Source organism: Klebsiella sp. A-Nf5 (assembly GCF_002810545.1).
GTDB classification, from domain to species: Bacteria; Pseudomonadota; Gammaproteobacteria; order Enterobacterales; family Enterobacteriaceae; genus Klebsiella; species Klebsiella variicola.
In genome coordinates this window covers 1-57,671 of the sequence record NZ_PIOG01000090.1, presented here as the reverse complement: position 1 = coordinate 57,671, position 57,671 = coordinate 1, and the positions used below count along the sequence as shown (strand labels likewise).

The window sequence follows — 57,671 nt, the reverse complement described above, 5'->3', positions numbered from 1 at the left end:
GGGCGCCAGAAGAAGGAGAGTTGTTTTTCAATCAGCTTTTCGAAATCGCGGTACTTCTGCTGATCGTAGCGCGCAACGTTGACAGACTGCCCGAGGAACATAGGCTCTTTGGTTGCGTCGTTAGCGCCCAAACGGAAAGTGGAGTAACTCATGTGTTTCCCTTTGAATGTTATCGGTATTATTAAACAATTTGATTAGATGTACTTCTAAACAAATTATTATCTTATTGGTTAAAATGAGGCATTCAATGAAGTGAAAGGTGGGGATGTCTCCCCACGCTTATTAGATTTTGCATGCGCCATCGCACTCATCTTCTGGCTCAACCAACGCAACAGAGGCCAGATCATCGTCTTCACGCTTACCGGCACCATCTCGTGTGTTGTGGTAATAAAGCGTCTTCACGCCTTGCTGATAAGCGAAGAGCAGATCTTCAAGCAACTTCATCATTGGAACCTTGTCGCCCGGGAAGCGAGTAGGGTCATAGTTGGTGTTGGCTGAAATAGCCTGGTCAAAGAACTTCTGAATGATCGCAACTTTGGTCAGATAGCCGCGGTTATCCGGCATATCCCAAAGGTACTCGTACTGATCTTTCAGTGCCGCAAAGTCCGGAACCACCATTTTCACAATGCCGTCTTTGGATGATTTCACGGAAACTGGGCCACGCGGCGGTTCGATACCATTTGTGGAGTTGGTGATTTGGCTGGACGTTTCGCACGGCATCTGAGCTGTCAGGGTAGAGTTACGCAGACCATATTCGCGTATGCGGCCACGCAGCTCTTCCCACGGCATTTTCAGCTCAAAGGACGTATCAGGGTTAGCGTCAAGCGACTTGCGGTAATGGTCAATCGGCAGCTGTCCCTGGGCATATTTAGTTTGGGAAAACCAATCACAGGCGCCTTTGGCTTCTGCCAGCCGGCAACTTGCATCAAGCAGGTAATACTGGATCGCTTCAAACGTTTCATGCACCAGTTGGTTGCCGGCCGGATCAGAGTAGTTAAATCCGTTCTTCGCCAGATAGTACGCAAGATTGGTAACGCCGACGCCCAAACTACGACGTGCTTTTGCCGGAATTTCCGCTGCGGCCATCGGGTAATCCTGATAGTCGAGTAGGGAATCGAGCGCAGCCACCGCATAGAATGCAACCTCTTTCAGCGTGTCCAGTGAGCGTAATGCCCCCAGATTAAACGCAGACAGCGTGCAAAGGGCGATCTCACCATCGGCGTCATCGGTAAACGCCAGCGGTTTAGTTGGCAGCGTAATCTCCATGCATAAGTTTGACTGGTGAACTGGAGCGACTTTCGGATCGAAGGCGCCGTGTTCGTTCATATGGTCAACGTTCGCAATATACACGCGGCCGGTAGAGGCTCGTTCCTGCATCAGGGTTGAGAACAGATCAACAGCGGGAACGGATTTCTTGCGGATGCTCTCATCAGCTTCATATTGCAGGTACAGCGCTTCGAATTTGTCCTGATCGACAAAGAAAGCATCATAGAGCCCCGGCACATCATGCGGGCTGAACAGCGTAATATTCTCGTTGCGTACCAGGCGGCGATACATCAGGCGGTTGATCATTACGCCATAGTCCAGATGACGAACACGGTTCTCCTCGATGCCGCGGTTATTCTTCAACACCAGCAGACTTTCAACTTCCAGATGCCAAATAGGGTAGAAAGCCGTCGCGGCGCCCCCGCGAACGCCACCCTGCGAGCATGATTTCACAGCGGTCTGGAAGTGTTTCAGAAAGGGGATTACGCCAGTGTGGGTGGCTTCTCCATTGCGGATCTCACTCCCCAATGCACGCAGTCGGCCAAAACCAATCCCAATGCCAGCACGACGCGACACGTAATCGATAATGGCAGATGACGCAGCGCTGATCCCTTTCAAACTGTCTTCGGACTCAATCAGAACGCAGCTGGAGAACTGGCGCGTCGGGGTACGGACGCCGGCCATGATTGGGGTGGGCAGAGACAATTTGAATGTACTGGTGACGTCATAGAACCCCTTCACCATTTCCAGCCGTGTTTTACCGGCACAACCATCTTCCCAATTCTGGAAAAGACACATACCCACCAGCATATACAGCTGCTGCGGGGCTTCGTAGATTTCGCCGGTGACTCGGTTCTGGACGAGGTACTTACTCGCCAGCTGAACAGTCGCGGCATAACCAAAGAGTTCGTCACGCATGGGTTTGATATACACGCCAAGTTCAGCGATCTCTTCGCGGGAGTAAAACTTAAGCAAATCCTCATCGTAAACGCCGCGGCTGACGTTGCTGACGATATGATGATAGAAACTTGGGTAAGCGTATTCGCCGAAGGCATCTTTGCGAATTTTGAACATGTTCAGGCGTGCTGCGACCTGGGAGTAGTTCGGAGTTTCAGGCGAAATCAGATCTGCAGCCGACTTAACCAATGCCTCATGGAGCTGCGAAGTTGTCATGCCGTCAAAAATGCTCGCGGCGGCGCCCATGGCTACGGCAGAGGCGCTTACGTTACGTATGCCTTCTACACCCCACATCACGACGCGGTTGTACTTCTCTTCGGATAGCGGCTCTGTGGAGCCATTACGTTTGACAATCCTTATCATGTATCACCCATCAAAAAAGGCCACTAAATGTAGTGGCCTATAGTATTAAATAAGTACTTACCTATCAATTGAGGATTATAAAATCCCTTTAAGAACGTCGCGCACTTGTCGGAACTGGTCTGTCTGCATTCCAGAATATATCGAAGCTATGGCATCAGCTAGGTGCTCATTCTTGGCAACGAGTACGTCTTTCCCCGCTTGTTTCCGACGCAACCAAGGGGCATCAGGCTGTTTTGTAATCGCCCACTGGATGATCTCTTCTTTAGATGTGGTCAGTTTATTCCCGACGTAGTGCTTAATTTCATTTGGCGTAACCTGGATAAGTGGCTTATCAACGCAAGCAAGAACGCCGATACATACACCGTAAGAAGTCTGCGCGCGAGAGCTTTGACTACCCACCGGTAGTTCACAAAACACCATGTGGGCCTGTTCAATGATGGGCCTGGCGGTGCGCCAGATTTCTTTAGCCCGGCGCAGATCATCGCTGTTTACTCTGACGGTTTTCTTCGTTCCGCCGGCTTTGGTTTCAACCAGTTCAAGACCATGGATTTCCAGTTTGTCTGTATCCAGATCCAGCGTACCAATGGCCAGCCCGAAGTTGCTCATTGAAGGGTCGACGCCAACTACTTTGATCACTTTACTCATAGAGTTTCCTTACCATGTTGCCCATACCGGGCATTCCATTAATTTCTCTTCCAGGGTTTTAACTGGAGACTTGCGAACGGGCTCTGGAATGCGGCTCACCACGTGTATGTTGTCACTGGTCAGCACACCATTTTCTATGTCTGCGTCGATCATGCTCTGCCCGATGAAGTAGGACATGATATCTATCAGCTTACGCGCAACCATCCTGTTAGAACGAAGTACATAGGGGACAGAGAGCTCAGCAATTGCCTTATCGCCATCTTCAGTCTCGAAGCTTAATTTACCTCTTTCTGGAAATGTCCCATGTGAATCGCAATTGAAATTGATGCCAGCAAATGCCTTGCCTGGCATTGCAACCTGCCCAGCACGTACATTTGCCAGGCGAGTCAGGTTAGTAAACGCACTGCTGGTATGCGCCTCTATTGCCCCGTACAGCACATCATCTTTGATAATCATCGCAGATGAGTCCGGGATCACCACGAACCCAGGCCCAGAGTGTGGAAGATAGCCACCTTCCGAAAATGGGTTGATCAGAATGGGCGCATTGCTCTCTGGAGGCATCGATTTCAGACTTGGCATCAACGGGGTCTTGAAAAGTAGATCCTTCAGAGCCGTAAACTGCTCCGTCTCAATATTGAGATTTTGCCAACCGACACCAGGAGCCGCCCCAGCAGCGGTATAGCTGTTAATCAGCCTGAATGACTGCATCACAGCAAACATTTGCAAAAACTGCGTGCGGCTAAGATTAAACGACATAGCTGCGGCCCTCTTTCACTTCCACTGTGATGGTTTCCCGGAACCATGACTTCATTTCTTTGTGAGAGATGATCATCACCGTGCCGCGCTCGCGCGCTTTTGCTTCCAGAATACCCATCAGACGCTCCAGCCCGGCAGTATCCAGCGCATCGTCAATTTCATCACCGATAAACAGCTCGATGTTCTTGCTCGCGCGGCTGGCCACCAGATCCTGCAGAGCCAGGGAGCACGCAATGCGCACTTTGCGTTTTTCGCCACCTGACAATGTCTGGAAGGTTTTGCTGGCGCCGATCTTGCGCACGCTGATATTGAACTTATCGCGCCACTCGCCCTTCTTGGTTGATTCCATCGTTGACCATTCCGCCACAATGTTTCCGTCCGACAGTGTATTGAGATATTCCGCTGTCTGGGCATTCAGGAAAGGCGTCACGGAGGTCAGGATATGCGAGCGAACGCCGGCAGGAGAGTAGACCTGGCGCGCTTTATCAAGCAGCAGAGCCTGCTCCTGTATATTCTTTAACTCAGTTTTAAGTACACCATAGTTAGATTTATTGGCAGCCAGGCTTTCTTCATGGCGTTTGATGACAGCCAGAAATGGGTTAATTTCTTTGGTAATGCGATCTACTTCGCTCCGCGCCCGGGCAACCAAAGCTTCTACAGCCACGACTTCTTTTTCCCGATGACGAAGCGTTCCCAGCTCTTTAGTCAGTTGTTCGATTCGGGAAATAATGGCAGACACATCTGGTGTACTGGCGACAAGTGATGATTCAATTTTGAGCGCCTTCTCAAGATGCTCTTGGTATTTAGCCACTGACGTTGCAGATGCCTGCGCTTGGCTGATCTCACTGCGCGCCTGTTCAACAAAACTCTCCTTCACGGTAGACAGATCTTCAACGCAATAAGCCTTGCCACAGGTAGGGCACGGCTCCCCGACTTTGGTATTTACTTCTTCCGCTTTCACCTTGAATGCGCGAGCACGTTGCATCGCTTCCTTCTGGATGTTTTCGGTAATGCGGATGCTGGCGCGTATATCAGTGATCGCTCCACGAACCTTAACCAGCTTGGCGTCGTGCTCTTCTTTGGACGCAAGTTTTTCCCGCTCTTTACAGATGGCATTTTCAGTATCGCGGATCTGCTCCGGCAGACTGCGCAACTCCATTTCGACCTCAGTGAGCGTGACTTCCGCTCCAACCAGATCGGCACGGGCGACATCAAGCCGTTCGCTGCGGTCTCGCTCCCAGGCTTCAGAAGAGGTTTTGGCAGACTCCAGCTCATTCTGGGCCGATTCGACCAGAGACAAGCAGGCGTCCATCTTGGTTTTAGTGGTCTCCATGCGTGCGGCAGCTGCGTTGGCTCGTTCGCGAGCAATCGCGTAGGCTTTGGTGAGACGATCGACGCCGGCAGCCTCTTCTACGATGGTTTTGAGGTTTTTATCCGACATGCCAGGCAAATCAGGCATCGCCTCCTGACAGGCATAGATCGATGCCATAAATACTTCTTTTGACGCACCGATCAGTCGCTCTACAAACTCCTGGGTGAGCGAATCTTTACCCTTTGTCATGTCGCCGTCTTCGCCACGGACGATAAGCCGGTTTTTAAATTCCTTATGCTTGCGGTGGCGGATAATGGCGTAGCGTTTACCTTCGTCTTCAATGGTGACTTTTACGCGACAGTTCTTCTCATGGCCCGTAGAGAGAACGTCGTCACCTTTAACACCATGGGATGTCTCGCCATAAATACACCACATCAAACTATTCATGAGGGTTGATTTACCAGCGCCATTGCTGGCGGCCGATGAGTCCCCGGCATTAACACCCTGGATGAGCACCAGCCCACGCTGATCAAGCTCGACCTTGGCGTTTGCCAGCGCCATGAAGTTTTCCACTTCGAGCGTTAAAAATTTCATGCTTTGCCTCGAATTGCTTTAGTCAATTTCTGCCCTTTGCGAAGGCGGTATTCCGTATGTGCCGGGAAGGAGTTGCGTGACAGGAGGCCACGTTTCGTTAGTTGACCAAGGTAAAACGCCTGTGGGTTTCCTTCTGGCGGATAGGGCTTCTGGAATAAAACGGGCTTCCCGCTTTCAAGCCGTTTAATCATCTGGATGAAATCCCAGAAATTATTGTGGGAGGAAGTCACTACACCGCCTCCGCACTTTCCGCTTCGGTGAGGATCTCCTGACACAAGGCATTCAGTTTGGTCAGGTCAAATCCACCGTCTGTGTCATGAACGATTTTGCAGTAAGCAGAAACAGACTCGCCAAGGCTGTCGATTTTGCTGGTCTCTGAGGTGCTGGCAGTACCCTCCATCATTGAGCCCTTGCGGATGAAGTTGCATACAACACCTTTCGCTCCCATGGATTTCAGGACGTTCTGCAGCTTGATGCCTTCCTCATCGTTTTCGACGACGGCCCGGAAGCGCACGTAATTGCCGTGTATCTTCCTGTCATCCACATCGTCTTCCAGGTTTACGAATTTCGGCGCCGAGGTTTCGAAATGACTGAACGAGCCGTCAGGGTTCACAATCATGTAGCCCGCCAGCGAACCTACGTCCCCCCAGTTTTGGTGCGTCAGCGCGCCGACACTGATAACTCCGGGGATCACCTCCTTGTGGTTGTGGTAATGGCCGGACAGCACCAGGCGAAAGCCTATGTCTTTCAGCTCCTGCGCATCGATGCCAACATCAGGCATTGTGGGGATAGCTTTGTTGATGGCGGTATGAATCACGACGTCGTGCAGATCCCCGTCAAGCCGCGCACGAAGTGCTTTCAGGTCGCTAATTAACTCGGCGTGGTTGTTTCGCCAGCTCACCATATGGACTGTGACGTCACCCAATTTGATGCTGTGGGGCTTACGGCCGCAGACGATCTGTACGCCAATCGACTTTAGCGCCGCAGCGGCGTTAGCGCTGTAGACAGAGTCGTTCGTTTCGAGGTCATGGTTGCCAGCCAGCATCGCAACGCTGAGCCCCAGATCTTTGACGATCCACTCATAGGCATCGGAGACGTAGTTGAGTACGGTAGGGGATACGGTTCCGCGGACGTGGAATGTGTCGCCGGCCACCAGCATGTGGGTGCAGCCTGCTTTTTTCATAGCGATGGCCGCTTCTTTTGTAGCCTCCAACTGAATGGCCAACCGAGAGTTGAGACCATCTGCATCGGTCGTCGAGAATGAATCCCATTTGTGGTAATGGGGATCGGAGATCACCCCATATGGCAACGTCATGTGTATTTTCCTTTGTGGTTATTTTGATATAGATTCTAAGCATGTAAAACAGGCCAACAACCAAGTAAACACGGCACATTAGAAAATCTAAAGGTGGGATATTATGGCAAAGTGGATAGGTAAGTACATACCTATTTTTCAAAGGAGTGGACTCGAAGAATGGAGCTTATGAAGACGATGGTGAAATCCTCTAGGCTGAAGAACACATAACCTATTGATAAGTATCATTCTATGGAACTTTTTCTTAATCATCTCAGAAGGTGATCAGTAGGAAGAGGGAGTGAGAATGCCAACGATTAAGAATTGAGTTACCTTCACTGACCACTCCAGCTCATAACGAAACTTAGAAAGGTAAGTGGGCGTGTAGGCTATCAGAGAGGGACGAACATTAACTTAACTAGATATTAGGGAAATCAAATGTTAATGACATAATTTCCCTAGAATGCTTACATTACCTTTGGTTATGGCCCCAAGCGAATATTAGTATTTATAGGTGTCAGTTCGTATCGATTCATGATTTTGGCGCATTTTTCAATTGAGAATAGCTCTGTTCACTGTCACTAAAAATACAAACACTTCCATTAATGTTAGAGATGGCAATGCCTTTCGAACCATATATAGCTAACAATTTGAATTTTTCATTCTTATTAGGTGAACATTTTTCTTTATTTATGACGTAGAGAGGATTGGATTGGTTTGAACTTTGTAGGTATGATTTTCCACCTATAAGAAATAATGTCGGTGGTGTAAAAAAGAACAGTGCGAGCACGAAAAACCTGATTAAGGCATTGATATTACTAAGAATATATTTTTTATACAGTACCGCTGAAAATAATATTGCAGCCCCAGCGAATCCCGAGCTACTGGCAATGTAGAATTGGTCATTAACTTTAAATGCCCAATTCATATAAAACATTCCTAAAATAAAAATCAAGACGGGTGAGACAATGAAAAATGGTGTAAATGCATATGCACTTGGGTTATCAGAAACCTCTTTAAAGGTGTTTTTCTTATAATCAGTATATGTCATTACACTACCTAAGATTGTTGCAAATGCTGCACCTAAAAAAATTATGAATGCTAATGCAGCGGCTTTAACTATCTCAGAAACTGTCAATAGTTGCAAAATTATAGAAATATCAATTTCAGTTCTATACCAAAACCCCCATATATATGCAAACCCACAGGCAGTGAAATAAGTTGTAAGCAAGACAGTGGTAGGAATCTCAAATTTCATAGCAATATTATTCCATAGTCATTTATTATATTCATCTGTTAAGCCTTCAGGATTTTTACAAACTATTAATCGAATTTTTTAAGAAGCACTATATCATCATTCTCAGTGAACAGTTGACACCAAACATCATTTGAGAAGAGACCAAAACGGATGCCATTCTCGAATTCATGCATCAGAAAGGGCATATCAGCTAGAGTAATCTCTCTTGAGTAAAAATCGTCCATATATCACCCCCTTGGCTTCTCAGATGCATTCTAAGCTACGCTATTTTGTATTCGCGTAAAGACCCCTTTTTTCGTTTAGGGTTCGTCAGAGAGCTTCTGACGCGCATTTGCGATGCTAAACACTTCTGCTTTTGGCCGAGGGTCGACTAAATCGAGTTCTTCTTCGCTGTGATACTCGATATCAAAGTCCCGTTTGATGTGTCTGATGTAAATCGCTGTGAGCAGGCTGTCTTCTTTCAGGAAGTGGCCATAGGATCGGCGGATCACTTCACCCACTTTTTCGATCTTCTCTCCGCCCATACAGAGGTGATTGAATCGACTGTGCTTACTCAGCATCTCATCAACTGGCCCAGAGTAAACCTTATCCACGACACCGAATCGAAGGATCTTCGCAGTATCAGCTTCAACCAGGCAGACAATTTTCCCCTCGGTCAATCTGTCACGCCAGGTAATGCCTGAACGCATAGTATTGAAGTAGGGGGTATCCAGACCGATGATCGGTTTTCGAAATGCCAGTAGTGGTACGTATCTGGCACAGCTGTTCAGGTGGAAGTTGACACCGGCGTCACGCAACTTGAGTCGGGTCTCGTTGATGTTGCATTTCGAGGCTATGCCACACAGGCTGCAGAGAACCTTCTCGTTGCTCAGTGTGGAGTTTGATTCTATGGTGTAGGTTCCGTCTTCCAGACGGCGTACCCAACGTGTGCGTTTTAAGTCCATGTTCTCGTTTTAGTGATTGTTGACCGGAACCACGATAGCTTACTAGGCACACCTGTAATCGCAAATGCCTGTTTTACTTATCCACTTATCCACTGGTTAGATCCCAATAATAAGATCCCTATACAGATCCCCATATAGATCCAAAGAGATCCCCGATCGCCGCAGGCCGCGCCACGCCTGGGCTAAGGACTGATCCGTGTATGCTGTCAGCGGTAAACGATATGCTGTCAGCGGTACGGTATATGCTGCCAACGGTTTTGTGTATGCTATCAGCGGTAATTGACGTATGCTGTCAGCGGTTAGAACCAAAAGGTATCCACATGTCCACAAGAAAGAAAAAAGAGAGCGATATCAAAGAAATACCTGAAGATAACGAAATTCTTGAGGAAGAAGCTCTCACTTTGTACACAGGTGATTTAGTTCCTAACAGCAACAACACGGTGCAGCCAATCGCTTTAATGCGTCTTGGCCTCTTCGTGCCGACACTCAAAGGAACGAAGAATAGCTCTCGCAACAAGTCCAACATGATCGACGCATCCAGAGAGCTTGTCCAGCTGGAAGTCGCGCGGTCAGAGGGTTATTCAAACATTAAAATCACCGGTCCGCGACTGGATATGGATCATGACTTCAAAACCTGGGTTGGTGTTGTTCGCTCTCTGGCTGAATACGGCGAGCCAACCGGGCGCGTTGAGCTGAGCATCACGAAGTTCGCCAAGTTCTGCGGCTACCCGTCCTCGCAGATCCGCAAAACCCTGCGAGACCGCCTGACAAATAGCCTGCTCAAGATCATGCGCACGACGTTGTCGTTCCAGCGCACTCATGAAGAGAAGAACGTCGACGACACCAACAAGATATCCCTGTTGATGGTTCACCTCATAAACAGCGTTGATTACAACGAGAAGAAAGACTCTATTGTCTTTTATGCTGAACCTAAGCTGTCTGAGCTCTATCGCTTTGACCACAAAGTTCTGCTGCAGTTAAAGGTCATTAACAAGCTCCCGCGCAAGGAGACGGCCCAGGCGCTGTATACTTTCATCGAAAGTCTTCCTCCTAAGCCGGCACCGGTATCTCTTGCACGGCTGCGCGCCAGGCTCAATCTGAGCACGCGCAACGTCAGCTCGCAAAACCAGACTATCAGGAACGGATTGAAATCACTGCAAGAGCTGGGCTATCTCGAATATAGCGAGGTTAAGCGTGGCCGTTCTGTCTACATCCAGATCCACAGTCGTAACCCAAAACTGAAAGTAACATCGAGCAAACCCGAGAAGCCAGAGGCGCCTAAGCAGGCAGAAGAAGCGAAGGGTGAAATTGATGCCAAACAGAACCTCAAAAACAAAATTTCTGAGCTGTCGCAGAACCTGACGCCAGAGAATATCAAGCTGATCGAGATACTCACCAATAGCCTCAAGTTGCTTTGATACGCTGTCAGCGGTTCAACATATGCTGTCAGCGGTTCTTTTGTCTCAATGTATGCTGTCAGCGGTAAAACGTATGCTGTCAGCGGTACATTTCCACTATCTGCGGTCTTTATAAATCGACATGGCTAACGTCTAAGGGCAACTGCTGCCCTATGAATGTATGCTGTCAGCGGTGAAAGATATGCTGTCAGCGGTAAAACGTATGCTGTGAACGGCACAAGGTATGCTGCCAGCGGTTATTCACTGGCAACGTATGCTGTGAGCGGTAGTACAGCACTGAATTAGATATCCTGAAAACGGGCGACGCATTCGTTGCTTTGCGTCAGGCCCGTGTAGATAACAATATGGCTTCCCCAGTGGTCACTAACCTGCTAACCCGCATGAATGCTAGGTTAGTGGTTACTAACAAATGTTATTCCATCACACTTAAAACGCGCTGCAGAAACATCGGTTAGTGGATCTGCTTGAGCAAACCCCAAAGCGTTTGTGCTTTTGATGTGAGTTTCCCCGTTTCAGGATCAAACATGCGCCATTCCCGACGCTGGTGGATGATGTAACCGTCTTCGCGTTCCAGACGCTCCAGCATGTCCGGTTTTCGGAAACCTTTCGCTCTCCAGTAGCCGCTTGTTTTCTCAATCTCAAGACCAGTCATTGTGAGAGCCATTAACCAACCTCCTTACATCCGTCAAAAAAGAAACTTTGGTCTTTGCTATGAACGCCGTAGACGTCGTGGGATTTGTTGTAGATAAGCTTGTCCTCGCCAACGCCAACCAGTTTACCGTTGCGTTTAGCCAGATATGGAGATGAGAGAACCTCATCGTCGCGGACGACATAGAACTGATCTCCGCTATCAACGACCAGCGCGCCGAAGTCAGCTTTAGTAGGTCTGCTGATTTGATCATTTTTCACCTGCGATACGGTCATATCGCATTGGTAAATTCGGGTATCCGCCAGCAGAGAGAAGGAGAGGGCGGCCAGCAGTAGCGTTATTTTTCTCATACCACTATCCCTGTGTAGACCTGTGCTGTAGAGGTGATGACCAGCACCAGTGCGAGCATGTTCACAGTGGTTCCGTTGACAGGAGACAGAGCTTTCTTGAGTGTCCCGATCATCAGGCAGTCCAATATAAACAGTATTGAAAAGATGAGTAACAGGATATCTATGTATATCTTCATAGTAGGTAAATACTAACTTATATATTTTGAGCTGTAAATGGCTACGGAAGAGCGCTAAGGCCTAGAGTTTCCTAAGGATGGCGAGTCCAGAGCCATTCATTATAAGCAGTGGCTAAACATCACTGTCAGTACTGGCAGATATCCAAACTAATATTCTCATGTGTTTCTCCTTTGTGGTGTATGTACTTACTTATTATTCTGTTCGAGAGAAGGGGAGCAATCGTCCTGCTCAGGTGATGGCTCATCTATTAGACCAATAACCTCGCGCAGCTGAGCAGCCCATTCAGGCTCAGGTAAGCCTTGGGCGATTTCTGCGTCGATAACATCGAGCGCGGCATTGGCCGCATCCCAGAGCCTCTTCACTTTGATTCTTCCTTCACCAGCCACCAGCCACCAGCCACCAGGCGTCTACGATGGCTACCCGGTAACTACGTGGCACTGTCACATTTGACGTTGGGATTGGGATTAATTCCATATCAGTAACCAAGTTGTTTTCTTATTTGTGATAATAAACAAAATATAAAGGCGTCCAATGGACGCCCTGTGATTACGCTTCTTCTGTTTCGGCTGAAGCAGACTCTTTAGTTCGATGTTCGTCGATGGCTTGTAGTGCCGCAATGATCTCCGGAAGGGGCTTATCACGATACATGTCGACGATCTGCGATTTGGTATACTTCTTGTCGCCAATCTCTACGCGGCCGCTGGCATTCTTTGGCAGGTATCCTTCTTCGAGCATATGCTCAACCAGTGACTCGATAACGTCCAGACCGCGGGTTGGGTCGAAGTAGAATTTCCATGAGCATTTGCCGAATGGCGGTGCCACTTTGTTTTTGATGCACTCGGCGCCCACGTCCTGACCGATCTTATCTTTGCCATCCTTCATGACAGAAGCGCCAAGACGAATACGTACTGAGGCGTAGAACTTCGGAGAATCACCACCAGGAGAGGTGGTCGGATCGCCAAACATCACGCCGATTTTTGTACGAACCTGGTTAAGGAAAATAATGCAGGCATTGTACTTGCGCGCCCAGAGCGCCAGCGTTGGAAAGTTGGCGCTCGTAGCACGAGCCAGGGCCGTATTGTCGTTCATGTTTAGCTGATCTTTATCCTTCGCTGTACCTTCCGCCATTTTGTCGAACTTCTCGGCTTTGGAGTTTGGCACCATTGACGCAAGGGAGTCGGCTACGATGCAAATAGGGGCTTCTGCGGGGATCAGCTCTTCGTCTCGCACCAATTTCAGGATGGTGCCGATCAGCTCAACCGATTCTTCGAACGTGTCCGGCTGCTTATAGACCCACTGGCCGTCATCCTCATCCGCATTCAGGCCGTTTGCCACCGCCAGACCAACATCAAAGCTGTTTTCGTGGTCGAGGAATACAGCCAGACCCTCCTGTTTCTGAGCGGAGACCATGGCGGCCGTCGCCAGGAAGGTTTTACCAGCACTTGGCGGCCCAAAGATCTCAACGATACGTCCGCTTGGGAAACCGCCGTCATAGCGCCCGGAGATGGCTTTATTCAGCGGTGGGAAGCCGGAATCAATCCAGAGTGAAACCTTTTGGATCTCGTCATTGCTGCCGATTTTCTTTTTTAATGCCATTGCCAGTGCTGATTTTCCTTTTGCCATTCTTAGGCTCCTTTTGTTTCGTTGATGCGTTTAGAAGCGGCGACTTCATCAAACTTTATTGCGTCGTGGTTGAGGTGTTTGGCCATGCGGGAGAGGATCTTGACGACCTGTTCGCTAATCAGCCCGTACTCTCGTTCTGTCACGCTCATGCCGGCCGCGCCGAGAATGCGCGGCAGAGCAACAACGGCATGTTCTCCATGGAAGAAGACAATCTCCTTAGCCAGCATCGTAGGCGTGGTCGTATTGCCGTTGATGAGTGATTTCAACATCAGCAGTACCTCTCAAAAGGCAAAACGAACACGTCCAGATCTTCCAGGAATGACCGAAAGTTCAGCTCATGGCAGAGCAGTTCGAAGGCTTTCAAATCACGTGCGCCTTTTATCTTTTCGATTTCGCTGGGTGGGAACTTGGTATCGATGAGGTTCATCAGCGTCATGTTGCGTTTGAAGGCTTCCAGCATCCGGCAGCCGGTCTTCTCGTTGAAGGCATTTTTGGCCAGTTTGTTGAATGCCGTTTTGTATCGGCCTTTATTGATGACGATCGAGCCGTCGTTAATGCCGCGCACCATAGCGGCGACGCTTCCCCATTCGTGCAGCAGCTCCTTGGCGCCACCGTCACCAATTCCGCCTACACCTTTGATGTTGTCGGAGGTATCCCCCTGCAGAGCTTTGGCTTCGAGGAAAGCACGAGGAGTAGGCAGGCCGATCAGCTCTGGGAACTGCTCAAAGTTCACCTGCTTGTGTTTGGCGTCTTCACGAAGGCTCACCCAGCTGACTTTTTCTCGAACCAGCTGCAGCCAGTCGCCGTCGCCGGTGAGCAGGTAGATATGATCGACCGTTGGTTGTGGCGCAAGACGACCAACCAGCATCCCCGCCAGGTCATCGGCCTCAGCGTCTTTGGCGATCAGCTGGTTGACGCCAAGGGCTGCCATCATTTTCAGGATGTAAGGCTTCTGGACTGCAAAGCCTTCTTTCATCTTCTTCATTTCCGGATCTTCATCGCGATTTGCTTTGTAATCCGGGTAATAGTCGCGACGCTTGTCGCTAAAGCCGTCCCACAGGATCATGGGGCGTGCGTGAAGAATGGACGCATAGCGACGAACGTTTTTGACGAAGCCAAACACCGCCTGAACTTCCATTTCGCCGTTATGTAATTTGTCAGATTGCTGGTGGTAATAGCCCAGGCTGTTACCATCCACTAAGAGATAATTCACCGGAAAACTCCTTCCAAAAAGTAAGGCGTCCGTAGACGCCTTAACAGTCATGGCCTGGGATTAAAGCGATTCTAATTCCGCCAGCAGATCGTCAAGACCTTCATCGTCATTAGAGGTGTTGGTCGCGGCCGCAGTGGTAGTGGCGGCAGCAGCTGATGCTTTAACTTCTTCCGGCTCTCGTACGAACTCTGCCTCTGCGGCACGTAAGATCTCTTCGTCTACCAGAGATGTTTTTGCTGGTTCCGGGGTAGAGGTCGTGGCTACAGCAGCTGCACCTTCCGTATGGCCAGTGATGGTGCCAAAACCAGGCAGCGTAGCTGCGCTGGCAGCAGCTGGTGAGGAAATAGCAGCGGTGGCGGCGGCAGTTGCAGCAATACCAATGAGACGCCCCATGGTGCGAACGGTGGACAGCAGACGAGTTTCATCAGCCTGATTGGCGTAAGCGATCAGGTCATGCTGGGTCGACCACAGTTTTTCAGGGATATCGCCCTTGTAGACTTTACGTTTTGGGGATACGTCGTACTTGGTATCGCGACCGGAGCCGGTGCGCTTGATCAGGAACGCATAGCCTTCTTCTTTGCTTAACGGGTTGCCGATATCATCTGCGATATCCTCAGACATCACTTTGCAGATATCGTCGAACACAGTGGACGGGAGCTCAATCAGCTGGCATTTTTCTGCGTCGCCAAAGTCTTCACGAGCTGAAAGTACGCCATTGACCAGGTAGCGTGGAGTAGCGCGCATTTGGCCGATACGCTCTTCCATTGCCTTGTTGCCTTTGTAGCGAGCCCGACCTTCCATCACCATCTCACACAGCTGACACGCACGATTGTGGGTGTGCTGTTCGCAGATATAGGCAGTGGTAACTTCTTTGCCCTCCTCATTCTGATGCTTAACGTAGTGCATGCCGAAAGTCTGGAAGAACACACCGTTCTGATCGTCCTTGTTGGGGAAGATGCGCAGATAGTTATTACCGTCTTTCAGACGGGTTAGGTCGACGTTATTACCTCGTTTGGAAGCAATATCGCCGCGGGTCTTGTTAAGCAGATCAAGTAATGACTTAGACATGTATTTCTCCTTGTTGTGATTATGGCCATGGGCGCTTTGCGCTTGGGGCATTCGCTTGTTCGTGGCTCTTAAAAGCGTACACAATAATAGATCAGTACTTACTTACTATCTATCAAAAATTATCGGGTGATTGTGAAACGTTCGGCGCCCAGTCGTTCAATCTCTACGATGGCCATCTTCGAGGCTTGCACGATCATGTCTCTACGGTGAGAGAAGGCGGTGACAGCGTGCTTATAGATGTCAGCGTTCAGACGTGCGTCATCCAGTTTTTGGCGCTTCGCAAGGTATTGTGGGCTTGTACGAACCTTAGCTTCCAGCACTGATTCATTGAACTTTATTCCGTTCATACTCAAATTCTTACGTTCAATGTCGTAAATTTTTGCCTCTATGGCATCAAGGGAGAGTTTAGCGTCTGCAACCTCTCGTTCTGCGTGCGCTAGTCTTGCGCCGTACTCCATCAACAGCCTCGGTTGCTGCCGCCAGACCTCTTCCAGATTGTCGCGATCGAACTCCAAATCGGTCATGATTTTTTCGTAAATTTCGGTGCTCATTTGATAGGTATCCACTTATATAACTATATCAATAATAACATGGATCGTGAGGTGTAAAAACCACAATGGCAGGGCAAGGTTCTGATGCAAGAGGAAGAATTTTTTCACCGCAGCGGTAAAAAAAATTCGCAATACTATACTCACCTTATCTCTGTCTTCATTCGTTGAGCCGCGCAGCTGCGCGGCTCGGTCCTGCGTGGGGAACAAACAATGGTCATCGATAATGAGTTGGTCGTTATTATATTCAGAGGTACAGATCGACTACTAATCACTATCGGAGGGGTCATATCAATTTGGCTTGGGTATAAACTATTTAGCAAGGCTTTACCTAATAATGGAACTTTTGATGGGGGTATTGGTTCATGGTCAGTACGCATGCAAAATATAGCGCCGGGTGTATTTTTTGCTCTCTTCGGAGCTTCTGCTCTTATCTTTTCAATCTCCCACCCTTTAAGCTATGAAAGGAGACAGCACGACGGCTCATCAGCGACCACACAATTATCACCATCCACGCAAAAAGGCATATCATCTATAGGTAATGGACAGTTAGCGAATAATTCATCAACAAAATCCACTTCTGACACTGTATTTTCAGGAATTGCTGCTGATAAAGTTCCTAATCTTGATTCAAAAATTGAATTAGATCTATTAAATGCTTTGGCTGTTATCAATAAATACAGAAATAGATCTGCCGAAAGTTTAACTCCAGAACAAACTAATAAGATAAATCTTTCGTATTCTAAGTTGTATTCCTTTCAAATCTATTTAATTAATAAGCTGTTTGGACAGGGTAGTTTTGACAAGTATTTGAATATTTCTTCGGAAATCAGAGATAATCCAGAAAAATTAAAAAATCTTCCAAAAGAAGATAAAATATTATATGAGAGCATAAAATCACTATATGAGCAATGAGGTGTTGAATGAACGCAAGAAAATTATTGCTAAGTTTTTTTTTCATAACAGACTCTGCGTTTTGTGGAGTTCAGCCTGTGGATTTTACATACAACGTATTAAAAACTGTTGACCAGAGAGTTAATGAAGTTAACGATCAATTCGAATATATAGTAAATAATTTGAATTTTAGCATTGACTCTTCAAACCCTATGCCTGGAGCAAGATCGGGATGGGTTAATGGGGTTCCGGTCATGATTTTTACCTCTTCATTAATTGATGTAGTATTTTATACGACAGAATTAACGGCCTTGTATATGGCTGATAATAAATGGGAAGGCTGTTATAATGAATATAGTGAATACCTTAGGTCGTCTTATTCGGATATGATGATGCAAATGCAAAACTATAGTCCTTTAAGCCATCTCATACCTCCTGAGAAATATGGATATTCATGTAGTGGCATTAACAAATATTACCCCTTTGATGGGTGGTTAAAAGCTAAGCGAGATCAATCTGCTGCCAATGCCATTGCATTTATATACCTTCATGAATTGTCGCATTTATTTTATAGGCATGAAGCAATTGATACAAAAAACATGAGCGATTTGGACAGGCAAGATGCGAACTGTAAAACGAGAAAAATGGAAAAAGATGCTGATATTCTAGCCGCCAGAAAGTTAGTTAAATTTGGCTGGGAAAGGTCGGCGCTTGATACTACAACTTGGATGGTCATGTTAAATACTGGAGTTATAGAAACCAGTCGCAATGGCAATCTTGACCATCCAACGGCTCTTGAACGAATGTCCTATACTTTGGATGAAGTTAGAGGCGCAATTATTAGTTCTGGTGGCCAGGTAAGTCGAGAGATGTCTGAGGCAATAGATGAGGCAAAGGCTCTGGTGAAGAAAGCAGATAAACAGTTAGGTGCAGAGTATAATTCAGAACTAGGGATAATTACTTGTGATAATTAGAATGAATCATGTATGTTATCGTGTGATGAATGGGTGGTTGTTGCTTAGGAATTAGTTTATTCTTTATATATGAAGTATAGTTCTTTTAAATAATTATGGTTGACCAGTTTTTTGTGGTCAACCATAATTTCATGCGACTCTTTTACCAAAAATATTCGATATGGTCACGCGAGTCTGCCTCTTAAGCCGGTATCTTCTGACGTCGCCTATCTTGCTCACCTCCATGAACTCCTTGGCCACCTTCAGGACAAGACGAGCGCGGAACGTTTTAAATGAAGCCAGCTCTTCTTCTGGTTTGTCAGATTCATAAATCTCCAGCAGATATTGGCACGCCTTTGGATCTTGCGTTTTTAATGCCAGCGCACGCGCGCATTTCCGTAATCGACAAATAGGGTCGGCGCCATCCTGCTTTGCAAACGCCAATGCCAGATCGAGCGTGACAGGGCAGTCAATGATTTCCCAGAACTGGGATCGCAGAGTGGCTTCAATCGCCTTATACTGAAACTCCTGTGGTATTGCTGTGAGCTCTTGTGCAATTTTATCCGCTGCGCTCATGTGTTTTCCTGTAGTCATTTGTTAATAGTCTCCGCTACCTCTGCCAGAATGGCTTCCAGCTTTTCTCCTTCCTCTGGACGGAAGTACAAAATATTCGGGTTAAATCCATAGAACACGGTCACGTCCAGGTCTGGCAGATATTCTTTGCGCCCAACAAGATCGGATGGCTTGCTCTTGTTATTGAACAGCGATGTCGCCCGGCTGCCGCACGTCAGCACGTAGGTTGGACGAACCAGATTTATCTCTTCCCGCATAAAGTCGATAAACTGGCCGATCTCATCTTTGGTGTAGTCTTTTTCCTTATCCTTTACCTTTTTACACACGCCAGTGACATACAAATCCCCCATACGCAGGTCACCAGAAACCAGCAACTTGGCTTTGAAGTCATCGTAGCCGTTCTCCATGAAGTAGCCGGTACGTGCATCATTGCCATTGGCGTTGTCGAGTATGACCATAATTTTTGGCTTAATGCCGATGCTTGGTCGTATCAACTCATCGCCCAGGCCCATTTCTGCGGCCATGCGAGTCATCAGCACATTGACCTCAGCAGAGCGTTTTGGGTTCATTTCAAATGGGCGTGAAGCTTTCACCGCATCGATCACTAGATTACCCATCAGCTCTGCCTGATCGCGCAGACGTTCCGGATCGGTCGCCGGCATACTGCCAGGTTCAATAGAGGCGAATGCCCCAACCTTTTGCAGAGACTCACGTACTCGGCTGTTACAGGCTCGCTTCTCGACCGCTTCCTCAAATTGCGCCAGCGACTCGAACTTGCCACCAACTTTCTCACGCGCTCGCATAATGGCCTGGCACCCATTTTCAGAACATCCTTTAACCGCAGAGAACGGGGCGTAAAGTACCTGGCTGCCATCTTCGAGCGTGCGGATCTCGATGCGATTCGAGGACATATTAATGTCGGGTGGCAGTACGCGGATGCCATAGGTTAAGGCATCCTTTACCAGTCCCTGGTGCTTGTCCTCGCCAAGAATGGTGAGCGCTGCGGCGAAGAACTCTGCAGGGAAATGCGTTTTCAGCCACATGGATTGATAGCTGATCAACGAATACGCTACTGAGTGAGATTTGTTGAACTGGTACGCACCGTTCTTCTCGAAGGCTTGCCAGATTTCACTGGCTTTTGTTTCAGACAACCCAGGATGTGACCCTGTCACGCTAACAACTGCCATCGGCAGCTTAACGCCGGCATCCAGCGCCTCTTCTACTGTCCTTAACTTGCCATCTTCACATTTAAAATGCTCAGCACGGTGTATGCGCTGCGCCGTGCCATCCTCCATAACGACGTCGATCCACCCAGCCTGAGCCTGAACGATGAATTTCTCGCCCATGCTCTTCATCTTTTCCATATCCTTCTTGCCGATCGCCTTACGCACGCCATCAGCTTCGGCCATGGTAAAGCCAGCCAGCAGTCGCGTAGCGTTCATCGTCTGCTCCTGATAGAGAATGACGCCGTTTGTTTCAGCAGTCAGCTCGTCAAGTACCGGGTGAAGTGATTGCGGTGGCATGAAGCCCTTGGCCACAGCAACATAGTCGTCCAACATGCCTGACTGAATTGGACCTGGTCTGAAAAGCGCAGTTGTGGCCACAACGGTTTTGAAGCTCATTGGCTCGATACCACCACCCAGATCTTTGAGTAGCTTCCTCATGGGGCCGGACTCAAGCTGGAACACACCTTGCGTATACCCCGCGGCGAATCCATCGAGTACTTTGCGATCATCCAGTGGGATGGCATCGAGGTTGATGTCCTTACCGGTGCTCTCTTTGATGTATTGTTTTGCGCAATCCAGCAGATCGAGAGTGGCCAGACCCAGAACGTCCAGTTTGATCAGCCCCATGGCCTCGCAGTATCGTTTATCAAATGCGATGCAACGCGCGTCTCCACGTCGCTCTACAGGGGTGCGTTCCGTCAGAGGTACGCCAGCGACAATCATCCCTGCAGCATGACGGCCGAAGCCACGCATCAGGTTTTGCAACTTGCTCGCCGCCTTAAATGCGTCCGGATGTTTGGTGGCGTATTTGTCTAGGCTGGCCAGTTGCTCACGCAGCTCCGACAGAGACAGACTGTCATCCTCCAGGGTCTTGAGCTCCTTGGAAACCGCCATATCAGCCGCATCAACGCCATAAATACGTGCTGTGTCGCGAAGCGCGGAAGCGGCGCCCAGATAAGTGAAGTTCGGAATGCCTGCAACATACTCTTCGCCATATCGGGCATTCAGATACTCGATCACCTCATGGCGCCGCGACTGGCTAAAGTCCAGATCAGCATCCGGCAAGTCGAGACGTTCAGGGTTAATGAAACGTTCGAACAGCAGGCCATGACGGATAGGGTCAACGTTGGTAATGCCGATGCACCATGCCACCAGAGAGCCGGCGGATGAACCACGACCTGGCCCGACCGGAATACCAGTCTCGCGACTATGATTCATCAGATCGCGAACCATCAGGAAATAACCGCAGAATCCCAGGCGAGTGAGCGTCTCCATTTCATACTTGAGGCGATCGACGTAAACGCGGTGCTCGGAAGCTGGTGGCGTGTAGCCAAATTCTTTGTTGCTGAGACGTTTTCGAAGCCCTGCGACAGCCAGTTTCATCAACGTTGCAGGCTCATCGTCTGCCATTTTTGGCAGCGCCGGCGCCATCTCGTGCCAGCGCCATTCGCACGCCTTAACAATGGAGTCCTGCGTTGTAGAAGCCATGGCGGCAGACACAGATACGCCCATACGGATAGAAAACTCTTTCAGAGCCTGCAGCAGATGACGACGACCATTTATTGCATTGTCGCGCTGGTGGGGGATACGCAGCCGGTGTGGCTGATCGACTTTGATATTGTTCATTACCATGTGGGCGATGTCTTTGATATCAGCGTCATCAACCCCTTCGTAATAAGCTGGGTAAAACGCTACGGGCTCGATTTTCAGTGCGCTTGCCACTTTCATAGCTCGCACGTTGATCTGGTCATAGAATGGCGTAGGGTGCGGATAAACTACGCTGTAGAAATTCTCGCGTCCGCCGGCAGTAATCAGCGCGCTAATAATTTTAGCGAAGTCCGGGCGCTGGAATACGCTGCCGATATCCGAAGTCAGCAACAGTATATTGCCTTTGGCGTAAGTGGCCGCCAGCTGCTCGAGCGCCAGGCGTGGTACGAAGTAAAACTGCTCGCGGGTATTGGCTAAAGTCATTAGTTCGCAAATGTCGCGATAACCTTGCTCGTTTTTAATCAGTGCGGTGAAGCAGTAGTTACGTCCACGTTCCAATGATTCCATACATCTATTAGACTCTTTAGCCAGTTTAGCCCGGTACTCGTATGTTGGATCGTCGACAACATTCAGCTTAACACCACAGATCACCGCCATCTCATCGCCAGCTGCTCGCTGCAGGGGGATAACGCTGGCGATATTCATCGTGTCAGCAGAGATAACCGCGGTATAGCCAGCCTCCTTTGCTACCTTTACTGCGTGCTCTGCTTTCAGTGCTGATTCTCCCAGGGAAAAATCAGTCCTGACCATCAGTGCTTTCATGTGTTTTTACCTTCTGTTTTTTCTTAATTTTGTCGTTGGGGAAGCCGACGAACTTCCCGTATATCGAAATCGCAACTCCTTTGGCTGCCTGGTGGCAGTCAGGCCTGTGAGCGCATGACAAACAGGCCGCGCCAGTTTCAGAAGCTGCGATAAGAGATCCAAAGCAACCTTTACGCACGATTAACCGAAGATTTTCTGAACCACTTCACGCGCCGCTTGCGCAGAGGTGGAGGGGAGTTTATTGATGAATGACTTCTCGATGCCGGCTGCGAAATCACCTCGCATCATTCCGATTTTTGCGGACAGAAGCAGTTCACGCGGGCCGATTGGTTGGCTGATCAGGTGTTGCTCATACCCGTCTCGTACCAGATTGGCGAACTTAACCATTTTTTCGGCGTATTCACGGATGATTCCCGCTTCGACCAGCATGTTCACCTCAGCACCAGGCTTCATGTACTTGACGTGAGATACGATGCCAAAGCGAGAGAAGTTCGCAGCGTTCTGGATGTTCGTTCCTTGATAAAGCCCCGTTTCATCCCCTGAACCATTAGTGTTGCCTGTACCGATGAAGGCGAAGCGCTTATGCGGAGCCACGCGCCGCCAGTCTGGTGTCGCTTCTTTGATTACGAGTGGTTCGCCTTCCAGAACTGGCTGGTAGATCCCCAGAATCTGCGGGAATGCAAAATCGTATTCGTCTGCCAGATAGACCCAACCGTTCTTCATCGCCAGCGACAGAAGCCCAGGTTCAAAGTAGGTTGTGCCTTCTCGCGCCAGAATCTGGCCCGTAATATGGGCTTCCTCAGTTGATGCAGTATGCTGTGAGCGGATAACCGGGCGGTTCAGGAGCGCGCAAAGCTGGGTCGGCAAAGAGGTTTTCCCCGTACCGGCATGACCCCATAGATAACCTGGAATGCCGATCTCCAGCATCATGAAGATGTCTTTAATCAGATCGAAGTCGCCGTATACATAGCCGGCTTTCACTTCTGGCACGAACTCCGGATATGGCGTGTTGATATTGACCGTCACCTGAAGTGGTTTCCCTCGGGGTGTGCCAAGCTCCTTAATAGTCAGGCCAAGCAGCTCGTGCGCGGCGACAAGCTCAGTTTTGTATTCGACTGTCCCTGCATAGCCAGGGTGGGCGCTGATATCCGCGATTTTGCCGTCTGCACTAGCCTTCTCGGAGCGTTTCGTCTTTAACGCTTCAATGGCCTTTGGAGACAGCGTTGGTTCCCCGGGGAATGCTGTGGTGTACATTTTCACTACGTCATCCACACCAAGCCCTTTGGCTTCTTCCGGAATGCCTTCACAACGTCCCATCGAAATGTGGGATTTGAGGTGATGGAAGGATTTTCCGCACCATTTGCAGGTGACGGCATCAGAGTGGGCGTCTTGTGGTAGCGCAGTCGCGGTCATGTGTTTTTCCTTACTTGTTGTCGTTTCTGGGCTCTATTCTATACGAATGTATCAGGCTTTATAGTAACTAGTTACTTATTTTATAGGGCGCAAGATTTACTCTAAAATGATACGAGATAACTCACTGACAACTGACGTACCCAACTCTTCGACCTTATTCACCAGTGCATAGTTTTTGTAATACCGGCGCGGCGCGTCCGTAAGAATGCCAATGGCCAACAGGTTGATGTCACTTGTGTTTTCGATGTCATTCGTTACAGAGCGCAGATGGTTACTAAAGCCATCCCCCGCAGCGCATGGGGCGCCGTCGCTCTGCACAATCATGATCTTCTTGTCTTCCATACGCCCTGCAAACAGAGAAGCCAGCTGTGCGATGCTCTCGCCATCCACGTTGTTTAGCAGGGGGAAAGTCTCCGCCACACAGCCCATACGAGCACGTATCTCTGGGGAGTTCGCTTTCTCATGCCAGTTTTTAATAATCGGCAGCATAAGCGCTTCAAAGCGGCTAAACCCACGTTTCGACATAGTTGCTACATCCGGATTGCCATAAGTAGTGAAGCCGGTAATGACGTTCGGAACGTGGATACGATCTAGGGCGTCAGCCAGTGTGTATGCGGATGCCAGCGCGAGCTCGATTTTTCGGCCGCCCATTGAACCTGACAAATCGATGACCTGTTGAACGCACGCGTTCACGGCCTTGTGGTCTTCTTTTCTCCGGAATACTCGATCGTCATTCATCGACAGTCGGTAAAGACTCGCCCCATGTACGCGTCCACGACGCTGGCCAGGGATGAACTGAACACGGTTACGACTGGCGATCGCGCGCTCCAGGTCTTTGGCCAAGGTAGATGACACCGAGGAAGACAGATGCTTCTCCACCTTCATCTCAAACAGTTTTCTACCCTCTGGAACAATGCGGTAGCGATCTACGGGCGAATACATAGGGATTGCGCCGAAAGCTTTTCTGGCGCGCATAATATGCCCTTCCGCCTCGTCAATTGGCCCCAGGAAGTCGTAGGAGCGATTGTATGGCCGGTAATCAGATAATGATGCGCTGGCCAGCTCCGACTTGATTGCCGACGCCAGCGCATCTTCGGTGGAAGAACCTATCTCTTCATCGACGTTTTCTAATGCCTTGAGAGCATCATCAAGAGACATATCGTCAGCGTGTGGGGCAAAGCCGGCATCGCATTCATCAGAGGTGTCTCGATCCCCTTCATCCTTCTCCTTGCCACCGTCTTTGTCTGCCTTGCCTTCACCTTCACCGTCCTCGACAGCTTCGCTATCATCAGAGGAGCTGCCGGGCCTGTCCTTAGCGCTATCATCCGTGGATGGGTTGTAATCACCTTCATCATCCACTTCTTCCCCTGCATCCGAGCCCAGAGTTGTAGCAGGCTCATCTACTGCCGTTTCTCCGCCGTCAGGCAAGTCATCAACTTTTTCACAGCCGGAATCTCTATCTCCAGCATCACTTTCTGTATCATTTATATCTTCATCTTCATTAGGTATGTGCTTACCTATCGATTCGTCTGGATTTTTATCACCATCATCGTCAGCGCTAAAGTCGTCTGGTGTCCTGTCGGGCTCCTCTTCGTCATGAGCCTCAGTATCGTGTCCAGCAGCTGGCTCGTCTGAACAGTCTTCCTCTGGTTTGGTCTTTTTCTCGTGTTTGCTCTTTTTGGTTGCAGAGGACTCGCGCTCAGGCAACGGGCCTTCTGGGTTCTCCGTCATTTCTCGCAGGATCTTAGCCATGGCTGCAGCAACCTTGACGCAATCCTCAGTGCTATCCATACGACGGACAGCTTCATCGACGCCGAACTCTTTTAGAACGGCAATAGGCTTATCGATGAGGCGCCAGTGCTCCTCCATGAAATCTACAAAGGTTGGTTGGCCATCCCATGCCCGGAGAACAGGACAAAGGAAGAACTTTAGGAACAGCTCTCGCTGATCCCCGCGGCACATCTCAACTGCCTTTTTAATATGGGGATTAAAATATTTGTCAATCATGAGATTACGTGTGGACAGAAGGTTCCGACGGCTGCCGGCGAACACTTCACTCATGCGACGCTCGATGTAGACGTCTTCCAGAGCGTTCCAGAGACCAAATGCCTTAGTGTTGCGCATTTTTTTGACGACTTTTTCGTCTGTGAAAAGGAGATGGCCAACTTCGTGATCAAGGAATCCACGTATCGCATTCATAAGCGCAGGGTTGGCATCATCTGGTATGGATGGGATGTTAACCATGACTGGCTCACCCTTTTTATTGTAGCGAACGTATGCTGTATCTCCGCATTCAGCTACAGGTATGTTCTTTCCCGAAAGAAGACCAACGACGCGTTTTACGGAATCGCGGAAGTCCTGTACCTCTTTGAGTACAGTTTTGCTGGGTTTGGTTGCCATGTGCTTTCCTTATCGAGTAAACAAGTTGTTTTCTGATATAAGAAAATATCACTGCGCGAACAGGGAATGTAGCAATTCGCGCAGGGGATCAATGAGTTATAGGCGGGTTATATATTTTAGTTGATTCGAACCGCGAAAGAGAGGTCGCCAGTATTGATCAGCGTGTAAGAGCCATTTTCCAGAGAGAACCGGAAAACCGTCGCATCACGCGCTCTGACATTTACCTGGCGATTGGGTAACTCAGATAGTACTTCAGCAGCCTCCAGGTGTGTCAGCGCGAAAACATTGCCTACATTCAGAGCAAGTAAATTAGATGACAATTTTTCCATTAATAGCATCCTAATCAACAGGTTTCATTTGGAGGAGATGGTACTACCTATTGATATAAAAGTTAATAAAAATGTATCGTAATGTCTTAAACAAAAATAATCAAAAAAATCAACAGAAGTACCGGGTTATATTCGTTTATGCCTTGTTTTGTGTAATTTATGGACAATAAGTGCCTGCAAATAGCCGCCGGTAAGACTTTACAATATTGGCCGTTGCTGTAATATCGGTAAGTACTTACCATACAATAAGATCACACGAGGATAGTAACTACAATGACAATGGCCGATGAGAAGACCGCTCGTTACGTCGCCTACATCGATTCTTTAATCACTGTCTCGCCAAAAAGTCAGTCGGCGATCTCCCGTGAGATGGGTTACAAGAATCCGAACAACTTATCCCTGATTAAATCGGGAAAAATCCCGCTGCCGGTCGATAAAGTTCGTCCACTGGCTGAGGCGCTTAATGCAGATCCAGTGCGGCTCATGATGATGGTGCTTGAAGCTCGCCAGCCAGAACTCGCAGAATTTTTACGAGATGAAGGCATTGCGCCACTAACCCCCGAAGAACGTCAGGTTCTCGAGGCTTTTAGAAACCGCTTTCCAAGCCAGACAGATGGTGTTGAGCAGGTTGTCGAAGCAATTAAAAAGCTATGAGAAGTTTACTCTGATCAGCTCGGTGGATAGGCGATCTCCCTTCATTTTGTGGTCAATTTCTTCTAAATCCGGTTGCTCAACAATCGACGAGATGTACGATGAGAAGCTCTCAAGGGCTTCTCGCATCTGATCCATGTAGTCATATCGGTCGTAAACGCGGTCGATACCTTCCAGACTATGATTCATGATCTTACGTGATACTTCCTGCGAAATTTTAAGGGCCGGGAAGTAGCTGCGCGCCGTTCTACGCAGATCACGTGGGGTAAACGACTCAACTTCCACCAGCTCCGGCCGCTCCAGAATCCGTCTCAATGCCTGGGCTATTGCCACCTTTGACATAGGTGCATCAGCTTTCTTTTTGTTCGACGGGACGAGCCACTGGCTGCCGGCACCATAATCGATCAATTCTTCCACGCATTTCCGCATCAGTGAGCTCATCGGAAGAGTGTGCGGCCGGGCCGATTTGTTGCGAGACCCTTGATTCCATACATTTAGTTTAAGGTCGAACTCGCTTACTCTGGCCCGCAGCACTTCATCGGGACGTCTGGCAGCAACGAGGCAAAGCCTTGCCGCCCATTTCGTGCCCGGGCATACGTCGAAATAGTCCCAGACATTCCAGAATACCCAAACCTCAGCATCCGTCAGGCATCGTTCCCGCGGAGTCGTCTTCGCGCCGCCGGCAACTTTGTTCAGCGAAATATCATTCAGGGGCGACGTTTCGATAATCCCCTGGAAGGCACACCAGCCCAGGAATTGCTTCATGATGGAAAAAACACGGCGACCCATCACGATCTTCCCTTCAAGGATAAGCGGGTTCACCAGCTGATTGACCATCATTCTATTAAGCTTACTTACTTTTTCCTGAGCGATGTGCGGGAGTACGTGTATCAAAACACAATGGACAGCTATCTCGGGCCGGCGGCGAGTTATCAATAATGATAAGCGAGTGAATAACATAAATGCGTCGGCGAAAGTCAGATCGGCACCCTGCATCGAGACCGACCTGGCATCCATCTGCGATGCCCGATCCAGATAGGTGATAGCTTCCTGTGACGTGTTTTCCGCTGCGCGTGCTCTGTCAAACGTGTTTTTCATAGTCCGGCCACTGTATGACGCTTTTTATACTGTGTTTATATACAGTATATTAGGCATTGTTTTTATTGAGATCAACCTAAAATACCCTCTTTTGTCTAATGATTCCATACCTACCAAGTATGGAATCATAAAAGGGCTTTTTAACGAAAAAAATCGCTCAAACTGACACTGACTACCGTTCAGGAGACAAGTGAAGAAAGGCTCATCTGGGGGAGCCTTTCTTCTGTTAAGAAGCCGGCCTCAGTTAGTTATGAGTAACCAAACACTCTACGGTGTATTTTTCACCGTTTTCACTGGGTCGATACATGACGGGGATTTGATCGGTTCTGCAAGCTAAGTATATATATAACTCCGTATCATCAGTTTGAGTGCCGCCTGCTGAAACAGAACCCCCTGGGGGGACTTCTAATGTTGCCCTAGTATAATTTATGCCAACTCGTGACGCCCCTGATTTCTGGGCTTGGCACTTGAGATATTTATGTTCTTCAATAGGTTGTTTAATACAATAAGAGACTATAACCGGGAATGTACATTTATTGACGAAAAATAGATAACCGTTTTCATTGTAATTGGCTACGCATTGTTTATTAACGCCATCCACCCATTGTCTTTCTTTTTTATTTTTCTTAGTATGTAGTTGTGTGGTGGATGCAATTTCTCCCTCTCCAGAAGCTCCTTGCTTATCGGCATGAATGGAGCTTTTTAATGGCCATTTTACAATTTGGATCGGGTCACCGGTATTCTTTAGTTGCATTATCCAGTCACCATATTCGGATGCATTCATACATCCTGCTTCATTCGCGTGCATTCCTTTCATAGAACTTCTCAGATAGGATCGCCACTTGTCTCTTAACACACCACTTTCAGCATAAAACCCTGTAGCGGGGTCATTTGACTCAAACAGGGGAGTTATAAGGGATACCCTCGCGCGGCTACCATCCTCTATGAACATCAAAGAAGAACAAAAGACTTTATTAGCAAAGGCGCCGTGAGACAAAAATAAAATACTAATACAAAGCAATTTGATAAAATAAGCTATAAATCTTAGTTTGCTTTCTATTTTTACATTTAACCACTTGATAGACGACATTGTTAACTGACTCATACGAGCAGCCTCGCATTAAATTATCGAGTAGGTGTAGGCGTTTTACGCCTGAAATTAGTATAGTGCTTCCGCTTGGTTTAAATGCAAGAGTCGATATAACTTTGTAGTATCACTGTTATGAGTTTTATGTTTATTTTGAGATAAATAGGGGCACGGTATGTTGCTCAACCACACGCGTCTTAATAGGCAGTGGATGGTCAATAATGCTAATTATTACTAGCTTAAAAATAAGTTCCCTTACAATCCGTCTTAGTCATTTACGAGGAGTGAAAACGTTCTGCAACTTCCGCAAAATAGCTCAGAAGCTGATTATTGTTTGCCGGCATTTTCTCGTGGGCCGGGGTTACAACTCCCATAAGCAGGTAACGACCTGAATCCCACATATGCTCGGTATAAACTAGATAATGGTTTGAGGTACGATGAAAGTTTGCCTGGCGTTCCGTCCAAGTGCGTTCGTAACGCAAATTCAAGTGGATATGATGAACGTTTGCGTCGGATGCAAACGTGGGGAAGTCGAAGGGGGCGTCTCGCCCAAGAAGGTCCGAGGGCGAGACGGTTTGCTTGTAAGTGATAAATTCTTTTACTAACTGATCTCGAAGCTCAGGGAATTCGTTAAATGTAGGTTCGAAAAACTCTGCCCACGTTTCACTACTATATTCCGCTGTTACAGCCATTTAGCCGCTGCCTCTTCTCCAGTTCTCGCCAGATGAACCATCGCAGCGGTGTTTATTCCTGACTCACGAACATCTGTTTCTCGAGTCAGCTGATCGATGAGGCTGAGATAATTTTTTGCCTCATTATCCATTTGTTTAACTGCTCTGAACAGCATAAATTCAGGCGAGTTTTTTGCATAGCCCTGAATCACATGCTTTTCTGGGAGCATCATGGTTAACGAACCAGTTAAAGCGGCCATCTGAACGGCGTCGTTCTTCGTGGCTTCAGAAACAGCAATGGCATCTTCCAGATTTTCACTGGCAAAGTTTGAAAGCTGCATTCGGACGTCACGGACTTGTCTGATGATGTCGTTAAGCGCGATTGTAACTTCCAAAACATCTTTGTGATTAAAGCTGGCACCCATCTGAGTGACCTTTTCAACAATCAACGGCTTGCACTCGGCCGCTTTGGCCTGTGGCTGTAGGCTGGATAACACCATCACGACAGCGGCATGTAGGTACTGAATGTTGAATTTCATAATTTACTCCAAATCCCCCGCGTACACTTTGGGGGTGCAGCATTTTACTACTTAGACTCACTATAAGCTAATAGATTTACTCTTACCACCTATCAAAACAAAACCTAGCTTCAGTTTTGATGCTGCAATTTTTATGATCGCTATGCAGGTGCTCTACCGGAAAGAAGGGGCCAACTGGCCCCCTTACGTTTGTTACTGAACGGAGGCGAAGGCCACCAGCTCTGTGTATCCGCCAATAGGTTCGCCGTCGACGAAGATCTGAGGCACGGTTCTTACTGGCTTTCCGACTAACTCGCCCAGGGTGGCTGCATCGATACCAGTCGCGACGATATCAATATACTCATAGTCACCATGACCCTGAGTTTTCAGCTGCTTAGCAAGCTCTACTGCGCGCTTGCAGTAGGAGCAGTCATCCTTTCCATAAATTTCGATTTTCATGTCTTTCCTTAGCAAGTTAAAGATGTGATTTTCTGGCAGCTAGTAGAGATGTTTTCTTCCATCTTGTGCATTGCCATGCCGATGCTCGATACATGTGCTGGCGGCGCCATTTCCTCGAACACGCTCTGCAGGTGATTTTTGATGCTAACCCACTGGGCTTCTGTCGGCCGCTCGTCGCCCAACTCAGCGAACCCCTGCAGCCAATAAATAAATTGCTTTGGTGTCATATATGCCTCAAAAGTCTTTGTTACAGATAGGCTTGAAGAGCCACTTTACACAGCTCTGAGCGCACGCAGTCTTCGGCCGTGAACTCAATGAGTCCTATCTGGCGAGATGGCTGGAACCGCTGCAGGACGTCCTCAAGACCAGATTTAACATTACCAGGCAGGTCGCATTGGGTTACATCACCGTTAACGATGACCGTTACGTTCTCACCCATCCGGGTCAGGAACATCTTCATTTGTGACGCCGTCACGTTCTGGGCCTCATCGAGGATCACCACAGCGTTTTCGAACGTGCGACCGCGCATGTATGCGAAGGGGGCGATCTCGACTTTAGCCACCTCTGGCTTTAGGCAGTATTCGAGAAATGAAGCACCAAGGCGCTTCTGGAGCACATCGTAGACGGGACGAAAGAATGGAGCGAACTTCTCGGCCATATCGCCAGGCAGGAAGCCCAAATCCTCCTCTGCCTGCAGTACGGGGCGCGTAACGATAATTCGCTCTACTTCCTTATCGAGTAATCGCTGTGCGGCGACGGCCGTCGCCAGGAAGGTTTTGCCGCAGCCGGCTTCGCCAGTGGCGAACGTCAGTGCTTTGCTATCAAGGGAGATAAGATAGTGGGCCTGGGCCTCATTGCGTGCCTCTATGGGGGAAGTGTCACGCTTCGGTTTTGGGGGCAGAGCAGGGGCGGCGGAGGCCAGCTCGTCTACGATAATAGTGTCGATCTCGTAGCCGAGGATACGCGATTTTGACTTAAGTGCCTGGCGAGCTTGGCGTCGCGCCTGTTTACGTTTGTTTCCCATATTGAGTCCTTTCAAGTGAGTAACCAGAAGAACTATACCTAAAAGAAAAAGCAAAAGTAAGTAAGTGGGTACCTATTATTTCGTTTTGAAGCCCAAACACTCTATTTGGTGAAGTGCAATTAGGTGAGAAACTCCAGTGATATCAGAGTATCGAGGGGCAACTTGGAAAACAAAAATCTACTTTAGCTAAGTTACTAGATTTAAAGGTGAAATCTTCAATAGAGTTTAAACCGTATAACGTACAGCCTGTAGCCACTGGCCTCATGCTTGGCCCAAAAATGGTAGAGAGTGCTCTAGAAGAAACAAAGTGTAAATTAAATAATTTAGTTGTGAAACTTTCCTGGTTCGTGACTATAGTAAATAGTAAAGCTTTATTCTGCTGCTCTCGATGGTATTAGCTATGAGTAATAATACTAAAGTCTGCTTATTAACCTCTTTTTTAACGTTGTCCGCGTTGAATAGTTATGCCTTTGATGTCGACTTGGGCCCACTAGGCCACGCGTGTGATACATGCGGTGGAGGTGTCTTGGGCGGCTTGCCGATAGTAGGCCCAACTCTTAATGAAATCGTTTCACAAGCGGGGGCACCAGGGCTGGAGCAATGGATTATCCAGTCCAGAAATACGGCCATAAACGGAGCTTCACCTATACCTCCTTACATTCGTCAGATGCTTACAGGCTATGCAAGCGAAGATTCAATGAATAAAGTTAGATATAAGGTCGAGGATGGTGGTTTTATAAATCTGGCTCGTGTTATTGAGCAATCTGGTTCAGCAAAAGCAGTTACTCTTATTGATGTCATAGTATTCCGCGACAATGCCGGTGCCAATGATCCTGCTCTTTGGGCTCACGAACTTCATCATGTAGATCAGTATACAAGTTGGGGAACCCGTGACTTTGCTATTTCATATATACGCGATCACGGAGAAGTAGAGCGTCCCGCTTACGCTAAAGGTGATGGTTATGCCGCTTGGAGACAAACTAGAGGTTTCCCACCACCGGTAATCAATATGCCACCTCCTGTTATTAATATGCCACCTCCGCCACCTCCTGGATTGGGCATGGCACCACAACCAGTTGTTCAAATGCAAGCTCCACCTGTAGGTGCTTTTTGTCAGACGCAGATAGGTGTGTTTGGCCCTGGACCTGTAAATGTTGTCGGAGCTCCATGTTATGTTCAGCTTCCACAGGGTTTAATACCGGGATTTGTCATCAGATAATAAATTAACGAGTTTAATTTTAATACATGATACCAAGAAGTAATGGGACAGTTTCATTATATTAAATCCTCATAATTCCTTACAAATATATTGCTAGGATTAATTCCATAGTCACTCAGGTTTCCCGCCTTTTTTTCTCCTGGATACTTGGCAAGAACCCAAGTGGCATTTTTTGAAATAGACTGCGAGATTTTAGTGAAATAGGGACCATCTACACTAGCCAGCGAATGACCTAGAACCAGAACCTCATCAACCTCTGAATAACGGAGAAAGTTCTCTTTGTGAAAATCGATAATAACATCGGTTGGCTTATATGAGTTTTTAAAGTAATTGTCTATATGATCATAGGCATCACTAACCCGAATATCTTGATCTGGCCCGTAATCAGTATTAAGAGAGTTTTCGTAGAACACATCGTGTCCAATAACTAAATTTTGTCCTATTTTTGCATTGCCGTGGATATGCAGAATGTTTTCATCTGGAACACCATAAATATCCTGCAATGTGTTTGTATAGTTGAAGGTGAAAAAGTAACTGTCTCTGTTGATACTTGGAATATACGAAGGCGGTGTTAAAGCACGAGAAAGATCGATAGCGTTGATCCAATCCCTTAAGGCCAAAGGGAGTTCTTTTATCAATCGTTGGGTTATTTGTTCAATTTCATACGGAAAATCATGGTTCGCACTATCCCTCCATTCATCATCTCCGGGTGACATTAGAAAGCCGCTATTTTCTTCAAATGCACCATCGTAGTCGAAATTACCCAATGCACTTTCAAGATCATTCCATTCATCCTCTGTTGGGACAAAGTTGGAAATAGAATTATACAACTTTTGATTATGGCGTTTTACATACGCTTCAAAACAACAAAAGCGCGTTGGAAGCCCGTGCCTGATATCAAATCCATTACCTATCACATACAACCGCATAACGCTTTCTCTTAGTAATTTTTAATATCATTCTACGCCATAGTGACGTCAGCAAAAAGGGGCCGAAGCCCCTTTGGATTTTGCGCTGAAAAAAGTGTTGCTAAGATGCTAGAAGCTATGGTTAAAGAACGTCTGCCGTAATGTCTATCACAGCGTTGAGCGGTCTGGCCATAGTGACAGGCGGAGTCTTTTCGATAAGAAATCAAACCAAACCGCTCAACGCTGTGTTGGCGGAGGATAATGGAATCGAACCATCATCGCTTTCGCAATGGGACGGTTTTCAAGACCGCTTGGGCGCCATGCCCTCTATCCTCCGTTCGTTGTGACGCCAGATGCTTATCTTCTGGTTGCTTCAACGAGCTGCAATTCATCACAACGGTAAGGGCATTCAGGGAATCAGATCCGTCGCGAACAGCCAAAGAGCGCGCCTTCCTTGCTGTCGTCCAAATACCCTTACCGTTGTGGCGATGGTGGGTGGATTCGAACCACCGACCAGTTGATTAACAGTCAACCGCTCTACCACTGAGCTACACCATCTAAGGTTTACACCGTCAGCCTCTGTCGATTCACGGACTTGTGGGGCTGTATCGCCGATTCACCGGTGTCGTTCGCAGCAGTCCTACCGTTTCCTTCCACTTGTGCTTTACGTGTTCACCAAACGCTTACAAGCCAAGATCTTCAAATACTCTCCGAGGGTTGAGGAGAGTTTTCATTCAGATCTAATTAGATGTATGGAATCATTTAATCGTTGTGGCCACGGGGCAGTGACAACAATGGCTATAACCAGAAGGATAATGAATCCGTGACCACAACGTTGAGACCACTGAACGGATTAATGTACTTGGCCCTACATGTCTGCCGGTTCTGCCTCTGTGATGCAAAAACCAGTGGTCTCAACGTTGCGTGCTGGCTCACCTAACCAGCCGGGTTACGTCGCCATTTTTAACCCAAAACTAAACGACATAAGTAACAGAAATGACGTAACAGGATAGACGGTCGGGCCTTTGGGAGCCGGGATGTGTTGGACATAATACCCAACCGCCCATTCTGTTACCTCATCGGTAAGGGCACTGGTTAACCAGATGCCCTACCTGCGTTTTGCAATCACACTCGCTTAGTGTGTCCCATTTCGGTGACGAGGCTGGAAACTGACCTCGCTGGTGTTTGGCTTTTTAGGCTACTGCCAGATACTGATTGTCGTTTGCAGTTATCTTTAAACGTTCAAACAGTCGCGTCTCAACGAAAACAAGCCAATCATAGTTGTATCAAAATAATAAGTAAATACTTACCTATTATTTCATGCATTCGTTTGCTCCTTTTTTGATCAGCTTTGGCTTATCATCCTGCGTCCGTTGGATTGTGGCCGTGAATCTTTTTGCCTTTATGCAAAGGACTTCATCTTCCTTCAGCTCGCCGTACCGCTGTTCAAGCAGAGAACCAAGGCACCAAAGCGTGTCATCGATACGCTTGCGACTGGCGAATCTTAAGAGCAGTAGCTTTACAAGAGACTGGCCAACCGTGAAAGCTACTGCGACACCAGAGGCCACGAAGTACAAGCCTATCCACCAGTCTAAGGAGGTTAGATTACTCATTTTGATACCCCTGTCTCGTGAACGACGCGATATACCCGCTTACCGATACGTAGTGTTTTGGTCTTCAGTTCCTGCTTGATCAAGTCATGACAGATGATGAAGCCAAGGGCGACGCCTCCAGAAAAAGACAATACGATGTATGGAATCATGAGAATTCTCCTGCTTCAATTAGTTGCTCCAGCAGCTCTCGCCCCTTATTCGTCAGCTGGTAGTTCTCCACCTTTCCTTCCGGTTCGACATTGGCCACCAGGTTCATATGTTCGAGTTTGGCTCGCGTCTTGGGTTTCCAGTTAGCGTAGAAACATGACCATTGGCTGATTTCACGCAGGGTTTCCTTCTCTCGCTTACTCAGGACGATCATCGCCAGTCTCCTTTAGCGTGTTAGTAATGTCGATGATGCGGTATACGCGGCCACGTCTTTCCATCAGCCCGCGCTTCACGTAATCGTTGATGCAGCTGAGCGTCACCAGAGTTCCGATGACGAAGCCCACACCCAAAAAAAGAATCATCCAACCAAGCATCATTCTTTATCTCCGACACGTTCTTCGGTATCGCGAAGGCATTTGGGCCACTTAAGCCGCGGATGACGCAGACTGCCATCTGGCGTGTACTCGTGAAAATTCACCTTCACAATACGGCCCATGTACTTGTCCTGGTTATGCCAGATCTCATCGAGGTAGCGATGTTTGATTCCAGAAGCGCGAACCTCGGTTCCATCTTCGAGGCGAATAACGATTTTGCCGAGCGTATGAGCAAAGCCGGCATCCGGATCTCCAGGTAGAAAGCCGATAATCTCCCCATCAGCTTCGTTTTCATCTTTTAGTTTCCACCAGCTGCGGGTGCGCTTGAACTCGTATACAGAATCCGGGTCTTTGCCCATCTCTCCTTCTTCGTTATCGTCCAGACGCTGCATAAATCGCTCTACAAAGTCTTCATGGCTGTAGATGATGTAGAAGGGGTGCATGTGAATGTCAGCCGCGTAATCCTGGCCGCGTGTATTTCTGAACCAGGCCACCAACAGTGAAAGGCGCTGTTTCAGCTTCATACCGTTCTTCTGGTATTCAACTGTTTTAGCCTGTACGCGCCACTCTGGTAGGAAGAAATCGAAGATATGATAGGTTGCGCCAACCGCCTTCACGTTCTTCTTGCGTAGCGCTGATACTGAATTGTTAAAAGAACCTGCAGTACCTTCACCATCGAAAAAGATGTGTTTGTAGCCGGAGAGCTTGCCCAGCTCCAGCATGGCAGGTTTCAGGTGATCGAGAGATGTAATCGGGTTTCCGGTACGAGACAGAAAGTTAACCTCTTCCTCGTCCACGATCACTTCACAAATAACCCGAAGACCATCCAGTTTGAGGCTGCCTATCATTGGCCATCTGGCTTTTGGATTTGCCTTGAAGGGGTACTTGTCGCCTTTTTCTTTATAGGCGGTGGCCAGCTGCACCTCAAACTTCGGGATCGGGTTGGCGAATACCTTATTGCAGAGACTAATGCCGACGCCGGCTTTCGGGTCTTTCAGCAGGAACCGGCGAAATACGTCCTGACCATCTGCACACATCGAAGCAACCAAAGACTCGACCGCAGTAATGGCTGCGTTCCCCGTAAGCTCCCGGGCAGCCAGTTTCTCCAGCAGCTCTATCGCCTTCTGATCACTGGGTACGGACTTGCTAAGTGGATCGGCCACTTTGTATTTCTTCACCCCGAAACGAACAAATGGGTTCAGCATGAGTGACACCATTCTTTGTTCGAAGTCATCCATACTGGCCAGCGCCTCTTTCTTGGCGTTCGTTCCCATTGTTTTGATGGCATCCAGCTTATGTTTAAGCGCGATCAGCTTCTCCATTAGTCGGTCTTCTCCTTTAAGGTTTCTTTGATAAGTTCTGAATAAATCTCGCTGGCATCCGGCAGTCGGCCAGTTTCAGCAACGGTCGAAGATTGGCGCTTCCCTTTAATTCCACTGTAGATAGATGCACTGCCTCTCTTCGGCTGCAGAGTTCTTGCTGTTCGGTTTCTTTCCTCCACCTCTTCAATGAGCGCCAGCATATCGACGAAATACAGCGACTCACCTTGCCGGATCTCCTCCACCATCATTTTCAGCGCCTGGCATTTTCCGGCCGAAATAGCGGTCGCACAGGAGGTGAACGACGACGCCGGCAGTCGCTTCTCTTTGAAGGCAAGGATCGTGTGCTGACAGACGGTGTAGCTGCAGAACGAGGCATGTCCGTTAAGCTTCACTTCCGGGCAACGCAGCGAGTAGCCGTTGAGTCCAGAGATCGAAGGGATTTTTGATAAGTCAGTTTTGGTAGCCATTTCTCTAAATGATAATCTTGTACTTACTTACTACTAAGTTTAAATAACTCTGTACGGGGACACAGTACATAGTTACGGCTTACCAGGTGGCCCAGCCGGTCATCTTGTCACTTGCGGCTTCGTATCGATAAGGGGTTAGCAGGTCGTTTGCAGCATGAACGGCGTGGGATTTTGCTTCCTGAATCAGCATAGGCATTTCATTGGCCAAACGACTGATCTTACTTGCGTATTGAGCCAAAACCCCATCACAGATTCGGCCAGCCTCAACGATCACATTGATTAAATCCAGATCACTACGACACAAGTCGCAGATACGCCCATAGTCCAGCTCACGAACACGCGCTATAGCCTTGTTGTAATCTCCAGAGACAATCATTTCCAACAAGCCTGGTGGTGCCACCAGATCTACATGGCGCTTTTCAACATCGGGAGAAGTCATGACGCTGACGAAAGCCTCTCCTACTGTCTCGCATTTGCTCTCTACGGCTCTTAGAGTCACGTCCACGCTCTTCTCAAGCGTTTCTCTGCTTTCCATCTGGTAGCAGTTTGAGAAGATGATTTTGTCGTCATACCAGGCGCCAAAACGCGCGACTGGCCCAATGCCGGTCTCAAGCGGCGGGACGATGAACGCAACCAGAGCTACACGCTTTTGAACAGTACCTGGCATTTCAGGCGTCTTTGCGTACCACACCAACACCGACGTATGTGTCGCCCCTTCTTTGAGAGGAATGCAGGATAGCGCATTCGATATATGCTCTGATGCCGTGTTGAATGAGGCATCGATGATGCTCTCCAGTTCTCCCTCGCCAAGCTCTACGCCTGACTTCTTGATCATCTCTAAAACTGCCTGTTCGATATCTTCTTTCATGTGATGTCCTCCACAACCAGAGAGTAAATTATTACATTAAAATATGTAAGTAGCTACTTATCAAAAAGAGGCGGAGAGGTACATGATGGCAACAGACCAAAACAACAATGCATAGGCCCCAAGAGCGTTTGGCTCGGAACGTAGCAACTATGAAGACTTAACCTTACTAAAGCTGTTCGTACTCTGTTAATATATTGAAGCAAAAAACAAAGGTTATGCGATTTCCTTTTCAGCAAAGAATCTAACTTTGCAGAAAACAAATAATAACACGTATTGCTTAATAGGGGATTTTATGAAATTTTTTGATGAGTCTTATGAACATGAAGTTACTTCCATCACGAGTCATATAGCTAGTACTTTCCCCTTGTCAAATGATTTATCTAATAATCCGTTTGCTGCCGACGATTCAATTTTGTCTGATGTAATTATTTCACTGTCATGGCGCTATTTTATAGACTTGTATTTTAAGCATAGAGATTTACTCAACGAACACACACCATTTAATCAAGCAAATATAGAGGGTGGTTATCTCCCTAGCTTGTCAGAATTAAAAAGTGATAAACATTTCTTTTTATTTAAAATACTCAGATTAATATATGAATACAATTTTTGGACAGTGAGCGACACAAGACAACCACTTTTTTTAGATTTTTCCATTTTAGAAAGATTAGATAGACTGTCCCCAAAGGATAACATTCCAATTTCGTTCACCTGGATAGAACAAACAATGCCTGCAGCATTGGTTAAACACTTATTGCGGTCAGATAAATTCTCTCTTTTTAAAAACATTGCAACTAATGTAGGTGGCTTTGAGGAAGAAATTTCGAAGCAAATAAAAAATGGTATCAGCACGGCGCAAAATGAAGCAGAACAGTTAAAAGAAAAAATTGAGACTCTCGTTAACAATGCCGATTCGTCCATAAAGTCTCTTCAAGAATATGATGAAAAACTCAAACAGTATAAAAGTGAATATAACTTCGTTCTGTTGAGCAAAGCTTTCTCAAATCTTTTGAAAACCAAAAAAGCAGAATATGTCACAAATCACAGAAGTGTAATTATTTTTTCTTCATGGCTGATTGCCACGCCTTTATTTGCTTTATTGAATCATATCTATAATTTCTTCCCCGTGGAATTTAATTTAAATGCATTATTCTATTTCCTGCCGATATTATCATTAGAATTGTTATTTTTTTATTTTATGCGTCTATATTATATTGAGGGCAAGGCCATCAAGGCTCAGATACTTCAAATAGAACAGCGACTAAGTCTATGTGAGTTTATACATGACTACGTGGAGACCAAAAATAACTCCAGTGCTGAAAAGGAATCATGGTCGCTGTTTGAGAAGTTAATTTTCAGCCCAATACAGGTTACTTCTGAAAACATACCGTCTTTACTGGATGGCGCATCATCTATTGCGGAGTTAGCCGGAAAAGTATTGTCCAAAGATTCTAAATAACCATGTTGGCTGCCCTCTTTTGGCAGCCAACTTTGCGTCTCACGAATTAAACACTCTTATACCGAGAACCTTGCTCTGCAGCTCCAGCTGCTTAGAGTAGGGTTTTGCACGATAATAAGCTTTGAGAATTTGTTCCTGGGTGGCCTCTCCGGGATCTAGCCCTTCTTCTCCAAGACAGGCTATTTTCACATTTAACCCTATACTGGTTAATCGTCTGGCGGCCGCCATTGTGTTTCGGATCGCTTGCTTCTCGCTATCCCACATCATGATGACGTTTCGCAGACCATCAGCCTTTAACGACAGAAACGCGCCCAGCTGGTCTTCTGCATCTACAGTCGTGTTTCCGGACAGATGCATCCCGAACGTGCCAATGGGCTCTACGTAGTCCCGGAGTGTTTCCTCGTCGAATATGGCGCGCTTAACCCCCATGACATCAAAAGCCCCCTCACAGACGACGACGGTTTGCTTACCAACTGCGTTATGTCCGTTATAGAGAAACCTCCCGGATGCCGGCAGCTGCATTGGGAAGAGATATCGGCGTTCTGCTGCGCCGGTGACGTCACGCCCCTGGAATGTCTTCATCACCCCATTCAGATCGTAAATCGGTATCAGGATGCGCATATCGAATGCCTGCCCTTTTACCTGATCGGTATATGGGTCGACATAAGCATGTTTACCCTCGACGCAGTAACGCAGGTCAAAGTATTTGGCCAGTTCCGGGGTAATGTTCCGCTCAACAAGATAGTCCGGCAGCCGACCGTCAATTGGTAGTTCATAATGCCGCGGTAAAGCCACCGGGCCTTCAAGCTCCACAGCACTGGCCAGCACAACCTCTTCTTTTTTTGGCGTCCAACCTTGAGACAGGAGTGCGTTATGTACGTATTCCTCGAAGGCACGACGAGACTTACCGCTGTAGTGTTTGAGGAAAACCAGCTTATTAAATTGAATTTCTTCTGGGTGATCGCCGGCGAAGCATTTCCCGACGTTGTTGGTCAGGTTGAAATAGACCTTCCAGTTTGTGCTTCCACATACCGGACATTCTTTGATATTCACTTCGCGGCCGCGGGCGCTTACACCGCCGCGACGATAGATGATGCCTTCCATATCCAGCCATTGTTCGAAATCCAGCTCGGACAGTAACTCTTTGAGGTCACTCATTGTCATTTACCGCAGTTTTTAAAAGCAATATCTTGATAAGCCTCGGTTTTTGAATACCATAGAGGCTCATGTGTTTTTCCTTTTGTGATTAAACAAAAGGTAATTTGGAAGGGCGTGGGGCTGTTATCCGTCTTTGCCCCACGCCTATTTTTTAAAGAACTTCCATGATCCGCTCGATGAAGCGCATCTGTTCGAGGTTCTGCTTAACGCGAATACTCACCCCGCCCTTCTGGTTACGAGAACCAGCAAAATAGAGACGTGCTTCGCCTTTGGCTTCTTCCTCCTCAGTCTTGTTGATAGTGATGACTAAGTCGGCGATACGGACTTTTTCGATATTGTCCGCGGCGTGCATCATGGTGGCCACTTCGGATGAACCACCTTCACGGTTGGTCTGGGATGCCGTGATTCCTGCAACGTTGTGCTTATCGTAGAGAGCACGCAGATCGGTGTAGATGGAACGGATGTTCGCCCGGTCGTCACGGAGGTCGTAACTTGCTCGCATCAAGTCCGCATAGTCGACCACCACCATATCCGGGATCATGTCATTCGCTTTCATGCTATTGAGCATACGATCCAAATCTGCAGGCGACATGCTTCCAGATGGGCGCTCAACCACCCAGAGATTCCCCACCCCTTTCGTCGCGCCAAGCTCCGCGAGTTTCCGGTGAACGTCGTCACGTTGCTCTACCAGCTTTGACATCTCCGTTTCAGACAGCCGCGCATCGAAGCGATCGGAGAGAATCGAGGTATGTACTTCGAGAGAAAGATACAAAACGTTGTAGCCGGCCAGCGTTGCGTTAATGGAGAACTCCCCCATCGCTGTCGATTTACCTGATTTCGCAAACCCCATGAAGAGTACCATCTCACGTTTCGCCCAACCTTTTTGATAGAGCATACGATCCAGCAGCGGCAGGCCAGTGGTGATGCTGTTCGGCACGTAATCATCTGAGGCTTCATATTCACGAGCCTTGTAACGTTGCGCTGCAGAGGCGAAATAGTCATAAATGCCCGTCGCTTCGTTAGAACCGATCTGCTGCACTTTGGCCATGATGGCCATCGCTCCCTGGAAGTCGCCCTTCTCCTTCATCTCGGCCGCTTTAATCAACGCATCGTCGAACGCTACACTTTTAGCGAACGTCGCGACCTGGTCGACCATGTAAGCCGTATCAGAGAGTTTTTCCGAGAGCACCCGCTTAAACGCCGCCACAACGTCCGGGAACATCTCTTCTCTGATCGTCTTATCGCGTTTAGCACGCTTCAACATATCGAGGATGGCCGCCGATGAAGGCGCACTCTTATACATTCTGAAATAGCCCGATACCATGTTCACCAGTATGGCGTTCGCCGCATTGGAGAATTGGTTGGGGGCAACCAGATCGCCGGCACGAGTCAGAAACTCATGATCGCGGCAAAAATACGCCGCCAGACGATTCTGGAAGTCGTCGTCGAACTCTTCAGACAACCCTCGTCCCGTGTGGCAAAGTTCGGTCATGTGTTTGTTATCCTTTGGTGCTTAAACAAGTTGTTTTCTAATCGTAAAAATATGGAGCAGGCAATCAACACAGTCGCCGTGCTTCTTCCAGTTCTTCCGGGTAATGGGCATAGATAACGCGCTCGGGCACCAGCTCCATCAACCAGACAGCAGAGAAGATGGTGCGGATACGCTTATCACGGGTGATGTGCTTCAAACGCTCCAGAACCCATTCAAAGTAACGTTCCTGAATTGGGTCATGCTGCATGTCTCCTAAGTGCTTAAAACTCACTACAGAGTCATCCAGACGCGTTCCCGCACGATTGGCGAGTTTGCTTTCGAAGATCTCAATCAGTTCTGGCTGCCAGAGATGCTGAGGGCGAGGTAATTTGTCCCAGAGCCGGCGCGCAGCTGCAGAGAGAACGGTTGATATAAAATAGTCATAAGAGCAGCAATATCTATCTGCAAACTGGCGAGCTTTCCAAAGGGATGTTTTGTTCACCGCCGAGAGCTCTTGGTAAGGCAAGCGTTTCAGGCCAGTACTAAATGGCGCCGTCTCGAAATGCTCGCGGCCATGAGACAGCATGATCTGTGAGTATGCACGCTTATAGGCTTCCGTGAACAGGCAGGTTGCCATCAGCGGGTGCATGTCGCGATAGTCAAACCACTTCGTATCAAAGAGCTCAGCCTCCCCCTGGCATCGTGAAAGACCGATGTTTTCCGCAACCCACTTGTCCATGGCCGCTGTGTCCCACTCCATCATGAAGTCGTACTGGCCGTTGTTTATGGTGTCAAAAAAGATCTGGCTCATGCTCTCACCGATAGGTAATTACTTACTTACTATTTGGCAGATCATAGCGACTGGGAAGCAGTTTGGAAAGAGGAATCAGAAGGGTGGGCACTGGAGTGTTCTTGTATCAAAGACCTGCTTCTGTATATTAGTATACTTCCTGTATTAAAAATAATACAGAAGCAGGCAAATATTAATCAATATTCATCTTTAACAATCTTTCAACTCTGATTTTATTCAATTGCGAAGTTCTTGCCACTCTTTTAATTGCCGCTATTGCTTTATCAGTTATTTCAGTCTGGCCAGGTATAGGAGCAACATGGTCGTCAAATTTAAGAAGGCCATGCCTAATCTTATCTAAAACATCTTCGTCACAGGTAATAATCCAGTTGTAATAATCATCTTCACTGTATGCATTTAAAGCATCAATATGTAATGAAGAGTAATTATTACTGTTAGATAACCGACCAAGCAACTCGTCTAAATCATATTCGGTCTTTCTTATTTGATTTAATTTATCATTAATCAATTCATATAAGCCTTTATGTTCAATGGTGCTGTTCATCAATAAATTATATTCTTTATTAAGTGCATTTCTACTAATGAGATCATCAACATATTGAGTAATATAACTATCGCAGTTAACGCCTAATTCCTCTAAAATAATAAAAATCGAGGAAACCTTGCTAAGAGGTATTCTGGACTTATACTCCTCTATTGCTCCTTTCAATGCAGCAACAAAATCATCTTGGTTTGTATTGAAAGAATCTCTAAAAACACTCCATATTTCATCTAACTTTCTATTTATCGCTATATCTTCATAATCTTTATTTTTAGCCTTCACCGCACTTTCAAAACTGAAGTTGGAAAGCAAATATCCATGCTTAAAGTAAAAATCAATCCCGTGATCAAATAAATTATCAGAATTTGTAAATGAAATATCTAACTGCTCTATGAATTTTTCAACAGTAGACATTTCATCATCATCTGAATGATAACTATCAAGCATGGCTCTGGGCTGAATTTTATTGAAGAATTCATCATAGGGCAACTCGCCAGCCCCTGAGTAAAATACATATGCAAAAAGCACTACTCTGAAAGTAAAATCTTTCCGCACTTCCCTACGCGCTGTTGTGAATTCAGACTCAAATGCGTAAAGAGTCTTTTTTATTTTGTTTAATATTCTAATATTTTTTAAATTTAAATCGTCTGCCGCACTAATTATAAATTCAAAATTCGGATCGTTATGTGAAAATATTTTTTTGACATTATCAATGACGTCAGGTTTATACATAATGTCACGATCGACAATTTTTTCTCGATATTCTATAAATTGTTTTTCTTCATCAATCTTAGTTAAGTTATTTTCATTGTAAATTAGTATTATCTTACATGCTTTTGATCTTGCAAGGTCATCAACTAACCCCATGAAATCTTTTATCTCTAATGAGCTACCCTTTCTCTCAAGATCGTCAAAACAAATTAAATATTTATTTACATAATTATAACCATCAAAAATTGTAAATTCGGAGGATTTAAGGCCAAAACCGCTTATCCCTATGCTAAAGTTATTAAAGATCTTTTTACTTACTTTGTTATACCTTACGCACTTATATACTCCCGAGAAAAACCTCTCCATCATTTGTTGTTTTTTCTCTAGTAAATCCTCTCTATAAAGTTTTTGATTAAGCGGTATTGTGGAAGGGAATATTTTTTTCTTAATTTCTCCAATAGAATTAAGACCAAATAGAGAAACATATGAATATGCAATCTGTTCAATTTCTCTTTTATTTCTTTTACCTTCGTAGTAACGGTTCCAAAAATGTGTTTTTCCTACTCCCCATTCACCTTTAATTACTGCAACCCTGTCATCAGAATCCAAAAATTCATCTAAAATTTTTGTTATGGACATAATTAATTCTCCTAAGAGAAAGGCGCTTAACGCGCCTTCAATCAATTCTTTTTCATCAACTCGCGCTTTATTTCGTCAGTACGCATCGTCACATCGGCTGCGGTGATCGCCTCGTTCATCTTTACGATGTCCTCAATTTCCTGCGGGGACTTCTCTGCCAGATGGAAAATGGCTGCACGTATCACATCAGAACGGGTGAACTTCTCGAAGCGAGGGATGAACTTCATCATCTCCAGTAATTCGAAATACTCGTCTTCAAGTGACATTGTGCGGCTTTTGATTTTCTCTTTGCCACGTGTTGGACGGCCTTGTGGACGGACAGGCTGGCGCATCGGGGTGCTGCTTTTAGGCGCAGCAGCTTCTGCAGCCGGACGTTTTGCCAGATCACCCATTTTCATGGACATTATTCACCCTCCAAGGTCATTACGTATTCTACTAATGCTTCAATCTCGGCCTCAGCCTTTTTGTCGCGTTCGGCTCCGGTCATCTCAAATATGGAACGACCCGCCTCTTCGGCATCGTCATAGACGTTGCGGTTGTAAAGATTCACCGGTACCGCCTCGATGCCAAAGGTTTCGACAATTTCTTTTGCAGCGATAATGCGCGCAGCCTGGGAGGGCAGAGACGGGCACTGGTTCATTACAGCACGGATTTTGATTTGGTCATTCACGCTGCTAACGCTGTCGACGATGGGGTCGATGTCACGCAAGGATTTCAGATCGCGGCGTTTCGGGCGAAGCGGGATAAGGATCACGTTGGCCATCAGCATAGCCTGGCGCTGAATTTCGGAGTCGAAACCACCAGCGTCAACGACGACGTAATCGAAACGGCCGCGAAGCGAAGTGATGTGTTTGATGATGTCATCCTGGACATAGGCGAACGGGATCAGCTCCAGTTCTTCATTGTGCCGGCGGTCTTCACACCACCCTGTCGTGGTGCGCTGGATGTCGATATCAGTGATCTGGACTTTCTTTTTCTTTTTGATTTTCAGACAGGCTGCAATTTGCTGAGCAACAGTCGATTTGCCTGGGCCACCTTTGGTGCCGCCCACCACAATGATCTGAGTCATTCGTGATATCCCTACGTGTGATTTATCGTCGTATGAAACAACTTGTTTTCTTATATGCGATATAGCCTAAATGCCTACGGCTGCGGTGTAAAGGTTAAATGGTAGGTGGTTCATATCAAATGTATAAAATCGCCTTGCGCCTGCATTGACGCCTCTACATTCACAGGTTAGTATTTCACCAGGTGGTGATGGTCACCTGGCGCCTGTCTCGCAAAGCAATAGCCCATCATTCTGCAGTACCCAACACTTGGCCGCCATCATTATGACGCTGCCCGGTTAACAGGCTATCGGTATGCGTCTAATGTGTGGAAACATAGCCATGTCTAACTACTCTGGTTTAAACATTCTCAAAAGCAAAGCTAAAGATTTAGCTAAAAAACAAGGGATTAAGCTAACGGAAGCTCTTGAAGCCATCGCTATCGATGCAGATTTTTCGAACTACCATGAGCTTTCATCTGTGGCGAAGCGATTTCCATTAGAACCTCGGTTAATGAAGGCCGCTTTTGGCGAGACGCACTTCGAAAACGTCATTTATTCGAGTGATGTGTACGTTCAATTTGAGATGGCTGTTGAGGAACTTTTATCCGATGCGGTTGCTTCAACCAATGCTAATGGTTTTGCAGTATATGACCTCGAGCCAACTGAAGTTCAGTATGACGAGGAAAAGGGACTGTTGAACATGACTGTGTCGTTCAGTTATGAAGGTGAGCAAATGCCAGACCATTTTTTCTCCGGTACATCATTCTTCTTAACAGCAAATGTTCCTCTTATTTATCGTGATAATAATTGGCTAATCGCTGAAGAAGGTATCGAAATAATATCTTCAGACTCAAATGCAGATCCTGACAGCGACTGGTACGACCTTACAGATAGCTGATAAAAAATGCGCTTTGGTGTTAACCAAAGCGCCTTCTACCTGATATTGATAGTAATGCAATCACCACTTACACAACCGCTCACCGAGCGTGTTGTGGATCAGGATTTCTCTCTCAGTTTCTTCTGTCAGGGCGTCGTCCTTGCTGATGTAGATAGGGTTAGCCCCATCGCAGAATTGTACGCCCACGGTCTGAGGTTTAATCACGCATCCACTTATCGCGAAGCTCGCGATGAACGGCAGAAGCATCCTTAGTCCTGACTTCATTAATCGTCTCATTTTTCACATCCACTGTGCCTTGAAGCCGTTTGTTGGTTTCTCTCTGCGCCTTTTCTTCCATGGCCCGCCGGGCAGCGCGTCCACCCCAGGTGTACGCCCCAACGAGCACAAAGAAGACGGCAGCCAAAGTCATGATGGTCGATTTGACCTTTGAAAGCAGGCTGCCGTTCATGGTTACACCACTCCTGCCTGATGCTTACGAACTTGCGACCAGGCAATAAAGCCGGCGACAACAATGGTCGCAATACCGAAGATAATGCGAACGGTATCCCCGCTAGTGATATGTCCCTGGGCCTTATCCATCGCAACGGAGATCTGCGGCATTACGTCCGCCAGCTGCGCAATACCGATACCTGCAGTCACCGTTGCGCCGGCTGTTTCTTTCGTGACGGGTACGGCTTTCACTGAAGTTACCGGTTTAACGACGCCGGCGCGACGCATACCTTCGTCAATAACTTCGGCCGAATACCAGCTGTTGAGTGTTTTCAACGGGCCACGACCGTTCTCATGACGAATGATCGCCTCCACCAGCGGCCGCATAGTATTGTAGTCATGCAGATCGATGATCATGTCCGGCGTCACGCCTACAGCTTTAGAGACCTCATTGATATAGGCGGTCGTGTTGTTTTCATGCGGTGGCGCCCAACGCTCGATGACTTCGCGGATCGTGTCGATGCTGGAGCCGTCTTTTGCGCGGCGCTTATCATGGTAGGTGATGAGCGTTACTGTCAGTGCTCGAATCCCCCATACGGGGTCTTTAAAAGTGCAGAACCGCGGTTCCGCCGGGTTGTTTACTAACCCTTGCCACGGCGACCCTTTATCCAGGTTGCCAGGGTTATTGTTACGAATGCCTCTTGGAGTACTCATCCTTGTTCTCCTGTTATTGCAGTCCATTTTTCACGCCATAAGCGGCCAAACCCAAAAGCAGCACGGTGATCAGGAACGAGGTAATTTTGGAAATAATGCCTCCAAAGAACCCGCTTGAAATCGTGTCGAGCCGATTAAGAAGTTTGTCCAAGTTGGAATGCTGAATGCTATGTTGCGCCGGAGTCATATCACCAAAGTAGGTTCGCAGCTGATCGTTGACCTCCTGGCCAATATCATCGCGAAGCTCCTTACTTAATTTTCCTACGACTTCGCGCGCAACAATGGCGGCAATACGTTCCACCTGCTCTGGCGTCACGCCTACCATCTCGTTTGACATGTCTTCCTCCATGAATAAGTCAAATCGGATGGCAGATTTATATCATAAATTATAGATTAATTGTAGGTAAGTACTTACATACAATAATTATTCCTTTTAAGCCGCTTTTGCTGATGTGCTCATCACTAAATCCTTTAGATTTTGTATCTCACCTTTTAGTTTTTCGATACATTCGTATTGCTCCTGAACGGTAGTTACCAGGTCTGCGACAATTGCTGTCTGATCTACGTTTAGGATATTGATCTTCTCACCTTCAATTTCTACATCACCACTTTGAAAGGTATAAAGCGAGTCAACCTGTTCAGCTTGTTGAGCAATAAATCCGCGCCTCCGGCGTGTTTCACCCTTCATGTTGAACTCGCAGACCCCCAGCGCGTTAATGCGTCTGGATGCCCCTTCCTGGGATTCTGTAAATCCGTCTTTTAGACGAACATCAGAACCGGTAGTCATGACGTCGCCTTTGCCGGTTGTGATCGTCCCCCCTGGTCGAAAAAGCCATGCATCTGTTCGACCATAACCATCGAGATAGACAACCGCCCTATGCTCTTCTCCTACCCGTTCCTCAATATAGTAGTTCGCAACGGCGCCGCGAGCATCTCCATACGCGCCACGTCCTTGAATCATTGACTGGAACGGCGCGCCAGTGAGCAACTGACCGTTAGACGGTGCGCCTGGGGCAATATTTCTGGCCATCATTGCACCCCAAGCGTACAGGTGCCTTTTGCACATAAAGGCACCTTCAAGAGTTAACTCACCTGCTGTATTTTCAATCAGTCGGGTCGTGTAATCTGAAGTGCTGTTGTTGAAATGAAAATCGATATACGGCGTGGTAAATGACAATTCAATACTGGCCGCAGATACTTTAGTCCCAGCGTTTATGCTTCCACTTCCCGTAATGTCCCCTTTTACAGTGGCCTTCCCTGCAACCGAAAGGTTATTGATCACTTCTGCATTACCACTACTATCTACGCCAAAGATTTCAGTCTGGGCATCAGTAGCTGAAATGCGGTCTGCCGCGCTTTTTACGACAGAAAAGCGAGTAGATTTACCAACCATCAACTTGCCAAAAGTACCGTTCTTTTTGACAAGGCCAATATCGGAATTTCTACCGAGGATAAATCCCGAGTCATCGCTAGATATTGTTTGATTACCAGTAAAGGTGTTTCCGCCTGACAGTTTTGCCATTCCTGATATAGCCGGAACGGTCACTGAAACTCCTGTGATAGGGTCCGTCATCGTAATATTGCCACTTCCAGTCAGCGCTGTAGACCATCCCTGGACAACATTACGCCAAAGAGTGAATGCACTGGCTAGTTGGTTCGCAAAAGACGATGTGCTGGCGGTTTCAGATGTAATAATGCCATATTTCACTCCAGTGAAAGCGGACGTTATATTTCGCGTCAGAGTCAGCTGTGTATCACTGTCGACAGATTTGATTGCATACAGATCTGCGCTCCCACTGCGATAAACGACAAGAATCGAACCCTCCTGAATACCAAGAGCAGTTTCAGACCATTTGGTAGAAGTGCCTGTGATCTTTGCCTGATTTGCTGCACCTGTGATGGTGCCTACTTCATACATTGCCATAATTACATTCCTTGTAATTTTAATGAGCGGCTCTCAAAGAGCCGCCTGAAACTTAAGCCAGAGAGATGGAGCCCGTAGTTCTGTACATCGAGATCACCCCTGTAAATCGGAACTGTCCGCTGTCTCCGCGGTTTGGCCACTGGATCGTAATATTCTGCGTTTGACCGTAATTCGATGCAGGTATACGAATAGAGAAAATTGATGTTTCAAAATCCTTACCTTCATTTCCAGAGTCAAACGTCCATACGACTGTTTCATCAACGCGGATTGTTACGTTTTGACGCCAAGTCTGTTGAATGCTAATTGAACCGTTAAACACCATACGGCGTTCGAATGGCATACCCTGCACTGAAGCAATAGGATAACGAGTGCCTGATGATGTGTCGGCGGTAGGCGGCCAGTTCTTAACTACACGGTCGGTCATTGTCACAACGTCACCAACAATTTTATTGGCTTGAACAGTACCAAGCACAGTGCAGTTCTCATTAATAGTCACGTTGTTCAGTACACCGGTATTAGCGTGAACTTCACCACGAATAACTACGTTGTTGAACTGTGAACTACCGTCTTTTCCTATTCTCCAGCCATTTGAACCGTTAACGAAATTGTCAGAACGGATTTCGCCTCCAATTTTCGCATTGGTGATCGAACCATCTTTAATGACAGCGGCATTAATATACGCAACGCCATTTTCGATAACGAAAGGTGTAGTTGTATTCCCGTTAGAGGTGTTAATTAAGCCGAAGCGATCAGCCTGAACCAGAAACTGGCTTTGCAAATTTTTGCCATCGATACCTAAAGCGATACCAGCAGCATACTTTTTACCGTTGCTGTTGGTTTCCATTTTGACCATCCAGGTGCTGTTAACGTTGCCGTTTTCAACAACCGTTTTCTTCAGCTCTTGCAGCTCAGCCGTCTGATCGCCTACCTGGGCAGTCAAATTCGTCTGCTGCAGAGACAGTGCGCTTATCGTTGTGGCCTGGGTCTGCTGAGTTGATTTAATTGCCGCCAGCGAAGTGGTGGCGTTATTCAACTCCGTCTGGTTCTTGATGTTTGCCGATGCCTGCGCATCAATTTGCGACTGCAAGCTGGTATTCAGCGACGACTGCGTTTTCTCGTTGTTGGTGATGGTCTGCGCCATCTGATCAACCTTCGAAGACGCATCATTCACCTGGGACGTCAAAGAGGAAAGCTGAGACGCCTGGGATGTCACCTGCCCTTCTACATTGGTAACACGTGAGGTAAGGCTAGTGAGCGCGGATGCGTTCGCATTAGCCGAATCTTGAGCCTCTTTTGCGTCGGTGATATCGGTGACAACGACGTCATCGATATACAGATCATACCCCGGTGTACCAGTGCCAGTTGTGCCGCGGGTAGATACCCAAAATGCGCCGCGAGTGTGGCCAGCGGCTACACGGAGCGTACCAGTGAATTTCTTCCATGCGCCTCTTGCCCCCAATGCGGCTTCGTTGATAGTGATTGCCGTCGGCCAGTTATTGTTGTTGGCAGCGTTTTGGGTCTGCAAACCAACGAGCGTTGACCACCCAGAGGATGGCGACTGATCTGCCGGCATCATCGCCCAGAGTTCAATGCGGAATACCGCATTTTCACGCAGAGCAATCCACTTACCGATGGTTTTATCGCTGTTTCCGCCCTCACCGGCGCCGCGGGAAACACGCAACGACTTCGTTCCGCTTCGTTTCTGAGAGCTGACGACGACTGCACGCGAGCCGCTGATCTGCTGGTTTTCGGAGTACGTCTCCAGAGAACCATCAAACCACGGGTTGCTCCCCATCGCCTGAACAGTGCTCAAAGAGTTTTTGAGCGAAGTTGTCTGGCTGCTCTGGGTTTCAATTTCTTTCTCGTTCTGCGTGACGCGGTTCGTTAATGCCGTTAACGCAGCTGCATCCGCTTTCTTCGAAACATTTGTGTTTGTGGTCGCAAGGTCATTCTTAAGTTGCGTAACCTGGCTGCCCTGGCTGATGATGTCATTCTCTGTCTTGGTCACACGACTATCGAGCTTAGTGATCGCGCTCGAGTTCGCCTGAGTTTCAACAGAGTCGGTCACATCGACGACATAAAAATCATCAAAGTACATCGCGCCGGCTGACAAGAAAGCAGTGAACTGAACGTCAGCAAGGACATCCTTTGTCGCCTTCCATGTCCATGACACCTCCTGCCAGTTCGAAGTGAACGGGCCATAAGCCTTACTTGCAATCAGGCCATTACCGTCCGCCACACGGAATTTTGTATTGTCGGTCGACTGAATGGTGGTATTAGGGTCCTGCTTTGCCCAAATTCCAATTTTGTACGACCGATCCTTCTTGAAGGAGATCTTCTGGCCTACGCCTGCAGAACCACCCGCTGCTAGTTTGGCGGCTTTGGTGCCAAGATGTGGAACCTGCAGCGTTGCCACCGTGGCAATACCGCTCCAACCAGTGTAGCCCTCCGTACCACGCTCAAAAGACGGGTTTACGATCAGGTTGCCGGGGATCTGGCTTGCTGCATCCACGCTGGCGTTACTGGACGCAAGGCTGTTTTCCAGCGCTGTTGTCGAGGAGCTCAGGGAGTCAATATTATCCCCTTGGGTCTTCACTGTATTCTGGAGCGTGGTAATTGCAGATGCGTTCGCATCAGCCTTCATCATCACACCACCAGCGGCGCCCAGCCCCATCATTACCCCGTTCACAAACTCGACTGAGGTCGAAATGTGGGCGGTGCCGTCGCCACCGGTTGGCGCACGCAGTTCCAGACCATCGCCCGGCTTCATGCCTTTGCGGCCAAGGAGGATATAGGCACCACGATACGGCAGAGAGTTGACGACTTCGGATGTACCACCAAGAGATTCCAGGGCAGACAATACCTTACCTCGGTTGCCAGTTGGCTCATCGAATGTCAGGACACAAACGTAAGTCCCGCTGGCCAGCGCCTCGATATCGGCCGACATCGTGGCGCCATTATTCGCGCTGCCAAAGACATCGTATGTTTTGGAGGTCGCAATCACCGTTGATCCGTCGCTGTGTTTTGCAAAAGTGACCAGCGCCCAGCTGCGACCAGGGGTAAACAGATTCTTGCCGCTTTCATCAAACACCCCATGGGTAACGCTGTTGCCATTACCCCGTGCAGTGACAGTAAACACAGTGCGACGGTTCATCGAGGCCTGCAGGCTGGTAATGCTGCTGTTCGCCGCGGTTAAATCGTCACCCTGAGATGCCACCGTGTTCCGGAGATCCTGCAATGCAGAAGCATCAGCCTTCTTGGCAATGTTGTTTTGAGCTGTCGATAGCCCGTTTTCCAGCGATGTGGTGCGATTCCCGATAGAGCTAATGGAAGTGCCCTGCTGATTAACTTTCGTTGTCAGCGAGTCCACAGCCGACGCACTGGCGCTATCAGACGGAGACTCGTTCCAGTCGGAAACAACATTACCTACCTCAAACTTCGGACTGTTGATGTACACCGTCTGGTCTTTGGAGGTATTGCTCTCGATACGGCACAGAATCAGGCGCTTGGTACCCGTGGTAGGTGTCTGTTTCCACTTAACCCAATATCGGGCCCATGAAGTGGTCAGCGTGAACTGCGCACGGCCATCATTGTTGTTACCTTTCGCACCCTGGCTGGTCTCGATAGACGTTGTGGTGTTCGGATTGTAGAAGAACGCCGTCATCGTCTGGCCGGCAACACCACCTTTCGCATAGAAGCTGTAAACATACTCACCTGCATCGACCGGCGACTCAAGCGTGATTTCCCGCAAATCCCTGTAACCGGAGCCGGCTTTTACAGTTGCGCCAATTACCGCGTTACCACGATACGTATCGCTGACAACGTTCGACCAGCCGGTCATATCGCCGGAGTTCTTGATCAGGTTTGTACCGCCGACAGAAATTGCATCAACCTTGTTGTTCAGATTCGTGACAGAAGAACTCGTTGAGTTAATGTCTTTTTCGGTCTGGGTAACACGGTTGGTCAGTGCCGCCAGAGCATTGGCGTCCGCTTTTTGAGCAACGTTTGCATTTGTTGTTCTCAAATTGTTCTCAAGATTGGTAGTGCGTGTACCAATACTTGAGATGTTCTCCCCCTGCTGATTTACCGTAGAGGTCAGCGAATCAACCGCTTTCGCCGTGGCGTCGAGGGAATCCTGGACTTTGGAGGAGTCGGTTACGTTCCGCAGATGCCAGTCAGTCACATACCAGACGGTGCCGAATGGGCTGGACTGGTTAATTTGCAGGAATGGACGGAAGAAGCCGCGATCGACAATCCCCTGAGTAATTTTGAATCGCCAGGTTACTCGCTGCCATGTGGCCGACGCCTTGCGGTTGCCGCCGGATGACAGAGGCGCGCCCACGCTGCCGCTTGGCCTTGTTGCGGTTCCGAGATACAGGTTGAAATCAGCGGAGCCGGTACCACACGCGACGAGAGCAGACATTTCATAAACATCCCCCAATGTCGCCGGAATAGCAGCAAAATTTGGGTGATGGTCGCGAGCCGCAATGCGTGCGACATAAGCGTATGGGCAATTGGCTGGCACGCCCTCAGACGAGCTGGAAACCACAGTGAAGCCCATCTGACTAAACTCTGGGTCAAATGTCGGGTTGCTAATCAAATCGCCACTTGTCGCATTCCCTGCGCGTACAGATGAATTAAGCGCAGTGATACTGCTATTCGCAGAGGATAAGCCCGATTCTGTTTGATCGACGCGCCCGGACAACACGCTTAAAGCGCTCTGATCCGCTTTTTTACTGACGTTGTTATTGGTCGTTGCCAGGTCATTTGTCAGTTTGGTGATGCGGTTACCCTGACTGGTGATCTGGTCACCCTGTTGGGAGACGGTCGAGTCCAGTGTCGAAATCGCATTGGCATTAGCGTCTGCTGTACTTTGCGCATTGTAGGCATCAGTCACTTCGGTAATGACCAGGTCATCAATAAGGAATGAGTTTCCCGCCTTAACGCTGCTAACGTTAGGGATAGAAATCCTCACCATTGCCTGCTTAATACCGCTCTTCGTTGATTTCAGGTAACCAGAAACCTTCGTCCATTGAGCTGTAGACAGATCTTTCGCCGCTTTGGTTACTGCTGGCCACTGCCAGGAGTTGTCCTGATACTGGAGCGACAAGCCAATGGAGATCTGCGCATTCTCGGCCATAGCGGTGCTCTTGGCATCCAGCTTAACCCAGCATTCCATATAGAAGACTGCGTTATCGCGAACCTGGAACCCGCTGAAAATGTGATTATCGCTGTTATCAGTTGCGTTAGCGTTGTAATCATTCGGACGCGTCACACGGATGCACTTACTACCGCCATGCGAGTCATCAGTGGTCACGATAACGCGATTATTTGATAGATTGTGGCCAACCGCGTAGCTTTCAAAAGTGCCATCAGGAAGCAGATTAGCGCCGCGTTTGGATTGCTGGCTCAGAGAGCTGCTAAGCGACGTAATGTTGCTGTTCGCCGCCGTCAGTCCGGACTCCGTCTTCTCTACCCGACCTGTCAGCGTAGTGACTGCCGACTGATCGGCCTTTTTCGCGATGTTTGCGTCAGCGGCTTCGAGGTCATTGGTCAACTTAGTGATGCTGTTGCCCTGACTGATGATCTTGTCACCCTGCTGTGTCACCGTGCTCGACAACGTAGACAGCGCATCGCTATTAGCCTTGATCTTCACCTCATCCGTGATATCAAAGACCTTAAAGGTATCAACCCAGATTTCGGCATTAGCCGGGTGCGCGTAAAGCTTAAAGTTCTGACCATCAGCGTTAGAGGCAGTAAGCCCTGTTTCCCAGGTAATGGTCTGCCACTCACTGGTGAGTGTGACGTTTTTATCTTCATAATTGCTGTCGGTCTGGCCGATTTTGTTCTGGCGCCGGATCAACATGTTCATCGCCCCGGACACGCCCTTGGCTTTAACCACAACACGATATTTGCGCTGACCATTAAGCGGCAGCGGCTTGTTGTTGTTGGAGAAGATGCCTGGACTGGTAGTGGTCGTCCGGTTCAGCTTAACCCCAGCCTTACCATCACCGAAGTTGCCGAAAGTGACGCCAGCCGGATACTGGGTATCCCACGCAGTTGCACCCTGCAGGAAATCGTAGTTCGGGATCAGGTTGTCACCGGCGTTTCTGGCAGCGGTCAGGGTGTTATTCAGGTTCGTGATGCTGTTACCCTGGCTGGAAATCGTATCCCCCTGCTTGGAGACCGTATTTTGCAGCGTAGACAGCGCCTGTGCATCTGCCTTATTCGCCAGATTAGCGTTGGTCTGTTCGAGGCTATTTCGCAGGTCAGTAACGCTCTGTGAGGTGCTCGTGACGCGATCACCTACGGTGCTGACGTTTGAGGTGACGGCGCTAATGGCATTCGAAAGCGCGTTCATCCCAAGAGCAGAATTCAGCTGGGCTACCTTCTCGGACAGTTTAAAACCGAGGTTAATGTAAGCCTGACCAGTCCATTGGTTCACCAGGAACTCAACCGTGCTCCAGCCAGCTTTCAGATCAAAGCTAACCGTATTCCAGCTCGCATTACCAAAGGCAACCCTAACACCGTTCACGTACACGGCGCCCGTATCATCAAAAACACGAGACCCTGGTGCCATAGTGATGGTGGTATCAGCATTGACCTTCACGAAGGCTTTGTAATGCGCGATCACGTAACTGCCGGCGCTCGCAAAGTCCAGTTTTGCCGCGTCAGGAACCTCATCGATCGAGATTGGCGCCTTACCGTTGATGTCGCTAAAGGTCGGCTCAGTGGTATTGTTGGCCAGTTGTACGTTGTATACGCTACGCACCCACATGTTCTGCCGGCCGTTAACCATCTGGTTTGACAGCGAAGTGATGCTGTTGGAGTTAGACGTAATGTCTTTTCCCTGCTGGGTCACGGTGCTGTTGAGGGTTGATAACGCATTGGACGTCGCATCAATCGCTT

55 protein-coding genes and 2 tRNA genes (1 of these 57 running past the window's edge) are annotated in these 57,671 nt (G+C 47.9%); 7 read left to right on the top strand and 50 right to left on the bottom strand.

The features are described from left to right. The 9 genes from nrdB to CWM53_RS09220 form a co-directional block, all read right to left on the bottom strand. Positions 1 to 152, bottom strand: the 5' portion of a protein-coding gene (nrdB, locus tag CWM53_RS09260) for a class Ia ribonucleoside-diphosphate reductase subunit beta (protein ID WP_100730419.1). The gene continues 991 nt to the left of window position 1, outside the view; 152 of the gene's 1,143 nt are visible here — the first part of the coding sequence; the start codon lies at positions 150 to 152; its stop codon lies beyond the left edge, outside the window. A gap of 130 nt (positions 153 to 282) precedes the next feature. Further along, entirely contained in the window at positions 283 to 2,586 is a 2,304-nt protein-coding gene (gene nrdA / locus CWM53_RS09255; RefSeq protein WP_060577913.1) for a class 1a ribonucleoside-diphosphate reductase subunit alpha, read from the bottom strand. Positions 2,587 to 2,661: 75 nt separating this feature from the next. Next, entirely contained in the window at positions 2,662 to 3,231 is a 570-nt protein-coding gene (locus CWM53_RS09250) for a hypothetical protein (RefSeq protein ID WP_040177334.1), read from the bottom strand. A gap of 9 nt (positions 3,232 to 3,240) precedes the next feature. Then, positions 3,241 to 3,951, bottom strand: a complete 711-nt coding sequence (locus CWM53_RS09245; protein WP_165785059.1) for a hypothetical protein — start codon at positions 3,949 to 3,951, stop codon at positions 3,241 to 3,243. 25 nt (positions 3,952 to 3,976) lie between these two features. Beyond that, on the bottom strand, positions 3,977 to 5,893 hold the full coding sequence (locus CWM53_RS09240; protein WP_100730421.1) for an AAA family ATPase: 1,917 nt from the start codon (positions 5,891 to 5,893) through the stop codon (positions 3,977 to 3,979). After that, complete coding sequence (locus CWM53_RS09235) at positions 5,890 to 6,123, bottom strand: hypothetical protein (RefSeq protein WP_072196416.1); 234 nt, start codon at positions 6,121 to 6,123, stop codon at positions 5,890 to 5,892. The genes CWM53_RS09240 and CWM53_RS09235 overlap by 4 nt, the downstream gene beginning before the upstream one ends. Further along, a complete protein-coding gene (locus CWM53_RS09230) occupies positions 6,123 to 7,208 on the bottom strand; it encodes a metallophosphoesterase family protein (protein ID WP_100730422.1) in 1,086 nt (361 codons plus the stop codon). The genes CWM53_RS09235 and CWM53_RS09230 overlap by 1 nt, the downstream gene beginning before the upstream one ends. A 511-nt stretch (positions 7,209 to 7,719) precedes the next feature. Further along, the gene (locus CWM53_RS09225; protein WP_100730423.1) at positions 7,720 to 8,445 is read right to left on the bottom strand and encodes a hypothetical protein; all 726 of its coding nucleotides are present in this window, start codon (positions 8,443 to 8,445) and stop codon (positions 7,720 to 7,722) included. 299 nt (positions 8,446 to 8,744) lie between these two features. Next, positions 8,745 to 9,389 carry a hypothetical protein gene (locus CWM53_RS09220; RefSeq protein ID WP_100730424.1) on the bottom strand — a complete coding sequence of 215 codons (645 nt, stop codon included), beginning with the start codon at positions 9,387 to 9,389 and terminating at the stop codon, positions 8,745 to 8,747. A 200-nt stretch (positions 9,390 to 9,589) separates the two neighbouring features. Here CWM53_RS09220 and CWM53_RS09210 point away from each other — a divergent pair, with 200 nt between their 5' ends. Beyond that, positions 9,590 to 10,807 carry a RepB family plasmid replication initiator protein gene (locus tag CWM53_RS09210; protein ID WP_162557652.1) on the top strand — a complete coding sequence of 406 codons (1,218 nt, stop codon included), beginning with the start codon at positions 9,590 to 9,592 and terminating at the stop codon, positions 10,805 to 10,807. Positions 10,808 to 11,258: 451 nt separating this feature from the next. Here the strand turns inward: CWM53_RS09210 and CWM53_RS09205 are convergent, their stop codons facing one another. The 8 genes from CWM53_RS09205 to CWM53_RS09170 form a co-directional block, all read right to left on the bottom strand. Further along, the gene (locus CWM53_RS09205) at positions 11,259 to 11,471 is read right to left on the bottom strand and encodes a hypothetical protein (protein WP_014342074.1); all 213 of its coding nucleotides are present in this window, start codon (positions 11,469 to 11,471) and stop codon (positions 11,259 to 11,261) included. Beyond that, positions 11,471 to 11,806 carry a hypothetical protein gene (locus tag CWM53_RS09200; protein WP_100730425.1) on the bottom strand — a complete coding sequence of 112 codons (336 nt, stop codon included), beginning with the start codon at positions 11,804 to 11,806 and terminating at the stop codon, positions 11,471 to 11,473. The genes CWM53_RS09205 and CWM53_RS09200 overlap by 1 nt, the downstream gene beginning before the upstream one ends. A 362-nt stretch (positions 11,807 to 12,168) precedes the next feature. Next, positions 12,169 to 12,345, bottom strand: a complete 177-nt coding sequence (locus CWM53_RS30930) for a hypothetical protein (RefSeq protein WP_039817762.1) — start codon at positions 12,343 to 12,345, stop codon at positions 12,169 to 12,171. Positions 12,346 to 12,529: 184 nt separating this feature from the next. Further along, positions 12,530 to 13,606 carry a recombinase RecA gene (locus tag CWM53_RS09190; protein ID WP_100730427.1) on the bottom strand — a complete coding sequence of 359 codons (1,077 nt, stop codon included), beginning with the start codon at positions 13,604 to 13,606 and terminating at the stop codon, positions 12,530 to 12,532. 2 nt (positions 13,607 to 13,608) lie between these two features. Continuing rightward, entirely contained in the window at positions 13,609 to 13,875 is a 267-nt protein-coding gene (locus CWM53_RS09185) for a hypothetical protein (RefSeq protein WP_100730428.1), read from the bottom strand. After that, entirely contained in the window at positions 13,875 to 14,819 is a 945-nt protein-coding gene (locus tag CWM53_RS09180; protein WP_032734154.1) for a 5'-3' exonuclease H3TH domain-containing protein, read from the bottom strand. Before CWM53_RS09180 ends, CWM53_RS09185 begins: the two co-directional genes overlap by 1 nt. 60 nt (positions 14,820 to 14,879) lie before the next feature. Beyond that, positions 14,880 to 15,887 (bottom strand): regulator, encoded by a 1,008-nt coding sequence (locus tag CWM53_RS09175; protein WP_100730429.1) that lies wholly within the window; start codon positions 15,885 to 15,887, stop codon positions 14,880 to 14,882. A gap of 119 nt (positions 15,888 to 16,006) precedes the next feature. Further along, complete coding sequence (locus tag CWM53_RS09170; protein ID WP_100730430.1) at positions 16,007 to 16,438, bottom strand: hypothetical protein; 432 nt, start codon at positions 16,436 to 16,438, stop codon at positions 16,007 to 16,009. Between the two features lie 210 nt (positions 16,439 to 16,648). Between CWM53_RS09170 and CWM53_RS30455 the strand changes: the two genes are divergently transcribed. Beyond that, positions 16,649 to 17,350 (top strand): hypothetical protein, encoded by a 702-nt coding sequence (locus tag CWM53_RS30455; protein WP_133123803.1) that lies wholly within the window; start codon positions 16,649 to 16,651, stop codon positions 17,348 to 17,350. An 8-nt stretch (positions 17,351 to 17,358) separates the two neighbouring features. Next, complete coding sequence (locus CWM53_RS09160; RefSeq protein ID WP_100730432.1) at positions 17,359 to 18,303, top strand: hypothetical protein; 945 nt, start codon at positions 17,359 to 17,361, stop codon at positions 18,301 to 18,303. 129 nt (positions 18,304 to 18,432) lie between these two features. Here CWM53_RS09160 and CWM53_RS09155 read toward each other — a convergent pair whose 3' ends face one another. From CWM53_RS09155 to CWM53_RS09130, 5 genes are all read right to left on the bottom strand, one after another. Beyond that, positions 18,433 to 18,858 (bottom strand): hypothetical protein, encoded by a 426-nt coding sequence (locus tag CWM53_RS09155; RefSeq protein WP_165785051.1) that lies wholly within the window; start codon positions 18,856 to 18,858, stop codon positions 18,433 to 18,435. 14 nt (positions 18,859 to 18,872) lie between these two features. Further along, on the bottom strand, positions 18,873 to 22,391 hold the full coding sequence (gene dnaE, locus CWM53_RS09150) for a DNA polymerase III subunit alpha (protein WP_100730434.1): 3,519 nt from the start codon (positions 22,389 to 22,391) through the stop codon (positions 18,873 to 18,875). Between the two features lie 180 nt (positions 22,392 to 22,571). Then, entirely contained in the window at positions 22,572 to 23,804 is a 1,233-nt protein-coding gene (locus CWM53_RS09140; RefSeq protein WP_032440519.1) for an AAA family ATPase, read from the bottom strand. A 96-nt stretch (positions 23,805 to 23,900) separates the two neighbouring features. Continuing rightward, positions 23,901 to 26,204 (bottom strand): cobaltochelatase CobT-related protein, encoded by a 2,304-nt coding sequence (locus CWM53_RS09135; protein WP_100730435.1) that lies wholly within the window; start codon positions 26,202 to 26,204, stop codon positions 23,901 to 23,903. Positions 26,205 to 26,320: 116 nt separating this feature from the next. After that, the gene (locus CWM53_RS09130; protein ID WP_046882092.1) at positions 26,321 to 26,533 is read right to left on the bottom strand and encodes a hypothetical protein; all 213 of its coding nucleotides are present in this window, start codon (positions 26,531 to 26,533) and stop codon (positions 26,321 to 26,323) included. Between the two features lie 273 nt (positions 26,534 to 26,806). On the opposite strand from CWM53_RS09130, the gene CWM53_RS09125 reads away from it, so the two are divergent. Beyond that, the gene (locus CWM53_RS09125) at positions 26,807 to 27,187 is read left to right on the top strand and encodes a transcriptional regulator (protein ID WP_046882039.1); all 381 of its coding nucleotides are present in this window, start codon (positions 26,807 to 26,809) and stop codon (positions 27,185 to 27,187) included. On the opposite strand, the gene CWM53_RS09120 is transcribed toward CWM53_RS09125, so the two are convergent. The 7 genes from CWM53_RS09120 to phoH all read right to left on the bottom strand — a co-directional run bounded on the left by CWM53_RS09120 (position 27,182) and on the right by phoH (position 32,041). Further along, positions 27,182 to 28,282, bottom strand: a complete 1,101-nt coding sequence (locus tag CWM53_RS09120; RefSeq protein ID WP_046882040.1) for a tyrosine-type recombinase/integrase — start codon at positions 28,280 to 28,282, stop codon at positions 27,182 to 27,184. The genes CWM53_RS09125 and CWM53_RS09120 overlap by 6 nt on opposite strands. Before the next feature lie 244 nt (positions 28,283 to 28,526). Further along, positions 28,527 to 29,387 (bottom strand): hypothetical protein, encoded by an 861-nt coding sequence (locus tag CWM53_RS30450; protein WP_133123804.1) that lies wholly within the window; start codon positions 29,385 to 29,387, stop codon positions 28,527 to 28,529. Positions 29,388 to 29,644: 257 nt separating this feature from the next. Then, the gene (locus tag CWM53_RS09115) at positions 29,645 to 30,061 is read right to left on the bottom strand and encodes a type II toxin-antitoxin system YafO family toxin (RefSeq protein WP_100730436.1); all 417 of its coding nucleotides are present in this window, start codon (positions 30,059 to 30,061) and stop codon (positions 29,645 to 29,647) included. Continuing rightward, positions 30,052 to 30,579 carry a hypothetical protein gene (locus CWM53_RS09110; protein ID WP_100730437.1) on the bottom strand — a complete coding sequence of 176 codons (528 nt, stop codon included), beginning with the start codon at positions 30,577 to 30,579 and terminating at the stop codon, positions 30,052 to 30,054. The genes CWM53_RS09115 and CWM53_RS09110 overlap by 10 nt, the downstream gene beginning before the upstream one ends. A 192-nt stretch (positions 30,580 to 30,771) precedes the next feature. Next, positions 30,772 to 31,017 carry a GrxA family glutaredoxin gene (locus CWM53_RS09105; protein WP_040177222.1) on the bottom strand — a complete coding sequence of 82 codons (246 nt, stop codon included), beginning with the start codon at positions 31,015 to 31,017 and terminating at the stop codon, positions 30,772 to 30,774. Positions 31,018 to 31,025: 8 nt separating this feature from the next. Continuing rightward, entirely contained in the window at positions 31,026 to 31,244 is a 219-nt protein-coding gene (locus CWM53_RS09100) for a hypothetical protein (RefSeq protein WP_100730438.1), read from the bottom strand. A gap of 20 nt (positions 31,245 to 31,264) precedes the next feature. Then, on the bottom strand, positions 31,265 to 32,041 hold the full coding sequence (gene phoH / locus CWM53_RS09095) for a phosphate starvation-inducible protein PhoH (RefSeq protein ID WP_206053098.1): 777 nt from the start codon (positions 32,039 to 32,041) through the stop codon (positions 31,265 to 31,267). A 400-nt stretch (positions 32,042 to 32,441) separates the two neighbouring features. Between phoH and CWM53_RS09090 the strand changes: the two genes are divergently transcribed. Beyond that, positions 32,442 to 33,260 (top strand): DUF4157 domain-containing protein, encoded by an 819-nt coding sequence (locus CWM53_RS09090; RefSeq protein WP_100730440.1) that lies wholly within the window; start codon positions 32,442 to 32,444, stop codon positions 33,258 to 33,260. A gap of 56 nt (positions 33,261 to 33,316) precedes the next feature. On the opposite strand, the gene CWM53_RS09085 is transcribed toward CWM53_RS09090, so the two are convergent. The 10 genes from CWM53_RS09085 to CWM53_RS09050 all read right to left on the bottom strand — a co-directional run bounded on the left by CWM53_RS09085 (position 33,317) and on the right by CWM53_RS09050 (position 38,959). Further along, positions 33,317 to 34,189: a bacteriophage abortive infection AbiH family protein gene (locus CWM53_RS09085; protein WP_100730441.1), complete on the bottom strand. Its 873-nt coding sequence runs from the start codon at positions 34,187 to 34,189 to the stop codon at positions 33,317 to 33,319. A 228-nt stretch (positions 34,190 to 34,417) separates the two neighbouring features. Next, positions 34,418 to 34,504: transfer RNA gene (locus CWM53_RS30925), tRNA-Ser, on the bottom strand. 147 nt (positions 34,505 to 34,651) lie between these two features. Beyond that, positions 34,652 to 34,726 (bottom strand) — tRNA-Asn (locus CWM53_RS09080). A gap of 755 nt (positions 34,727 to 35,481) precedes the next feature. Next, positions 35,482 to 35,781 (bottom strand): C-type natriuretic protein, encoded by a 300-nt coding sequence (locus CWM53_RS09075; RefSeq protein ID WP_100730442.1) that lies wholly within the window; start codon positions 35,779 to 35,781, stop codon positions 35,482 to 35,484. Beyond that, positions 35,778 to 35,930, bottom strand: coding sequence for a hypothetical protein (locus CWM53_RS09070; RefSeq protein ID WP_023279478.1), 153 nt, complete (start codon positions 35,928 to 35,930; stop codon positions 35,778 to 35,780). Before CWM53_RS09070 ends, CWM53_RS09075 begins: the two co-directional genes overlap by 4 nt. After that, the gene (locus CWM53_RS09065) at positions 35,927 to 36,142 is read right to left on the bottom strand and encodes a hypothetical protein (protein WP_100730443.1); all 216 of its coding nucleotides are present in this window, start codon (positions 36,140 to 36,142) and stop codon (positions 35,927 to 35,929) included. The genes CWM53_RS09070 and CWM53_RS09065 overlap by 4 nt, the downstream gene beginning before the upstream one ends. Then, entirely contained in the window at positions 36,126 to 36,290 is a 165-nt protein-coding gene (locus tag CWM53_RS30445; RefSeq protein WP_165785057.1) for a hypothetical protein, read from the bottom strand. The genes CWM53_RS09065 and CWM53_RS30445 overlap by 17 nt, the downstream gene beginning before the upstream one ends. Before the next feature lie 11 nt (positions 36,291 to 36,301). After that, a complete protein-coding gene (locus CWM53_RS09060; protein WP_100730445.1) occupies positions 36,302 to 37,624 on the bottom strand; it encodes a DNA ligase in 1,323 nt (440 codons plus the stop codon). Next, positions 37,624 to 38,091, bottom strand: a complete 468-nt coding sequence (locus tag CWM53_RS09055) for a hypothetical protein (protein WP_100730446.1) — start codon at positions 38,089 to 38,091, stop codon at positions 37,624 to 37,626. The genes CWM53_RS09060 and CWM53_RS09055 overlap by 1 nt, the downstream gene beginning before the upstream one ends. A 79-nt stretch (positions 38,092 to 38,170) precedes the next feature. Then, positions 38,171 to 38,959, bottom strand: a complete 789-nt coding sequence (locus tag CWM53_RS09050; protein ID WP_100730447.1) for a hypothetical protein — start codon at positions 38,957 to 38,959, stop codon at positions 38,171 to 38,173. A gap of 292 nt (positions 38,960 to 39,251) precedes the next feature. Between CWM53_RS09050 and CWM53_RS09045 the strand changes: the two genes are divergently transcribed. Next, positions 39,252 to 40,418: a hypothetical protein gene (locus CWM53_RS09045; protein ID WP_100730472.1), complete on the top strand. Its 1,167-nt coding sequence runs from the start codon at positions 39,252 to 39,254 to the stop codon at positions 40,416 to 40,418. A gap of 39 nt (positions 40,419 to 40,457) precedes the next feature. Here the strand turns inward: CWM53_RS09045 and CWM53_RS09040 are convergent, their stop codons facing one another. The 6 genes from CWM53_RS09040 to CWM53_RS09015 form a co-directional block, all read right to left on the bottom strand. Beyond that, positions 40,458 to 41,582, bottom strand: coding sequence for a DNA primase (locus tag CWM53_RS09040; RefSeq protein ID WP_165785050.1), 1,125 nt, complete (start codon positions 41,580 to 41,582; stop codon positions 40,458 to 40,460). A 145-nt stretch (positions 41,583 to 41,727) separates the two neighbouring features. Continuing rightward, on the bottom strand, positions 41,728 to 43,068 hold the full coding sequence (locus tag CWM53_RS09035; RefSeq protein WP_100730449.1) for a DnaB-like helicase C-terminal domain-containing protein: 1,341 nt from the start codon (positions 43,066 to 43,068) through the stop codon (positions 41,728 to 41,730). A gap of 64 nt (positions 43,069 to 43,132) precedes the next feature. Beyond that, positions 43,133 to 43,858: a hypothetical protein gene (locus CWM53_RS09030; protein ID WP_004110190.1), complete on the bottom strand. Its 726-nt coding sequence runs from the start codon at positions 43,856 to 43,858 to the stop codon at positions 43,133 to 43,135. Positions 43,859 to 44,030: 172 nt separating this feature from the next. Continuing rightward, positions 44,031 to 45,749 carry a P-loop NTPase fold protein gene (locus CWM53_RS09025; RefSeq protein WP_133123805.1) on the bottom strand — a complete coding sequence of 573 codons (1,719 nt, stop codon included), beginning with the start codon at positions 45,747 to 45,749 and terminating at the stop codon, positions 44,031 to 44,033. A 41-nt stretch (positions 45,750 to 45,790) separates the two neighbouring features. Then, a complete protein-coding gene (locus CWM53_RS09020) occupies positions 45,791 to 46,147 on the bottom strand; it encodes a hypothetical protein (protein ID WP_165785056.1) in 357 nt (118 codons plus the stop codon). Positions 46,148 to 46,152: 5 nt separating this feature from the next. After that, entirely contained in the window at positions 46,153 to 46,818 is a 666-nt protein-coding gene (locus CWM53_RS09015) for an AAA family ATPase (protein WP_021313115.1), read from the bottom strand. A gap of 319 nt (positions 46,819 to 47,137) precedes the next feature. Here CWM53_RS09015 and CWM53_RS09010 point away from each other — a divergent pair, with 319 nt between their 5' ends. Then, positions 47,138 to 47,695 carry a hypothetical protein gene (locus CWM53_RS09010; RefSeq protein ID WP_100730473.1) on the top strand — a complete coding sequence of 186 codons (558 nt, stop codon included), beginning with the start codon at positions 47,138 to 47,140 and terminating at the stop codon, positions 47,693 to 47,695. 196 nt (positions 47,696 to 47,891) lie between these two features. On the opposite strand, the gene CWM53_RS09005 is transcribed toward CWM53_RS09010, so the two are convergent. From CWM53_RS09005 to CWM53_RS31665, 5 genes are all read right to left on the bottom strand, one after another. After that, positions 47,892 to 48,143, bottom strand: a complete 252-nt coding sequence (locus tag CWM53_RS09005; RefSeq protein WP_032422981.1) for a hypothetical protein — start codon at positions 48,141 to 48,143, stop codon at positions 47,892 to 47,894. Between the two features lie 2 nt (positions 48,144 to 48,145). Then, the gene (locus CWM53_RS09000; protein WP_100730452.1) at positions 48,146 to 48,838 is read right to left on the bottom strand and encodes a hypothetical protein; all 693 of its coding nucleotides are present in this window, start codon (positions 48,836 to 48,838) and stop codon (positions 48,146 to 48,148) included. Between the two features lie 13 nt (positions 48,839 to 48,851). Beyond that, a complete protein-coding gene (locus CWM53_RS08995; RefSeq protein ID WP_100730453.1) occupies positions 48,852 to 49,175 on the bottom strand; it encodes a hypothetical protein in 324 nt (107 codons plus the stop codon). Positions 49,176 to 49,271: 96 nt separating this feature from the next. Further along, on the bottom strand, positions 49,272 to 50,762 hold the full coding sequence (locus tag CWM53_RS08990) for a tail fiber domain-containing protein (protein ID WP_100730454.1): 1,491 nt from the start codon (positions 50,760 to 50,762) through the stop codon (positions 49,272 to 49,274). 52 nt (positions 50,763 to 50,814) lie between these two features. Then, a partial coding sequence (locus CWM53_RS31665) for a phage tail tip protein (protein ID WP_133124345.1) occupies positions 50,815 to 57,671 on the bottom strand: 6,857 nt, incomplete at its 5' end.

Bases quoted from the DNA above. Each gene is read 5' to 3' on its own strand.
- nrdA (WP_060577913.1), bottom strand. From the start codon at position 2,586: ATGATAAGGATTGTCAAACGTAATGGCTCCACAGAGCCGCTATCCGAA.
- CWM53_RS09250 (WP_040177334.1), bottom strand. From the start codon at position 3,231: ATGAGTAAAGTGATCAAAGTAGTTGGCGTCGACCCTTCAATGAGCAAC.
- CWM53_RS09245 (WP_165785059.1), bottom strand. From the start codon at position 3,951: ATGTTTGCTGTGATGCAGTCATTCAGGCTGATTAACAGCTATACCGCT.
- CWM53_RS09240 (WP_100730421.1), bottom strand. From the start codon at position 5,893: ATGAAATTTTTAACGCTCGAAGTGGAAAACTTCATGGCGCTGGCAAAC.
- CWM53_RS09230 (WP_100730422.1), bottom strand. From the start codon at position 7,208: ATGACGTTGCCATATGGGGTGATCTCCGATCCCCATTACCACAAATGG.
- CWM53_RS09225 (WP_100730423.1), bottom strand. From the start codon at position 8,445: ATGAAATTTGAGATTCCTACCACTGTCTTGCTTACAACTTATTTCACT.
- CWM53_RS09220 (WP_100730424.1), bottom strand. From the start codon at position 9,389: ATGGACTTAAAACGCACACGTTGGGTACGCCGTCTGGAAGACGGAACC.
- CWM53_RS09210 (WP_162557652.1), top strand. From the start codon at position 9,590: ATGCTGTCAGCGGTAAACGATATGCTGTCAGCGGTACGGTATATGCTG.
- CWM53_RS09205 (WP_014342074.1), bottom strand. From the start codon at position 11,471: ATGGCTCTCACAATGACTGGTCTTGAGATTGAGAAAACAAGCGGCTAC.
- CWM53_RS09200 (WP_100730425.1), bottom strand. From the start codon at position 11,806: ATGAGAAAAATAACGCTACTGCTGGCCGCCCTCTCCTTCTCTCTGCTG.
- CWM53_RS09190 (WP_100730427.1), bottom strand. From the start codon at position 13,606: ATGGCAAAAGGAAAATCAGCACTGGCAATGGCATTAAAAAAGAAAATC.
- CWM53_RS09185 (WP_100730428.1), bottom strand. From the start codon at position 13,875: ATGTTGAAATCACTCATCAACGGCAATACGACCACGCCTACGATGCTG.
- CWM53_RS09175 (WP_100730429.1), bottom strand. From the start codon at position 15,887: ATGTCTAAGTCATTACTTGATCTGCTTAACAAGACCCGCGGCGATATT.
- CWM53_RS09170 (WP_100730430.1), bottom strand. From the start codon at position 16,438: ATGAGCACCGAAATTTACGAAAAAATCATGACCGATTTGGAGTTCGAT.
- CWM53_RS30455 (WP_133123803.1), top strand. From the start codon at position 16,649: ATGGTCATCGATAATGAGTTGGTCGTTATTATATTCAGAGGTACAGAT.
- CWM53_RS09160 (WP_100730432.1), top strand. From the start codon at position 17,359: ATGAACGCAAGAAAATTATTGCTAAGTTTTTTTTTCATAACAGACTCT.
- CWM53_RS09155 (WP_165785051.1), bottom strand. From the start codon at position 18,858: ATGAGCGCAGCGGATAAAATTGCACAAGAGCTCACAGCAATACCACAG.
- dnaE (WP_100730434.1), bottom strand. From the start codon at position 22,391: ATGAAAGCACTGATGGTCAGGACTGATTTTTCCCTGGGAGAATCAGCA.
- CWM53_RS09140 (WP_032440519.1), bottom strand. From the start codon at position 23,804: ATGACCGCGACTGCGCTACCACAAGACGCCCACTCTGATGCCGTCACC.
- CWM53_RS09135 (WP_100730435.1), bottom strand. From the start codon at position 26,204: ATGGCAACCAAACCCAGCAAAACTGTACTCAAAGAGGTACAGGACTTC.
- CWM53_RS09130 (WP_046882092.1), bottom strand. From the start codon at position 26,533: ATGGAAAAATTGTCATCTAATTTACTTGCTCTGAATGTAGGCAATGTT.
- CWM53_RS09125 (WP_046882039.1), top strand. From the start codon at position 26,807: ATGACAATGGCCGATGAGAAGACCGCTCGTTACGTCGCCTACATCGAT.
- CWM53_RS09120 (WP_046882040.1), bottom strand. From the start codon at position 28,282: ATGAAAAACACGTTTGACAGAGCACGCGCAGCGGAAAACACGTCACAG.
- CWM53_RS30450 (WP_133123804.1), bottom strand. From the start codon at position 29,387: ATGAGTCAGTTAACAATGTCGTCTATCAAGTGGTTAAATGTAAAAATA.
- CWM53_RS09115 (WP_100730436.1), bottom strand. From the start codon at position 30,061: ATGGCTGTAACAGCGGAATATAGTAGTGAAACGTGGGCAGAGTTTTTC.
- CWM53_RS09110 (WP_100730437.1), bottom strand. From the start codon at position 30,579: ATGAAATTCAACATTCAGTACCTACATGCCGCTGTCGTGATGGTGTTA.
- CWM53_RS09105 (WP_040177222.1), bottom strand. From the start codon at position 31,017: ATGAAAATCGAAATTTATGGAAAGGATGACTGCTCCTACTGCAAGCGC.
- CWM53_RS09100 (WP_100730438.1), bottom strand. From the start codon at position 31,244: ATGACACCAAAGCAATTTATTTATTGGCTGCAGGGGTTCGCTGAGTTG.
- phoH (WP_206053098.1), bottom strand. From the start codon at position 32,041: ATGGGAAACAAACGTAAACAGGCGCGACGCCAAGCTCGCCAGGCACTT.
- CWM53_RS09090 (WP_100730440.1), top strand. From the start codon at position 32,442: ATGAGTAATAATACTAAAGTCTGCTTATTAACCTCTTTTTTAACGTTG.
- CWM53_RS09085 (WP_100730441.1), bottom strand. From the start codon at position 34,189: ATGCGGTTGTATGTGATAGGTAATGGATTTGATATCAGGCACGGGCTT.
- CWM53_RS09075 (WP_100730442.1), bottom strand. From the start codon at position 35,781: ATGAGTAATCTAACCTCCTTAGACTGGTGGATAGGCTTGTACTTCGTG.
- CWM53_RS09070 (WP_023279478.1), bottom strand. From the start codon at position 35,930: ATGATTCCATACATCGTATTGTCTTTTTCTGGAGGCGTCGCCCTTGGC.
- CWM53_RS09065 (WP_100730443.1), bottom strand. From the start codon at position 36,142: ATGATCGTCCTGAGTAAGCGAGAGAAGGAAACCCTGCGTGAAATCAGC.
- CWM53_RS30445 (WP_165785057.1), bottom strand. From the start codon at position 36,290: ATGATTCTTTTTTTGGGTGTGGGCTTCGTCATCGGAACTCTGGTGACG.
- CWM53_RS09060 (WP_100730445.1), bottom strand. From the start codon at position 37,624: ATGGAGAAGCTGATCGCGCTTAAACATAAGCTGGATGCCATCAAAACA.
- CWM53_RS09055 (WP_100730446.1), bottom strand. From the start codon at position 38,091: ATGGCTACCAAAACTGACTTATCAAAAATCCCTTCGATCTCTGGACTC.
- CWM53_RS09050 (WP_100730447.1), bottom strand. From the start codon at position 38,959: ATGAAAGAAGATATCGAACAGGCAGTTTTAGAGATGATCAAGAAGTCA.
- CWM53_RS09045 (WP_100730472.1), top strand. From the start codon at position 39,252: ATGAAATTTTTTGATGAGTCTTATGAACATGAAGTTACTTCCATCACG.
- CWM53_RS09040 (WP_165785050.1), bottom strand. From the start codon at position 41,582: ATGACAATGAGTGACCTCAAAGAGTTACTGTCCGAGCTGGATTTCGAA.
- CWM53_RS09035 (WP_100730449.1), bottom strand. From the start codon at position 43,068: ATGACCGAACTTTGCCACACGGGACGAGGGTTGTCTGAAGAGTTCGAC.
- CWM53_RS09030 (WP_004110190.1), bottom strand. From the start codon at position 43,858: ATGAGCCAGATCTTTTTTGACACCATAAACAACGGCCAGTACGACTTC.
- CWM53_RS09025 (WP_133123805.1), bottom strand. From the start codon at position 45,749: ATGTCCATAACAAAAATTTTAGATGAATTTTTGGATTCTGATGACAGG.
- CWM53_RS09020 (WP_165785056.1), bottom strand. From the start codon at position 46,147: ATGAAAATGGGTGATCTGGCAAAACGTCCGGCTGCAGAAGCTGCTGCG.
- CWM53_RS09015 (WP_021313115.1), bottom strand. From the start codon at position 46,818: ATGACTCAGATCATTGTGGTGGGCGGCACCAAAGGTGGCCCAGGCAAA.
- CWM53_RS09010 (WP_100730473.1), top strand. From the start codon at position 47,138: ATGTCTAACTACTCTGGTTTAAACATTCTCAAAAGCAAAGCTAAAGAT.
- CWM53_RS09005 (WP_032422981.1), bottom strand. From the start codon at position 48,143: ATGAACGGCAGCCTGCTTTCAAAGGTCAAATCGACCATCATGACTTTG.
- CWM53_RS09000 (WP_100730452.1), bottom strand. From the start codon at position 48,838: ATGAGTACTCCAAGAGGCATTCGTAACAATAACCCTGGCAACCTGGAT.
- CWM53_RS08995 (WP_100730453.1), bottom strand. From the start codon at position 49,175: ATGTCAAACGAGATGGTAGGCGTGACGCCAGAGCAGGTGGAACGTATT.
- CWM53_RS08990 (WP_100730454.1), bottom strand. From the start codon at position 50,762: ATGGCAATGTATGAAGTAGGCACCATCACAGGTGCAGCAAATCAGGCA.